At 61.3% G+C, this 57,671-nt stretch carries 50 protein-coding genes (1 of these 50 running past the window's edge); 19 read left to right on the top strand and 31 right to left on the bottom strand.

The genetic code is table 11. The annotated features are described in order from the left end of the window. A protein-coding gene (locus tag OQE62_RS12560; RefSeq protein ID WP_265722392.1) for a S8 family serine peptidase crosses the window boundary here: on the bottom strand, positions 1-49 show its 5' end (the start). The gene continues 1,523 nt to the left of window position 1, outside the view; 49 of the gene's 1,572 nt are visible here — the first part of the coding sequence; the start codon lies at positions 47-49; its stop codon lies off the left edge, out of view. Between the two features lie 499 nt (positions 50-548). Here OQE62_RS12560 and OQE62_RS12555 point away from each other — a divergent pair, with 499 nt between their 5' ends. Further along, positions 549-4,112, top strand: coding sequence for a S8 family peptidase (locus OQE62_RS12555; RefSeq protein ID WP_265722391.1), 3,564 nt, complete (start codon positions 549-551; stop codon positions 4,110-4,112). Positions 4,113-4,128: 16 nt separating this feature from the next. Next, positions 4,129-4,365 carry a hypothetical protein gene (locus OQE62_RS12550; RefSeq protein WP_265722390.1) on the top strand — a complete coding sequence of 79 codons (237 nt, stop codon included), beginning with the start codon at positions 4,129-4,131 and terminating at the stop codon, positions 4,363-4,365. A 320-nt stretch (positions 4,366-4,685) separates the two neighbouring features. Here the strand turns inward: OQE62_RS12550 and OQE62_RS12545 are convergent, their stop codons facing one another. From OQE62_RS12545 to OQE62_RS12535, 3 genes are all read right to left on the bottom strand, one after another. Continuing rightward, positions 4,686-5,084, bottom strand: a complete 399-nt coding sequence (locus OQE62_RS12545) for a globin (protein WP_265722389.1) — start codon at positions 5,082-5,084, stop codon at positions 4,686-4,688. Between the two features lie 129 nt (positions 5,085-5,213). Then, the gene (locus OQE62_RS12540) at positions 5,214-5,411 is read right to left on the bottom strand and encodes a CPXCG motif-containing cysteine-rich protein (RefSeq protein ID WP_265722388.1); all 198 of its coding nucleotides are present in this window, start codon (positions 5,409-5,411) and stop codon (positions 5,214-5,216) included. Beyond that, on the bottom strand, positions 5,405-6,205 hold the full coding sequence (locus OQE62_RS12535) for an alpha/beta hydrolase (protein WP_265722387.1): 801 nt from the start codon (positions 6,203-6,205) through the stop codon (positions 5,405-5,407). The genes OQE62_RS12540 and OQE62_RS12535 overlap by 7 nt, the downstream gene beginning before the upstream one ends. Positions 6,206-6,481: 276 nt before the next feature. On the opposite strand from OQE62_RS12535, the gene OQE62_RS12530 reads away from it, so the two are divergent. The 3 genes from OQE62_RS12530 to OQE62_RS12520 all read left to right on the top strand — a co-directional run bounded on the left by OQE62_RS12530 (position 6,482) and on the right by OQE62_RS12520 (position 10,070). After that, complete coding sequence (locus OQE62_RS12530; protein ID WP_265722386.1) at positions 6,482-7,645, top strand: phosphoglycerate kinase; 1,164 nt, start codon at positions 6,482-6,484, stop codon at positions 7,643-7,645. Between the two features lie 158 nt (positions 7,646-7,803). Beyond that, the gene (gene fba, locus OQE62_RS12525) at positions 7,804-8,868 is read left to right on the top strand and encodes a class II fructose-bisphosphate aldolase (protein ID WP_265722385.1); all 1,065 of its coding nucleotides are present in this window, start codon (positions 7,804-7,806) and stop codon (positions 8,866-8,868) included. Between the two features lie 218 nt (positions 8,869-9,086). Beyond that, a complete protein-coding gene (locus tag OQE62_RS12520) occupies positions 9,087-10,070 on the top strand; it encodes an alpha/beta hydrolase (RefSeq protein ID WP_265722384.1) in 984 nt (327 codons plus the stop codon). A gap of 141 nt (positions 10,071-10,211) precedes the next feature. On the opposite strand, the gene rarD is transcribed toward OQE62_RS12520, so the two are convergent. Further along, positions 10,212-11,123, bottom strand: a complete 912-nt coding sequence (gene rarD, locus OQE62_RS12515) for an EamA family transporter RarD (protein WP_265722383.1) — start codon at positions 11,121-11,123, stop codon at positions 10,212-10,214. 229 nt (positions 11,124-11,352) lie between these two features. Further along, on the bottom strand, positions 11,353-12,600 hold the full coding sequence (serA, locus tag OQE62_RS12510) for a phosphoglycerate dehydrogenase (RefSeq protein ID WP_265722382.1): 1,248 nt from the start codon (positions 12,598-12,600) through the stop codon (positions 11,353-11,355). Between the two features lie 133 nt (positions 12,601-12,733). Here serA and OQE62_RS12505 point away from each other — a divergent pair, with 133 nt between their 5' ends. The 7 genes from OQE62_RS12505 to OQE62_RS12475 all read left to right on the top strand — a co-directional run bounded on the left by OQE62_RS12505 (position 12,734) and on the right by OQE62_RS12475 (position 18,030). Next, positions 12,734-13,396, top strand: coding sequence for a fumarylacetoacetate hydrolase family protein (locus tag OQE62_RS12505; RefSeq protein ID WP_265722381.1), 663 nt, complete (start codon positions 12,734-12,736; stop codon positions 13,394-13,396). Positions 13,397-13,692: 296 nt separating this feature from the next. After that, complete coding sequence (locus tag OQE62_RS12500; protein ID WP_265722380.1) at positions 13,693-14,229, top strand: asparaginase; 537 nt, start codon at positions 13,693-13,695, stop codon at positions 14,227-14,229. Between the two features lie 225 nt (positions 14,230-14,454). Further along, positions 14,455-15,963: an aldehyde dehydrogenase gene (locus OQE62_RS12495; protein WP_265722379.1), complete on the top strand. Its 1,509-nt coding sequence runs from the start codon at positions 14,455-14,457 to the stop codon at positions 15,961-15,963. A 251-nt stretch (positions 15,964-16,214) separates the two neighbouring features. Further along, a complete protein-coding gene (locus tag OQE62_RS12490; protein WP_265722378.1) occupies positions 16,215-16,562 on the top strand; it encodes a hypothetical protein in 348 nt (115 codons plus the stop codon). A 99-nt stretch (positions 16,563-16,661) separates the two neighbouring features. Then, positions 16,662-16,970, top strand: a complete 309-nt coding sequence (locus OQE62_RS12485; protein WP_265722406.1) for a putative signal transducing protein — start codon at positions 16,662-16,664, stop codon at positions 16,968-16,970. Between the two features lie 137 nt (positions 16,971-17,107). Beyond that, positions 17,108-17,512, top strand: coding sequence for a VOC family protein (locus tag OQE62_RS12480; RefSeq protein WP_265722377.1), 405 nt, complete (start codon positions 17,108-17,110; stop codon positions 17,510-17,512). Between the two features lie 212 nt (positions 17,513-17,724). After that, a complete protein-coding gene (locus tag OQE62_RS12475) occupies positions 17,725-18,030 on the top strand; it encodes a hypothetical protein (protein WP_265722376.1) in 306 nt (101 codons plus the stop codon). Between the two features lie 70 nt (positions 18,031-18,100). Here OQE62_RS12475 and OQE62_RS12470 read toward each other — a convergent pair whose 3' ends face one another. Then, positions 18,101-19,063: an alpha/beta fold hydrolase gene (locus tag OQE62_RS12470; RefSeq protein ID WP_265722375.1), complete on the bottom strand. Its 963-nt coding sequence runs from the start codon at positions 19,061-19,063 to the stop codon at positions 18,101-18,103. A 230-nt stretch (positions 19,064-19,293) separates the two neighbouring features. Here OQE62_RS12470 and OQE62_RS12465 point away from each other — a divergent pair, with 230 nt between their 5' ends. Next, a complete protein-coding gene (locus OQE62_RS12465) occupies positions 19,294-19,680 on the top strand; it encodes a SpoIIAA family protein (protein WP_265722374.1) in 387 nt (128 codons plus the stop codon). 62 nt (positions 19,681-19,742) lie between these two features. Next, positions 19,743-20,507, top strand: a complete 765-nt coding sequence (locus tag OQE62_RS12460) for a TerC family protein (protein ID WP_265722373.1) — start codon at positions 19,743-19,745, stop codon at positions 20,505-20,507. Between the two features lie 250 nt (positions 20,508-20,757). On the opposite strand, the gene OQE62_RS12455 is transcribed toward OQE62_RS12460, so the two are convergent. The 19 genes from OQE62_RS12455 to OQE62_RS12365 form a co-directional block, all read right to left on the bottom strand. Then, positions 20,758-21,360: an esterase/lipase family protein gene (locus OQE62_RS12455; protein ID WP_265722372.1), complete on the bottom strand. Its 603-nt coding sequence runs from the start codon at positions 21,358-21,360 to the stop codon at positions 20,758-20,760. Between the two features lie 32 nt (positions 21,361-21,392). Further along, positions 21,393-21,707, bottom strand: a complete 315-nt coding sequence (locus OQE62_RS12450) for a cupin domain-containing protein (protein WP_265722371.1) — start codon at positions 21,705-21,707, stop codon at positions 21,393-21,395. Between the two features lie 110 nt (positions 21,708-21,817). Continuing rightward, entirely contained in the window at positions 21,818-23,287 is a 1,470-nt protein-coding gene (locus OQE62_RS12445; protein ID WP_265722370.1) for a PhnE/PtxC family ABC transporter permease, read from the bottom strand. Beyond that, positions 23,284-23,961 (bottom strand): ATP-binding cassette domain-containing protein, encoded by a 678-nt coding sequence (locus tag OQE62_RS12440; protein ID WP_265722369.1) that lies wholly within the window; start codon positions 23,959-23,961, stop codon positions 23,284-23,286. Before OQE62_RS12440 ends, OQE62_RS12445 begins: the two co-directional genes overlap by 4 nt. Then, a complete protein-coding gene (locus OQE62_RS12435) occupies positions 23,961-24,830 on the bottom strand; it encodes a putative selenate ABC transporter substrate-binding protein (RefSeq protein ID WP_265722368.1) in 870 nt (289 codons plus the stop codon). The genes OQE62_RS12440 and OQE62_RS12435 overlap by 1 nt, the downstream gene beginning before the upstream one ends. A gap of 93 nt (positions 24,831-24,923) precedes the next feature. Further along, the gene (locus OQE62_RS12430; RefSeq protein WP_265722367.1) at positions 24,924-25,370 is read right to left on the bottom strand and encodes a hypothetical protein; all 447 of its coding nucleotides are present in this window, start codon (positions 25,368-25,370) and stop codon (positions 24,924-24,926) included. 288 nt (positions 25,371-25,658) lie between these two features. Further along, positions 25,659-25,934: a hypothetical protein gene (locus tag OQE62_RS12425; RefSeq protein ID WP_265722366.1), complete on the bottom strand. Its 276-nt coding sequence runs from the start codon at positions 25,932-25,934 to the stop codon at positions 25,659-25,661. Positions 25,935-26,763: 829 nt separating this feature from the next. Then, positions 26,764-27,102 (bottom strand): hypothetical protein, encoded by a 339-nt coding sequence (locus tag OQE62_RS12420; protein ID WP_265722365.1) that lies wholly within the window; start codon positions 27,100-27,102, stop codon positions 26,764-26,766. Between the two features lie 23 nt (positions 27,103-27,125). Continuing rightward, the gene (locus tag OQE62_RS12415) at positions 27,126-27,713 is read right to left on the bottom strand and encodes a hypothetical protein (protein WP_265722364.1); all 588 of its coding nucleotides are present in this window, start codon (positions 27,711-27,713) and stop codon (positions 27,126-27,128) included. Positions 27,714-27,959: 246 nt separating this feature from the next. Next, positions 27,960-28,655, bottom strand: coding sequence for a M48 family metallopeptidase (locus OQE62_RS12410; protein ID WP_265722363.1), 696 nt, complete (start codon positions 28,653-28,655; stop codon positions 27,960-27,962). Beyond that, complete coding sequence (locus OQE62_RS12405) at positions 28,652-31,957, bottom strand: type I restriction endonuclease subunit R (RefSeq protein WP_265722362.1); 3,306 nt, start codon at positions 31,955-31,957, stop codon at positions 28,652-28,654. The genes OQE62_RS12410 and OQE62_RS12405 overlap by 4 nt, the downstream gene beginning before the upstream one ends. A gap of 13 nt (positions 31,958-31,970) precedes the next feature. Further along, positions 31,971-33,272, bottom strand: coding sequence for a restriction endonuclease subunit S (locus OQE62_RS12400; protein ID WP_265722361.1), 1,302 nt, complete (start codon positions 33,270-33,272; stop codon positions 31,971-31,973). Continuing rightward, entirely contained in the window at positions 33,265-35,766 is a 2,502-nt protein-coding gene (locus OQE62_RS12395) for a type I restriction-modification system subunit M (RefSeq protein ID WP_265722360.1), read from the bottom strand. Before OQE62_RS12395 ends, OQE62_RS12400 begins: the two co-directional genes overlap by 8 nt. Before the next feature lie 198 nt (positions 35,767-35,964). Then, the gene (locus OQE62_RS12390) at positions 35,965-36,846 is read right to left on the bottom strand and encodes a GIY-YIG nuclease family protein (protein WP_265722359.1); all 882 of its coding nucleotides are present in this window, start codon (positions 36,844-36,846) and stop codon (positions 35,965-35,967) included. Between the two features lie 94 nt (positions 36,847-36,940). Then, positions 36,941-37,102, bottom strand: a complete 162-nt coding sequence (locus OQE62_RS12385; RefSeq protein WP_265722358.1) for a hypothetical protein — start codon at positions 37,100-37,102, stop codon at positions 36,941-36,943. Further along, positions 37,092-37,295, bottom strand: coding sequence for a hypothetical protein (locus tag OQE62_RS12380; RefSeq protein ID WP_265722357.1), 204 nt, complete (start codon positions 37,293-37,295; stop codon positions 37,092-37,094). The genes OQE62_RS12385 and OQE62_RS12380 overlap by 11 nt, the downstream gene beginning before the upstream one ends. 5 nt (positions 37,296-37,300) lie before the next feature. Continuing rightward, a complete protein-coding gene (locus OQE62_RS12375) occupies positions 37,301-37,807 on the bottom strand; it encodes a hypothetical protein (RefSeq protein WP_265722356.1) in 507 nt (168 codons plus the stop codon). 275 nt (positions 37,808-38,082) lie between these two features. Further along, positions 38,083-38,922 (bottom strand): GIY-YIG nuclease family protein, encoded by an 840-nt coding sequence (locus OQE62_RS12370; protein WP_265722355.1) that lies wholly within the window; start codon positions 38,920-38,922, stop codon positions 38,083-38,085. A 136-nt stretch (positions 38,923-39,058) separates the two neighbouring features. Continuing rightward, the gene (locus OQE62_RS12365; protein ID WP_265722354.1) at positions 39,059-39,994 is read right to left on the bottom strand and encodes a LysR family transcriptional regulator; all 936 of its coding nucleotides are present in this window, start codon (positions 39,992-39,994) and stop codon (positions 39,059-39,061) included. A gap of 324 nt (positions 39,995-40,318) precedes the next feature. On the opposite strand from OQE62_RS12365, the gene OQE62_RS12360 reads away from it, so the two are divergent. From OQE62_RS12360 to OQE62_RS12350, 3 genes are all read left to right on the top strand, one after another. After that, positions 40,319-41,743, top strand: coding sequence for an NAD-dependent succinate-semialdehyde dehydrogenase (locus OQE62_RS12360; protein WP_265722353.1), 1,425 nt, complete (start codon positions 40,319-40,321; stop codon positions 41,741-41,743). A gap of 221 nt (positions 41,744-41,964) precedes the next feature. Further along, positions 41,965-43,278, top strand: a complete 1,314-nt coding sequence (locus tag OQE62_RS12355; RefSeq protein WP_265722352.1) for an aminotransferase class III-fold pyridoxal phosphate-dependent enzyme — start codon at positions 41,965-41,967, stop codon at positions 43,276-43,278. 248 nt (positions 43,279-43,526) lie between these two features. Beyond that, complete coding sequence (locus OQE62_RS12350) at positions 43,527-44,132, top strand: HdeD family acid-resistance protein (RefSeq protein WP_265722351.1); 606 nt, start codon at positions 43,527-43,529, stop codon at positions 44,130-44,132. A gap of 97 nt (positions 44,133-44,229) precedes the next feature. Here OQE62_RS12350 and OQE62_RS12345 read toward each other — a convergent pair whose 3' ends face one another. Then, complete coding sequence (locus OQE62_RS12345; protein ID WP_265722350.1) at positions 44,230-46,971, bottom strand: M1 family metallopeptidase; 2,742 nt, start codon at positions 46,969-46,971, stop codon at positions 44,230-44,232. A 108-nt stretch (positions 46,972-47,079) separates the two neighbouring features. Next, positions 47,080-48,630, bottom strand: a complete 1,551-nt coding sequence (locus OQE62_RS12340; protein ID WP_265722349.1) for an alpha/beta fold hydrolase — start codon at positions 48,628-48,630, stop codon at positions 47,080-47,082. A gap of 420 nt (positions 48,631-49,050) precedes the next feature. Between OQE62_RS12340 and OQE62_RS12335 the strand changes: the two genes are divergently transcribed. Continuing rightward, a complete protein-coding gene (locus OQE62_RS12335) occupies positions 49,051-50,508 on the top strand; it encodes a hypothetical protein (protein ID WP_265722348.1) in 1,458 nt (485 codons plus the stop codon). Between the two features lie 245 nt (positions 50,509-50,753). After that, the gene (locus OQE62_RS12330; RefSeq protein WP_265722347.1) at positions 50,754-52,913 is read left to right on the top strand and encodes a transporter substrate-binding domain-containing protein; all 2,160 of its coding nucleotides are present in this window, start codon (positions 50,754-50,756) and stop codon (positions 52,911-52,913) included. 123 nt (positions 52,914-53,036) lie between these two features. On the opposite strand, the gene OQE62_RS12325 is transcribed toward OQE62_RS12330, so the two are convergent. The 3 genes from OQE62_RS12325 to pepN form a co-directional block, all read right to left on the bottom strand. After that, positions 53,037-53,540, bottom strand: a complete 504-nt coding sequence (locus OQE62_RS12325; RefSeq protein ID WP_265722346.1) for a DUF2059 domain-containing protein — start codon at positions 53,538-53,540, stop codon at positions 53,037-53,039. A 180-nt stretch (positions 53,541-53,720) separates the two neighbouring features. After that, positions 53,721-54,611 carry an Nmad3 family putative nucleotide modification protein gene (locus tag OQE62_RS12320; protein WP_265722345.1) on the bottom strand — a complete coding sequence of 297 codons (891 nt, stop codon included), beginning with the start codon at positions 54,609-54,611 and terminating at the stop codon, positions 53,721-53,723. Between the two features lie 172 nt (positions 54,612-54,783). Further along, positions 54,784-57,489, bottom strand: a complete 2,706-nt coding sequence (gene pepN / locus OQE62_RS12315; RefSeq protein WP_265722344.1) for an aminopeptidase N — start codon at positions 57,487-57,489, stop codon at positions 54,784-54,786. Between the last annotated feature and the right edge of the window lie 182 nt (positions 57,490-57,671).

The following is a 57,671-nucleotide window of genomic DNA, read 5'->3' as shown; positions in this document are numbered from 1 at the left end:
GGGCCAGAGCCAGGGAGCTGGCAACGAATAGCGGTAACTTCTTTTTCATTATAATGCTCCGAAAAAATATTTTTATAATTGAAATGACATTATTGGAATAGTTGGCCACCCGGTGTCCCGCGTACCCGAACAGCGACAACATCTGCGGAAAGGCGCGGAGCCACCGACCGCTGGTGGTGGAGTGATAGTAGCAGCCAGTGATCGTTTGCCAATCGACAAGCCTTATTTCTGTAACGTAATTTCAGAATTTATAAATTATTTGTTTATCTTTACCGCCCTCTGTGAGGACATACCTTTCTGTTTCGTCGATTCCTATGGCCGCCTGAGATTTCCCCTGCGGCGGCGCATGTCTTGTCGCCGCCAGGTATCGCGATCCCACCCCGGTACCTCCTGACCGCTCCAACCGGATTTCCGTACTCCAACCTGCCGCTGACTAACTGGCGATCAATCGTGACACAATTTGCCACAAAAGCCTGAAAAATAAACATTGCTTAAAAAATGTGCTATTTTGCGCCATCGCGAAATAACAAGCTGCGGATTCTTTCGAGATGTACAACAAGAAGGTCTGGTTTGGGGGAATTGCCGCTGTCCTGGCGGTCATCTTTTGCAATGAGGTTTGGGCTGCGGAGCCGCGTGACGGCGCGCGGCGCATCATTATCCAGCTGGAGGAGCGCGTCCGGCTCGCGGGTGAGGAGTCGGCTCCCGCCCGGCCCGCCCTGCGGGAGCTGGTGGCCCGGCACCGGGAGCGCGCCCGGCGCCAGGGGCTGCTGCTGGACAAGCTGCGCCGCCGCGGACTGGCGGCGCGGGCCCCGCAGGGTAGTCCCCGACGTTTTACCCGCGCGCTCAACGCCATCGTCACCTCGGCCAGGGCCGCTGATATCGACGATATCGCCGCCCTGCCCGAGGTCCGCGGCGTGACCCTGGACCACCGGGTGCACGCCCTGGGCGGCGACAGCGTCGAACAGGTGCGGGCGCCGCAGGTGTGGGCCCTGTCCGACGGCGGCGGCCGAGCGCTCACCGGCGAGGGAACCAGTATCGCGGTGATCGACAGCGGTATCGACTACACCCACCCGGACCTGGGCGGCTGCTTCGGCCCCGGCTGCAAGGTGGTGGGTGGCCACGACTTCGTCAACGACGATGACGACCCCATGGACGACTACCGCCATGGCACCCTGGTGGCGGGTGTCGCCGCCGCGGACGGCTCGCTGCGGGGCGTGGCGCCGGGGGCGCAGCTCTATGCCTACAAGGTGCTGGACAGCGACGGCGGCGGCTACACCAGCGACGTGATCGCGGCCATCGAGGCGGCGCTGGACCCGGACGGCGATCCGGCCACCGACGACGCGGTGGACGTGATCAACATCAGCCTGGGCATGCCCGGTGGCAACAGCTCGGCCATTTCCGCGGCCGCCAATGCCGCCGTGCGCGCCGGGACGGTGGTGGTCGCCGCGGCGGGCAATACCGGGCCCGGTTACGACACCATCGAGGCGCCCGGCTCGGCGCAGCGGGTGCTGACCGTGGGGGCGGTGGACAATGAGGGGCGGGTTCCCGCCTTCAGCGCCCGGGGGCTCTTCGCCGGCGGACTGGAACCGGACGCCACCTCGATCAAGCCCGAGCTGACGGCGCCGGGGGTGGCGGTGCGCAGCACCGTCCCGGGCGGCGGCTACGCCAGCAGCTCCGGCACCTCCCTGGCGGCGCCCCATGTGGCGGGCGCGGCGGCGCTGATGCGCCAGCGCTATCCGCGGCTGGACAGCGCCGAAATCAAATCCCTGCTGGTGAACTGGGCCGCCCCCGCCAGCGGCGGCATCCAGGCGGCGGGGAACGGCCAGTTGGATGCCCTGGCGGCGGCGCAGGCGCCGTTCCTGGTCAGCCCCGCCGCCCTTTACCGGGGTTACTTCACCGACGCAGACACCGGCAAGAGCGCCGCGGTGACGGTGAAGAACCTCGCGGCGCAGGTGGAAATCGGGGTGGAGGATACCGGCGAACTGCCTGCGGGCGCCGCGCTGACCCCGGAAAACAGCCGTTTCACCCTCGGCCCCAACGGCTACAGTAGCCAGTCGGTGGCACTGCGCGTGGACCCCGGCCGGGTCGACTATCCGCAGGACCTGCACCGCGCCTACAGCGGCGCGCTGCGCTTCACTGCCGACGGACAATCGGTGGAGCTGCCGGTGGCCTTCCACCGCGCGGAACTGCTGGAACTGAGCCAGGAGAATGCGCCGGAGAATTACTGGTCCTACTCGGCCACGGCGTTCGGCGCCGGCGGGCAGACTTCCTCGGCCCTGGCCAGCTTCGAGAGCGACCGCCCCCGGCTCACCCTGGCCACCCGCGACGGGCCGGTGCACGTCCTGTTCGCCGCCGAGCACAATGACACCATCCAGGTTGCGGAAAATGTGCGCGCGTCCGACGGCCCGCTGGTATTTCCCGCCGGCGGGGGCGGCTTTGCCGTGACGACGCCGACCACCCCGGACGGCAAGCCGCTGCAGTTTGTCAGCCAGGTGGTGGAGCTGACCCACCGGGACTACCCGCAGCAGCACTACCGCCGGGTATTCGGCCGCGGCCAGTCGATGAGCGCCATCCACAACCTCTCCGATGGCTTCCGGCTGGACTATTTCGGCCTCGCCGAAAAGACCGGTAACCACCCGCAGGACCGCCAGCTCTACCTGCTGAAACACAGCCAGCGGGGCCTGTTTGCGGATCTCGGCTTCGATCTGTCCGGCTACGGCAGTGTGCGGATGCTGGTCAACAGCGCCCGCTGGCGGCAACAGGGCTACAGCCTGGCGTTTGCCCCCGGCAGCTACCGGCCCGGCGGCGAGGTCCACCGGGACGAGCGCAGCGTCGTCCCCCGGCGCAATGACGCCACCCTGCTCACCCTGCACGGCAACGACGGGGCGCTGGAGAGCTGGCCCACTTACCTGAATATCGGTATCGACAGCGACGGCTCGCTGCAGGCCGGTTCGCTGGAATTCGCCGTGGGGCGGGAGCGCTACCGCAAGCTGCGCCGCAGCGAATCCGACAGCGCGCCGGCGGCGCCGGTGCTGCAGCGGCCCAATGCGCCCCTGATGTTCGGCCGCGGGCTCCGCTTCTGGGCCGGCGGGCTGCGCAACAGTGGTGGCGGCCCACTGCTGGAACCCAGCGTCAACGGCGACGCCACCCAGCAGGCGGTGATGGACAGTTGGGGCAACGGCTACCGGCGCGATATCCGCTACAACGCCCGTTGCCTGGAGACCGGCAACCAGATTGCCGGGGGGACGCTGAATCGGCCGCGGCTGTTCTCCTACGGCGGCGGCTGCCAGCGGGTGCGCGTGCGGTTCGAGTACCCCACCGCGGTGGACGATATCGATTACCGCTCCACCGCCGAACTGCAGCTGTCCACCCTGGACGGCGCTGCCACACCGCGCATCGACATGGTGGCACTGCTGGAAGGCGGGAAAGTGTCCAGCTACGCCCAAAGTGACGGTGAACTGTTGGTGCGCACGTCGGCGCAGTTGTCGCTGGAACTGGCCCTGGACGACGGCGACTGGCAGCCCCTGGAGGCGGTGCGGGAAGACCGGGCATACCGCGCGGCCCTGCCAGAGTTCGACGGTGCCGCCATCGCCCACCTGCGTCTCACCGCCGCCAGCGACAGCGGCAACCGCCTGGTCAACACCATTCGCGGCGCCTTCGTCCTGGGTGGCGACGCCGCGCGGGCCGTGGACAGCGACAGCGACGGCGCGGTGGATGCCGCCGACGCACGGCCGCTGAACCCGCGCTATTCCGAGACCGGCAGCGGGGCGGCGGCATTCACCGCCCTCGACACCGGCGACGTCCGCGTCGAACGCGGACAGGAAAATGTGGTGGTGCAGGCGTTTGTCATGGAGGCGGATGTGGAATCGGAACTGTCCTCCCTGACCCTGCGGGCCTCCGGCGCCGGTGACGACAGGGCGGATATCGCGCTGGCGGAACTCCACTGGGACAGGGACGGCGACGGCAGGCTGGACGATGCGGACACCCCGCTCGCCAGCGGTCGCTTCGACCGGGACGACGGCCGCGTGACCTTCCCCATCGACCGCCCGGGCCCGCTGGTGCTGCCGGCGGGCAAACACCAATTTATTGTCAGTTACGATTTCGCGCCCTGAGCGGGAGGGGAAAACCATGTTGTGTAAAACGATTTCACTGCTCGCCTCGACTCTGGCAATCGCCGCCTGCGGCGGTGGCAGCGGGGAGAGCGGTTCCCCGGACAGTGACGGGGCGCAGAGCGGCGGCCTGAGCAGTGCGGACTATTCCAGCCGCGTGGTGGGCGCGGAGATCCGGCGCCGGGACAGCGGCGAGCCGCTGGGCGTCTCCGGGCTGCCGCTGGAAGGCGAGCGGGTGATTCTCTCTGGTGATTGATGGGCAAAGCGCAGCGTGCCCATCAACCACGGAGGCAATCGGCGCCTTGCGATCCTCGTGCACGATCGCGCAGGCCATTGGGCAGGGTGAATTTCTTGTAGGGGATCCGCAACGCCCGGGTATCGATATCCGGTCTCCCGATTCGGTGCCGGTGACATCAATTGTCGAGGCCGCTGCGGCAGGTTCCGCCGAAGCCGGCGATTGCCAGCACTGCCGGCAGCCATGGGGAGTGGGGCGTTTTCATAGAGCGGGTTCCTTGCCACCCGGCACCCGCTTTGAATCCCGGAATTTGAGTTATAGCTACTGAGCCGGACGGCTGCTCAGTAGGCGCCGCGAATCAGCTCGATACCCGGCTGCAGCACGCAGCGCCAGGCGGCGGCGAGCTCATCGCTGTACTCCGGATCGTGTCTGTGCACCGTAGCCAGCAGTGCGTCCAGCCACAGGCCGTACATATCCGGGCGAATATTGTAGCCGCTGCGGGAGTGGCTCTGGCCCAGGGCCCGCAGTTTGGTGTCCGGCATACCGCGCGCGTGCAGTATCAACTGCATGATGCCGTTGCGCAGCAGGTGGCGCTGCTGTTTCATGTCGGTATCGACGAACACCGCGCGGATCTCCGGCGAGCTGCCCATAAAGCGATCGTAGAAGTCGATAAAGAAGAGCTCGTTTTTGCAGCAGCGCCCGTAGCTCTGAAATACGCGATCGGTATCGGTCGGTTCCATCCCGATGACTCCTTGCACCTCTCGGTCGGTAAAGACCATGATTAATCTATGGGATTAGATCGCGGATTTTAGCGCCGGACGTGTCGGGTGCAAGGAGTTTGTCGGCGGAGTATCGATTGGAGAGGGCGGTTAGTCGGCTTCGTTCTCGTGCCGCAGCGAAATCTGCAGCGCACCGTCGTTGGCCTCACTGATACGGATCAGGATCGGCCGGCAGCAGACGGCGCAGTCCTCGATATAGGTCTGCTCGCCTGCCGACGGATCCACCAGCAGGGTGATCAGCTCGCCGCAGTAGGGGCAGTAACCGCTCATCTCCTCCTGGCTCAGCATCGGTCGGATCCCTCCGTGTTGGCCGGCAGGTAGCGCGCCGCCCAGGCGGCCAGGGTGACGGCCACGTAATCGGCGTCCTCCCTGCGGGTCAGCAGGTGATCGGCGTCGTCCAGGCTGATGAAGCTCTTGGGGTGCATGGCGCGGTTGTAGATATCCGCGGCCTCGTCCACCGACACCGTCTGGTCCAGCGGCGAGTGGTAGATCAGCAGCGGTCGCCCCAGTTCGTGGATATAGCCCATCTCGTGGTCGTCGAGATCGTCCAGGAACTGTTTGCGGATCACGAACGGCCGCCCCGCCAGTTGCACCTGCGCCTGTCCATTTTGCTCGATGGTCTCGATGGAACAGGCGAACTGCCTGGTGACATGGTCCGGTTCCGCCGGCGCGGCGATGGTGGCGATGGCCTTCGCCTCCGGGATCTGCGCGGCCGACGCCAGCACCGCGGCGCCGCCGAGGCTGTGGCCCACCAGCAGGTCCGCCGGCCGGCCCGACTCGCGCAGGAACTGCGCGGCGCAGACCAGGTCCTCCACGTTGGTGGAAAAGTTGGTCTGGCTGAAATCGCCGCCGCTGTCCCCCAGGCCGGTGAAGTCGAAGCGCAGCACCGCGTAGCCCTGCTCCGTCAGGTGCCGGGCGATGCGCGCCGCAGACACCACATCCTTGCCGCAGGTAAAACAGGGGGCGAAGAGTACTTGGCCGCGGGCCTCGCCGGCGGGCGACTCCAGGATGCCGGCCAGCGGGTCGCCGCTGCTGCCGGTAAATTGCACCTTTTCTCTCTGGCGGCGCTTGCGTTGCGTCATTCGCTTTGATCCCCCTTTATTTGTATGAGTAGACAATGGTAGGGAGTGCTCCCGGCGCCGGCAACCGGCCCTGTAAAAATGACAGCGCTATCAGTCGGCGCGGGCCGCGCTGCGGTAATCCAACTACAGAACGGCTTGATATACTCCGCGCGGGCCGGCACCCGGTGGGCGCCGGCCATCGAATTGAGGGGGGACAGGCCCTATACTCCGCGCCCGTTACCGGCGGCGCCCAGCCGCCGGTCTCTACCCAGCAGTTATCAGCAAAGAGGATTGGCTATGGCGGTTAAATTGATGAAGGATCTGGATCTGGCGGGCAAGCGCGTCCTGATTCGCGAAGACCTGAATGTTCCGGTAAAAGACGGCGCGGTGACCTCCGACGCGCGCATTCGCGCGGCACTCCCCACCATTGAGGCCGCCAGCAAAGCGGGCGCGAAAGTGCTGCTGATGTCCCACCTGGGCCGCCCCACCGAGGGCGAGTACGCAGAGGAGTTCTCCATGGCCCCGGTGGCCACCCACCTGGGCGAGCTGCTGGGCCGCGAAGTGCCGCTGGTGAAGGAGTGGCGCGAGGGCGTGGAGCTGGGAAATGGCGATGTCGCGCTGCTGGAAAACGTGCGCTTCAACAGCGGCGAAAAGAAAGACGATGAGTCGCTGGCCAAAGCCTACGCCGGGCTCTGCGATATCTTCGTGATGGACGCCTTCGGCACCGCGCACCGCGCCCAGGCCTCCACCCACGGCGTGGCCAGGTTTGCCCCGGAGGCCTGCGCCGGCCCGCTGCTGGCGGCCGAGCTGGACGCACTGGAGAAGGCGCTGGCAAAACCGGCGCGTCCGCTGGTGGCCATCGTCGGCGGCTCCAAGGTCTCTACCAAGCTGACCGTGCTGGAGACCCTGGCGGACAAGGTGGACCAGTTGATCGTCGGCGGCGGTATCGCCAACACCTTCCTCGCCGCCAGCGGCAAGCCGGTGGGCAAATCCCTGTGCGAGCACGACCTGACAGATACCGCCGCCAAGCTGATGGAGCAGTGCGAAATCCCGCTGCCGGTGGATGTGGTGACCGGCAAGGAGTTCAGCGAGTCCGCCGCGGCGGAAACCAAGCCCGCCGACGAAGTGGCCGCCGACGATATGATCTTCGATATCGGCCCCGAATCCTCCGCCCAGTTGGATGAAATCCTGAAAGGGGCCAGGACCATCATCTGGAACGGTCCGGTGGGGGTGTTCGAGTTCGACCAGTTCGGCGGCGGTACCGAGCGGCTGTCGAAGGCCATTGCCGACAGCGATGCTTTCTCCATCGCCGGCGGTGGCGACACCCTGGCAGCCGTGGACAAGTACGGAATTGCCGACAAGGTCTCCTATATTTCCACCGGCGGTGGCGCCTTCCTCGAATACGTGGAGGGCAAGACCCTGCCGGCGGTGGCCATGCTGGAACGCCGCGCCGCCGAGTGATCCGAACGCCCTTTTAGGATGGGCAAAGCGAATCGAAAGAATTCGTGGAGAAAACACAAACAGAGCCGGGACCACCCGGCCGCTACCGGCTACCCCGGCGCAAGATCGGGGAGCCATCCTGGAAGAAGATGACAGTTAAGAAACCAAAGGTATAGCCCATGGCACTTATCAGCTTGCGCCAGCTGCTGGATCACGCCGCCGAACACAGCTACGGCGTGCCGGCATTCAACGTCAACAACCTGGAACAGATGCGCGCGATCATGGAGGCGGCGCAGCAGACCGATTCCCCGGTGATCGTGCAGGCCTCCGCCGGCGCGCGCAAATACGCCGGCGCGCCCTTCCTGCGCCACCTGATCCTGGCCGCGATCGAGGAGTTCCCGGAAATCCCGGTGGTGATGCACCAGGACCACGGCACCAGCCCCGGCGTCTGCCAGCGCTCCATCCAGTTGGGCTTCAGTTCCGTGATGATGGACGGCTCCCTGGGGGAGGATGGCAAGACCCCGGCCTCCTACGAGTACAACGTCGACGTCACCCGCCGCGCGGTGGAAATGGCCCACGCCTGCGGCGTCTCGGTCGAGGGCGAGCTGGGTTGCCTGGGCTCCCTGGAAACCGGCGAGGCCGGCGAGGAAGACGGCGTGGGAGCCGAGGGCAAACTCTCCCGCGAGCAATTGCTCACCGACCCGGAAGAGGCCGCCGACTTCGTCAAGAAAACCCAGGTGGACGCCCTGGCCATTGCTTGCGGCACCAGCCACGGCGCCTACAAGTTCACCCGCCCACCCACCGGCGATATCCTCGCCATCGACCGCATCAAGGAAATCCACGCGCGCATTCCGGACACCCACCTGGTGATGCACGGTTCCTCCTCCGTACCGCAGGAGTGGCTGAAAGTGATCAACGAGTACGGCGGCAATATCCCGGAAACCTACGGCGTGCCGGTGGAACAGATCTGCGAGGGCATCCGCCACGGCGTGCGCAAGGTGAATGTCGACACCGACCTGCGCCTGGCCTCCACCGGCGCCACTCGCCGCTTCCTGGCCCAGAACCCGGCGGAGTTTGACCCGCGCAAATTCCTCAAGGTACAGATGCAGGCCATGAAGGAAATCTGCGTGGCCCGCTACGAAGCCTTCGGCACCGCCGGCAACGCCAGCAAGATCCGCCCGGTGAACCTGGAAAAGATGTACCAGCGCTACGAGGCCGGGGAGCTGGAGCCGCAGGTAAAATAGTCTCTCGGCTCCCTCCTCCCCTCTCCCTAACCCTCTCCCCAGGGAGAGGGGACTGGTACGGGGCTTAGAAGGCTCAATGGATCGGTTCGCCCCAAATGCTTCCGACATAGCTCCCCTCTCCCACCGGGAGAGGGGCCGGGGGAGAGGGCGTCCTCCGCAGCCCCATACCCAGAACCACTCCCCACCACCACCAATAAAAATGCAGTACCATTGAACCAATGGACCTACTGCAAGATATCACCACCGTCGAACACAGCCCGGTACTGAAAAGACCGGACTATTCGGCCCTGCGCGAACAACTGCCGGCGCTGGATTTCAGCGGCGCCGACGAGGGCCCGCTGCTGCCGGCCCTGCAGGAATACCGCAACTACTACGACCTGCAGTTTCCGCTGGCCGGCAAAACCGGCGTGGGCACTTTTACCGCGGCCGGTTTCGAACTGGTGGCCCAGTACTGGCTGGTGGACAACCCCCGCGGCACCCTGTTTATCTGCCACGGCTACTTCGACCACACCGGCATCTACGGCGCGGCCGTGCGCTTCGGGCTGGAGCGCGATCTCAACGTTGTGATCTTCGATTTCCCCGGCCACGGCCTGTCCAGCGGCGAGCCGGTGGCCATCGACACCTTCCTGCAGTATCGCCAGGTGCTCGACGCCCTTCTGCAGATTGCCCGCGACAAACTCCCCGGCCCCTGGCACGCGCTCGGCCAGAGCACCGGCGGCGCGGCGCTGCTGGCCTACCTGCAGTACAGCTGCTGGCAGCCGTTCGAGAAGGTATTCCTGCTGGCGCCGCTGATCCGCCCGGCGCGCTGGCATATCCGCAAGTGGATGTTCTACCTGGGCCGCTTTTTCCTGCTGGCGCCGAGCCGCGGCTTCAACATCAACACCCACGACGCCGAGTTCGCCCGCCGCCAGGCCCACCGGGATCCGCTGCAGTCACCGGTGATGTCCATGCGCTGGCTGGGGGCCATGGTGGACTGGCTCAAGACCTTCCCCAAAACCGCGAAAAACCCCAAGCCGATCCTGATGGTTCAGGGAACGGGAGACGAGACGGTTTCCTGGCGCTACAACATGCGCGCCATCCGCGACCGCTTCCCCAACAGCAGACGCGTGATCGTGCGCGGCGCGCGGCACCAGATGATCAACGAGACGCAGCCGTACCGGCACCAGATTTTGAAGGCGTTGGATGACTGGTTGAATGCTTAGGCTTGGGCGGCGTTTCCGGCAGCCCTCTCCCGGAGGGAGAAGGAATTGGTACGGGGCTTAGCCCCTACGGCTTCCAGCATAGCTCCCCTCTCCCACCGGGAGAGGGGCCGGGGGAGAGGGCGACGGCGGCGCCCCCAAAACTCAAACCACCGCCTTCCTCTGCAACCGCATCTTCCGCCGCTGCGCCAGCGCATCCACCGAGTAGATCGCCAGCGCCACCCAGACAAAACCGAAGGTCACCAGCTTGCCCTCGCCAAACGGCTCGCCGAACAGGAAGGTGGCGATCAGCAGCATCAGGGTCGGCGCCAGGTACTGGAGAAAGCCGACCGTGGACAGGTTCAGCCGGCGGGCGGCGATATTGAACAGCAGCAGCGGCGTCAGGGTGATGGGGCCGGTGAGCAACAGCAGGCCGTTCAGTTGCCAGCTGTTGTTGAACAGATTGCTGCTGGGGCTGGCGCTCCACAGCAGGAAGCCCAGGGCCAGCGGCAACATGTACAGGGTCTCGATCGCCAGGCCGGTGAGGCTCTCCACCGGTGCGCGCTTGCGCACCAGGCCGTAGAGGCCGAAGGAGCAGGCCAGAAACAATGACACTACCGGCACCCGCCCGAACTGCCACAGCTCGTGGCCGATGCCCACCGCCGCCAGGCCCACCGCGATCCACTGCAATCGCCGCAGCCGCTCGCCCAGCACCACCACACCCAGCAGCACATTGATCAGCGGGTTGATGTAGTAGCCGAGGCTCGCATCCAGCAAGTGCTCGTTGGTGATCGACCAGATGAAAATCAGCCAGTTGCTGCCGATCAGCAGTGTCGACAGCGCCAGGGTGCGCATCTTGCCGGCGTCGCGCAGGGTGGCGGTGAAATCGGGGAACTTGCCGATCAGCAGCAGTAATCCCAAAGCCAGGGCGAGAGACCAGATACTGCGGTGGGCGAGGATTTCCGGCGCGGAAATTTCGTCCAGCAGTTTGAAATACAGCGGCGCCAATCCCCAGAAGAGAAAAGCGGAAACGCCAGCTAGCAGGCCGGCAGCGGCGGATTCGTTTCGATGTTGCACAGTGACTCGCAGGGCGGGAGGGCCAATGCGGACCGGTGGCCCGCTGTCGTGTGCGGCGAATTCTAAGGGGAAATTACAGGAAAGTCAGGTGTAATTGACTCGTCATACCGGCGAAGGCCGGTATCCAGTTCGGGGTCTCTGGATTCCGGTGCCGGATCAGGTCCGGCACGACGTCCCTTCGCCGGCATGACGATTACGATCGGGTGGCCGCGGGCCCGCCCTGGCAGGATCAGAACAACACGCGGCAGCGCAGCGTGCCCGGTACATTCTTCAGCTTTTCCAGCGCCAGGTCCGAGTACTCCGCATCCACGTCGATCACCACATAGCCGACGAGCTCGTTGGTCTGCAGGAACTGCGCGGAGATATTGATGCCGTTCTCCGAGAACACCTGGTTGATGGCGCTGAGGACGCCGGGAATATTCTGGTGGATATGCAGCAGCCGGTGCGCGCCGGCGTGGCCCGGCAGTGCCACCTCGGGGAAGTTCACCGAGCTGGTGGTAGTGCCGTTGTCGGAGTAGAGGGCCAGCTTGTCGGACACCTCCACGCCGATATTCTCCTGCGCCTCTACGGTGGAGCCGCCGATATGCGGTGTCAGCAGGGCGTTGTCCAGTCCGCGCAGTGGCGATACGAACTCGTCTTCGTTGCCGCGCGGCTCCACCGGGAAGACATCGATGGCGGTGCCCGCCAGGTTGCCGTTCTTCAGCGCTTCCGCCAGCGCCTCGATATCCACCACGGTGCCGCGGGAGGCGTTCAGCAGGATGGCGCCGGGCTTCATCCGCGCGATCTGGTCCGGGCCCATCATCATACGGGTGGACGGGGTTTCCGGTACGTGCAGGGAGACCACGTCGGCCTGTTCCAGCAGTTCGTCCAGGGAGCCCACCTGGCTGGCGTTGCCCAGCGGCAGCTTGGTGATCACGTCGAAAAAGATCACGCGCATGCCCAGGGATTCCGCCAGCACGGAAACCTGCGAACCGATGGCGCCATAGCCGACGATACCCAGGGTCTTGCCGCGGGCCTCATAGGAGCCCTTGGCGGTTTTCTGCCAGCCGCCGCGGTGGCAGACGGTGTTCTTTTCCGGAATGCCGCGCAGGGCAAAGATGGTCTCGGCGATGATCAGTTCCGCCACGCTGCGGGTGTTGGAATAGGGCGCGTTGAACACGGCGATGCCGAGCTCGGTGGCCGCCTTCAGGTCCACCTGGTTGGTGCCGATACAGAAGCAGCCGATGGCAATGAGCTTGGGCGCGTTCTCCAGCACCTTGCGGGTCAACTGGGTGCGCGAGCGGATGCCGACAAAGTGGGCCCGGGAGATTTTCTCGATCAGTTCCTCTTCCGGCAGGGAGGTCTTCAGGTGCTCCACATTGGTATAGCCGCGGGAGGCGAGCAGATCGACGGCGGTCTGGTGGACGCCTTCCAGCAGCAGGATGCGGATCTTGTCTTTTTGCAGGGACTGTTTTTGCTTGGGATCGGGCGGGGCCATAAACTATCTCTTCACTGAGTACTAGCGTGATTCACTTGCGGGGAACACCGGGAACCCGGCGAAGGCGCGATCATATCACAAGCGGCCTGTGGCGCTTTATTCGAAATGTCTATCCTAAGTATCTAAAACAGTTATGTACCGACACCAGTTCACCTGCGGCACCGCCACCGGGTTGGCGCCCGGCAAGATCGTCTGCGTCGGCCGAAACTACGCCGCCCACGCCGCCGAAATGAACAGCCCGGTGCCGGATGAACCTCTGTTATTTATCAAACCCGCCACCGCCGCGGTAGCCATGGTCGAGCCGCTGCACCTGCCGCCGAACCGGGGCAGTTGCCACTTCGAGGGCGAGCTGGCGCTGCTGATCGGCGAGACGCTCACCGGCGCCAACGCCGCGGACGTGCCGCCCGCCATCGCCGGCCTGGGCCTGGCGCTGGACCTGACCCTGCGCGACCTGCAGAAACAACTGAAAAAGAACGGTCACCCCTGGGAGACGGCCAAGGGGTTCGACGGCGCCTGCCCGCTGTCGCCGTTCGTGAAACTGGACTGGACACCGGACTGGGACGGCCTCACCTACACCCTGTGGCTGAACGGCGAAGTGCGCCAGCGCGGCAAGACCGGACATATGCTCACGCCGATCCTCGACCTGGTGGCCTATATCAGCAGCCATTTCACCCTGCAGCCCGGCGACGTGGTGCTCACCGGCACGCCCGCCGGTGTGGGCGAGCTGCTGCACGGCGATCGCCTGGTCATGCAACTGGAGGACGACTGGTTGCGGGTGGAGACCACCGTGGCCTGAGCGGTGTCGTCATGCCGGACCTGATCCGGCATCCAGCGAAATGACCTCGGGGGTGTGTCCAACACTGGATCCCGGATCAAGTCCGGGATGACCACCCGGAGTTTCTGATTGTATCGTCATGCCGGACTTGATCCGGCATCCAGCGGAATGGCCCCGGGGCCTCGGGATGGCATAGGCAGTCCATATTGCCGCTACCATCTCCCGGCACTATGATGCCGCCGGCCCCACCGGGCCGCCAACGCGAGCCGCGTCCAAAAGGCGCGCCGGCGCAGATTGACCAGATACAGGGAACCGCGATGACCGACCTCAATCCCACCACCACCATTCGTATCCTCACCACCGGTGGCACCATCGAAAAGAGTTACTGCGAGGCCGAGGGCACCCTCAAGAATCGCGCCTCCATCATCCGCGACGGCCTGATCGCCGCCCTGCGCCTGCCCTATACGCGCCTGGAGCTGGAGAGCGTGCTGAACAAGGACTCGCTGGAGATGGACGACGGCGACCGCCGGCAGATCGCCGATGCCATCGCCCGCACCGCCGAACAGGGCGAGCCCATCGTGGTGCTGCACGGCACCGACACCATGTCCGATACCGCCGACTACTGTTTCGGCAAACTGGGCACCCCGGCGGTGCCGGTGGTCTTTACCGGCGCGATGAAGCCCATGGGCTTTATCGACTCGGACGCGCGCCAGAACGTGATCGAGGCCCTGCTGGCCGCGCGCCTGATGCCGCCGGGTTTCTACATCGCCTTCCACAATCGCGTCCTCCCGATTCCCGGGGCGCGCAAGAATCGCGAGACGGGCACTTTCGAGGCCGTGGCCGCGAAGCCGTAGAGTGCGCCGTGCGCACCGGAAAATGGCTCGAGACCGGGACGATGCCCGGCCGGTGCGCACGGCGCACCCTGCGTCTACCCTTTCCAGGTCTGCCGCGGCGCTAACCTTGTGTGTCCCATGGCCGATTCTGATACCCTTTGATTTGTGATCACATTTTCGGTATAAACCGAATAATTATTCAATTTTTATTCCAATACCAATCCCCAGTACCAGTAGAGGTGTGCCATGTCGGAACAGACCAAGACCCCACAGAGCCTGCAGGAGTGGCAGGAACTGGCCGCCACCCTCGAGATCGAGGGCCGCGCCTTTATCAACGGCGAATATGTGGATGCCCTCGAGGGCAAAACCCGCCCCTCCGTCAATCCGGCGGACGGCAAGGAGCTGGCGCAGGTGGCCAACTGCGGGCCGGAGGATGCCGAGCGGGCGGTCAAGGTCGCGCGCGAGACCTTCGAGTCCGGCGTCTGGTCGAAGATGCCGCCCACGGCGCGCAAGAAGATCATGGTGCGCTTCGCCGAGCTGATCGAGGAGAACAAGAACGAAGTCGCGCTGCTGGAAAGTCTCGACGCCGGCAAGCCCATCGGCGACTGCATGAACGTGGACGTGCCCGGCGCCGCCACCACCATCGGCTGGAGCGGCGAGGCGGTGGACAAGATCTACGACGAAGTCGCCCCCACCGGCCCGGACGACCTGGCGCTGATCCAGCGCATGCCGCTGGGGGTGGTGGCCGCCATCGTGCCCTGGAACTTCCCGCTGTCCACCACCGCCTGGAAACTGGGCCCGGCGCTGGCCACCGGCAACAGTGTGATCCTCAAGCCCGCCTCCAACACGCCGCTGACCGCACTGAAGCTGGCCGGCCTGGCGAAAGAGGCCGGCCTGCCGGACGGCGTGCTCAACGTGTTGCCGGGGCCGGGTTCCAGTTTGGGCAAGGCCCTGGGCCTGCACATGGATATCGATTGCCTGACCTTCACCGGTTCCACCGAGGTGGGCAAGACCCTGACCGAGTACTCCGGCCAGTCCAACCTCAAGCGCACCTTCCTGGAGCTGGGCGGCAAGAGCCCCAATATCGTCTTCGCCGACGCGGACCTGGACAAGGCCGCCGAGGCCGCGGCGCTGGCGGTCTTCTACAACCAGGGCGAGACCTGCACCGCCGGCACCCGCCTGCTGGTGGAAAAGGGCATTGCCGCGGAATTTGTCGAGAAGGTGAAGAAGGCCGCCCAGGTCTTCAAGCCCGGCCACCCGCAGGATCCCTCCACCCGCATGGGGGCGCTGATCGACCAGAGCCAGTTCGACACCGTCGAGTTCTATGTGGCCAAGGGCCTGGAACAGGGCGCGCAACTGGTCTGCGGCGGGCAGCCGGCGGATGCGGTGGCCGGCGGTCACTACTACGAGCCCACCATTTTCAGCGGTGTCACCGGTGACATGACCATCTCCCGCGAGGAGATTTTCGGCCCGGTGCTGTCGGTGCTCGAGTTCGAGAGCGAAGAGGAAGCGGTGCAGATTGCCAACGACTCCATCTACGGCCTCGCCGCCGGTGTCTGGAGCAAGGATATCGGCCGCGCCCACCGCGTGGCCCGCGATATGCGCGCCGGCTCCGTGTGGATCAACAACTACTTCGGCGGCGATATCACCGTGCCCTTCGGCGGCTTCAAGCAGTCCGGCAACGGCCGCGACAAATCGCTGCATGCGCTGGACAAATACTCCGAGCTGAAATCCACCTGGATCGATATCAGCTGAACCGCTGCGGGCGCCCGCCGCCCACAGCGCGACCGGTGCCGCAAAGGCACCGGAATCCGGGCCGCAATCGCGACCCTTTTTTTATCCGGGTGCGCGACATCCTTGCCAATACCTCCCGGTCAATGGCGCCTGTTTCCGTTCTCGTCTATACCTAAATCAATCCCTGCGATTGAAAGACCCCGACGACAGACTGCTCCACCGGCGGGCCCCCGGACCCGCCATTTTTGCAACAGACTGACGGGAGTGCGGTAATGAATCCCCATCACTATTTCCTCGGAGCCCTGCTGTTGATCGCCGCCGGCAGCACCAGCGCCAATGCGGCCGCGCCCGTGGAGGCCGATTTCACCATCCGCGAGATCGAATTGTTTCCCGGCCTGCCCGGCGCCGCTGCAAACCACTGGCTCGAGTTGACGGTGGAATCCGGTGAAAACGTAAAAGCCGGCCAGCGGCTGGCGGTACAGAAAAACGCGGCCGGAGAGGTGGTGCAGGAGTATACCGCCGGCTCCGATGGCGAAGTCGTGATAACCGCGCGGCCTTCCCCGGGCGCGCCCGGGGATACGATTCTGGAAATTCATACCGGTGCGCAGGGGCGCCTCTGAGAGGGCCGGAACTGCCAGCTTGTCGATCATTAATCCGCTTGCGCGGGCGATCAGTGCTGATAGTCTGGGGGTCACACAAGTGGCCCTTTTTTATTGTCGATGAAACTGATTTTTACCCACGAAAACCGCCTGCTGGTGGAACTGGCGAAGAGCAAGCTGGAAGTCGCCGGCATTCCCGTATTCCTGAAAAACGAATTCGCCCAGGGCGGCTCCGGGGACCTGGCGCCGCACCAGACCTGGCTGGAACTGTGGCTGGAGCGCGAGCGGGATTTTGAGCGGGCCCGCCAACTGCTGCGGGACGATGGCGACGGTCAGAGCGCCTGGCGCTGCGGGGAGTGTGGTGAGGAAAACGGGGCGGCTTTCGATTACTGCTGGAATTGCCAGTGTCCCCGCCCGGCCCATTCCTAACCCGGATACTTCACCAGGATCGCGATGATCGGTGATATTCTGTTCCCGTGGAGACATGTCAAAAAGTTTATAGAAAACATAGAGTTAAGCTGAGTATAAAGCGGCCTGGTGAAATACCCGGGCCAGGAGCCTGAATAATGCAGTTTCTGATCAATATCGATGTCGACGACCTGGACCGCGCCATCGATTTCTATCGCGACGCCTTCAATCTGCACGTGGGGCGCCGTTTCGGCACCGACGGCGTCGAGATGCTGGGCGGCAATGCGCCCGTCTACCTGCTGGTGAAAGAGCCGGGCACACGAGTGGCGGAACCGCTGGCGCAGAAGCGCCGCTACGAGCGCCACTGGACACCGCTGCACCTGGATATGGTGGTGGACGATGTGGAGGCCGCGGTGGAAAGGGCCGTCGCCGCCGGCGCGACACTGGAGTCGGAAATCCGCGTCAACAAATGGGGCGCTATTGCCGGCCTCTCCGATCCCTTCGGTCACGGCTTCTGCCTGCTGGAGTTCCGCGGCCGCGGCTACGACGAACTCTGTCTCTGACCCGCCCCCGTCGATGGACAATCAGCCCGCTACCGCTATCCGGCCATCGCGCCCGGGCCGAACCAATTGCAGCGCAGGATGGTCCAAGAGTCTGTTGTGGAAGCGCGACGGGTCGCACAGACGGGCGGCGCCGTACCGGGCAGGATAAACACATCTTTCCGGGCCGCTTCGCCACCCGCCAAACACGCTCATTCAGACCGAGGCTGCCAGATATGCACCAATCCATCATCGCCGCCGGACTCGCTGTGCTGCTGCTTCTGCCGACTGCGGGCGCGGCGGCCAAGCCCAACAAGGAGCTGCCACCCGGCCTGCAGAAAAAAGTCGAGCGTGGCGGTGAACTGCCTCCGGGCTGGAGGAAGAAACTGGAGGTCGGCACTATCCTCGGGCATGAGATCTACCGCCACGGCGTGGTGGTGAAGCCGGTCGACAGGCAGGGTGTGGTCACCATCAGTATCGAGGGGGAAATCATCCGCCTGATACACAACACCCGTGAGATTGTGGAAATTCTCAGCCATTGACCGACTCAGCGGCTGCACTTTCCTGCTGGGCCGGTTCGGGGTCGACACAGCCGCTGCCACCGCACCTCGACTATTCCGAATCTTCCCGCTCTTTCCAGTTCTTTTTGACCATCCCGCCGTTGAGAAACGGCAGAACCGTGCGCGCCAGCAGCGGATCGAAGAAAATATCATAGTGGGTCTTGCCCGGCAGGACGGCGAGGCGGTTGATGGGCATGTTCTCCCGCTGCCAGCCGGCATCCCCGAGGCCGCCGCCCAGCAGTTGATAGAAATCCACCATATGCTCGGGGCGGAACATGTCACTGTCGCCATAGACCAGCATGACCGGCATATTCAGCGCTTTGACTTCATCCCGCCAATTGTATGGCTTGCGCATCAGATCTCCCATGCGGTCCAGCAACTCCGGAAACTTCTCCGGCCTGGGAGCGAGTTTCCGGTAGGTCCGGTACATGGGCGTGTCCTCCATGGCTCCGGCCATCTCTGCACTTATCTGTTCCTGTTGGGGAATCATTTCCGGGTAGAAGCCGTCGCGTGAGAAACCGGTGGAAACCAGCGCCAGGCGCTTTACCCGTTCGGGGTGCTGGATGGCGAAGCGCAGGGCCACGCCGCCGCCCATGGAATAGCCCACGACGTCCACCTCGGGCTGGTCCAGCTGCTCGAGGATTGCGGCCATGTCATCGGCCATATCCCGGTAGCGGATGGGCCTGTCTCCCAATGCCGTGCGGCCGTGGCCCTGCAACTCCACGGCGATGACCCGGCGTTGCTCCGCCAGTTCGGCGAGTACCGGACCGAACATATCAATCGCCCCCAGGCCGCCGTGTAGCAATAGCAGCGGCTCGCCCTCACCGTGGATCTGGTAGTAATAGTCGATACCGTTGGCGTTGACACGGCCGCTCTTGTCCGGTTCCGATGCCTGTCGGGTCTCGTCGCTGTCCGTATCTGCATGGACAAGCCCGGTCACCAGCAGCACCGCGATCGCGAGGGCGGGCAACAGAAACCGTTCGGCGAACCGTGCGCGTGGACAATGGGTAAGCATTGTTTCTTTCTCCTGCAAAAGTGGATTTTTGGCCTGGGCCGTATCGGCAAACTAACCTGGCGCCTATCCCCTGGTCGTGCGGCGGGTTCACAGATCGACAGTGGCAGCCTGGAAAGGGTGGCGCCCCGTGAAAAGTTCGACGTCGCGCTGCCATCCCTACCATTGGTCGCGGCTTGTCGCCCACGCTATAAAGCCTGTATGCCCGCTACACGGCCGTCAGGAGTCGACTTATGAGTGTGCAGCGCCACGGGCTGTCCGTCGGTATGGAGCGCACCAACGGGGAGTTTTTTCTCTCTGTGCGGGTGTGCGGCAAACTGACCCACCGGGATTACCGGGCCATGGTGCCGATCCTGGAGTCTGCAATCGCCGGTGTGGACAATCCCAGGATCAATGTCTTCTTCGATGCCACCGAGCTGGACGGCTGGGAGGCGCGCGCCGCCTGGGACGATCTCAAGCTGGGGCTCAAGCACGGCCGCCAGTTCAACCGTGTGGCCCTGGTGGGCAATCGCCGTTGGCAGGAGCTCTCCACCAGGGTGGGCTCCTGGTTTATCGGCGGCGAGGCGCGTTTCTTCGAGGATCAGGCGGAGGCCATGGCCTGGCTGGAGGAAGCAGCATAGAATAGTCCGCGTTTATTGCCTGATAACCTCCAATAACACTTCGCGGAAAAAGGAATTCTCACATGTTCGAATGGGTGGCCAACCCGGAAGCCTGGGTGGCGCTGGCGACACTGGCAGCGCTGGAAATCGTCCTGGGTATCGACAACATCATCTTTATCTCCATCCTCGTCGGCCGCTTGCCGGAAAAGCAGCGCGAACCCGCGCGTTTTATCGGCCTGACCCTGGCGATGGTCACGCGCCTGGCGTTGCTGTTCTCCATTGTCTGGATCATGGGACTGGTGGAACCCTGGTTTACCGTCTTCGGTATGGAGGTTTCGGGTCGCGATATCATCCTGGTGGGCGGCGGCCTCTTCCTGCTGGCCAAGGCCACCCACGAGATTCACAATAGCCTGGAGGGCACCAGTGGCGACGGAACCTCGGCTGCCGCCGCCGGTTTCGGCATGGTGCTGGTGCAGATCGCCATTCTGGATATCGTCTTCTCGCTGGACTCGGTGATCACCGCCGTGGGCCTGGTGGACGAGATTTCCATTATGGCCGTGGCCATCGTGCTGGCGGTGATCGTGATGCTGGTGGCCGCCAAACCCATCGGCGATTTCGTCGACCGCCACCCCACGGTAAAGATGCTCGCGCTGAGTTTCCTGATCATGGTGGGGCTGACGCTGATCGTGGAAGGTTTCGACGTGCATGTGCCCAAGGGCTATATCTACTTCGCGATGGCTTTCTCCGTGGCGGTGGAAATGCTCAACCTGCGGTTGCGCAGCAAGCGCCAGAAGAAGACAGCGCCGGTGGAGTTGCACAAACCCTACGAGGAGAAAAGCGGCGGCTGAGGCATAAGGGGCCGCTTAACCCACCGGATCCTTCCGCCGCCCTCTCCCCCGGCCCCTCTCCCGGCGGGAGAGGGGAGCAATGCCGGAAGTACCTCGGGGCGGGTCAACCCACCGGGCTTTCCCAAGACCCATACCAGTCCCCTCTCCCACTGGGAGAGGGTTAGAGCCTGCCCCGGACTTGATCCGGGGGAGAGGGGCGTGGCGTGGGTTGGAGTGAGCCCCGCGAACCCCAACAAGACTCGCCCCCACCCTACGGCTGTGGGAGCCCGGCTCCCAACTCATCGACCACTATATCGATCACCCGCTCATCCAGCGGCACCCACCGATGCAGCGCCACCGGCACCTCGTAAGCCGCCCCCAACGGCAGGCGCGAGCTGGTATGCGGCAGGATGGTAATGTCGTAGCGAGTCCAGATGGAGACGGGATCGGTCGGCGCCAGGCTGTGGACGCCATCGTTCAACTTTTTCAGAAACCCGCTGCCAGTGCGCAACTGTCGCCCGCCGCTGTACGGCAGCAGGCCGGCCCAGAGGCTGCCGTAGTGGGGGCTGGAGAGAGAGACGAATTTGTGCACCCGATCGAGCCCGCCCCGCGCCTGCAGGTAGTGCCTGGCCACGATGCCACCCATGCTGAAGCCCACCAGCGCGCAGGTGCTGTCCTTGTCGACGAGCGCGTCCAACTGGCTCTTGAGCTGATAGGACAGGAACTCCATGCCGTACCAGCCGGAGTTGTATTTCAGGTGCAGGTAGTGGGCGTGAAAACCCGCCGCGTCCAGGGCGCGTTGCATCCGGTGCATCGACCAGCCGCGGTCGAAGATACCGGGAATCAACAGGGCGACGCGGCTTGGCGTTTTCATCGGCTCGGACCACCTCCGTCGTTTACTGCCGTCTATTTGTAATACACGGCCAGCCAGACAGTGGTTTCCCCCGGATCTGTCCAGCTCACCCTGTGCTTTGTGCGGGCGGGAATATCGATAAAATCGCCGGCGCCGAGCTCGACTTCGCGCCCGTCCTCAAAGAGTAGTCTGGCTGCACCCCGCAACACCATCACCCACTCGCCCTCGTCCTGGTCGTACCAGCCGCGCTCCGGCGAGCTGTGGCCCCTGGAGACGATGCGCTCGATTCTCACCGAGTCGCGGCGCACGATATCCTCGAAGACCTCCGCACTGAGATCCTTGGGCAATGACGCAAAAATATTGTTCACGACTTCTTTCCTGTTCCCCTGTGCTCTTCGAACGTAGGATCCTGCATAGAACCGTCGTCCGGAAAACGTAGGATGGGCAAAGCGGAGCGTGCCCATCATTCTCCCATCTCTCAAAACGCTTCCATTCTCAGATTGCGCCTGAGCCTTTGCGAAATAAAATCCGCCCCCATCGTCATGCCGGCACTGACGCCAATCAATATCAACGCCACATCAAAACGCAGAAACTGGAAGGCCGAATCGATATAGAAGCCCAGCGTCGGAATCCCCAGTATCCCCAGCATCGCCGTCTCGCGAATAATGATCTCCCAGCGATAGAAACAGTAGGCCAGAAATCGCTGGTAGAGCGTGGGCACATAATGATAAGCGAAACGGCCGAGCGGCCCGGTCGGTATCGCCGGCGGTTCGATCTCGTCGCTGTGCCGCCCCAGCAGGTGGCCGATAATGGCGCCGTTGTGCAGCGTCAGCGCGATGATCGCCGGCAGCATCGACGGCCCCAGTATAATCAGGCCGACAAAATTCAGCAGGTACTCGGGCAGCGAGCGCAGTACCAGCAGAAAACCGTCGCCGGTCCGGCGCGCCATCCCCGAGACAAAGTGCGACGAATTCAGCGTGGACGCCAGTAGCGCGAAGAGCCCCGTCAGCACCAATGCAATCTGCGCCAGCAGTGCGGTATTCCAGGCACCTGAGGCGACCTGCTCCCCCAGCCACGCCAGCCAGCGCCCGGTTTTTTCCAGCGGCCAGTCGTGGCGCAGCGGCGCCGGGATACAGTCACGCAGGAACTGGGCGAGGTTGGCGGCGCTCCAGTTCGCCGAAATGGGCCGGACGATAAAGGCCGCGGGCACCAGCAGCCACAGAAGCCCGGCACGGAACCAGAAACGCAGCGAGTAGACCAGCGCCAGCAACGTGAACAGCAGCGCGCTGGCCGCGCCGTAGTCGCCGGTGCGCAGCGCCGTCTCCAGGTGGAAGCCCAGCGTCGGCAGGCCGATAAATCCCAGCACCACCGAGGAGCGGATGGCGCACTCCATTCTGTAGGCGGTGTAGTGGCGCATCGCGTACAGCGCCAGTGGCAGGCGGGTGTAGAAGAAATGGCTGACGCTCTGCCGATCGCCCGACTGTACCGCCCGCGCCGGCGCCGGATCGATTTCTTCCAGCTGTTCGCCGTAGACCTTCGCCAGGGTGCCGGAAAACGGCAACAGGATCGCCAGCACCCCGGCCAGGGTGGAAATGCCGAATACCTGGATAAAGATCAGCGCCCAGAACACCTCGTGCACCGAGCGCAGCGCGGCGGCCAGGATGCGCACCCAGGCGCGCCGGTAGAAAACCGCCAGTACAAAGCCCAGCGCCGCCGCCAGTACCACCCCCTGCAGCGAAAACGTCAGGGTAGTGATCACCGCATCCAGCCACTGCTGCGGGTCGTCGATGCGCGGCGTCACCAGCCCCGTGGCCATACGCCAGAGCTCGTGGCCGGGGCTGCGGGTGGTGATGTCGATATCCGCAAACGCCAGGCAGGCGGCGGCGATGGCGGCGAACCAGAAGGTGAGTTTTCGCAGGCTGCGCGCCTGCCCCCAAAAGCCCGTCACCGGTACAGGCGCTCGATAGTGTCGGGATCGAGTTGATCGACGGGGCTGTCGAACAGCACCCGCTGATCCCCGAGCCCGATCACCCGGTTGCAGACTTCCAGCGCCAGGCTCGCATTGTGCATGGCGATCACCGAAGTGCCGTGGCGCCGGGACAGTAGGTCGAGAATGTCCCGGCCCTGGCGTCTATCCAGCGCCGACACTGGCTCGTCCGCCAGCAGTACCGGCTTGCGCTGGTAGAGGGCGCGGGCAATGGCCACCCGCTGCTTTTGGCCGCCGGAGAGCTCCTCCGCCTTGGTCCACAGCAGCTCGCGGATACCCAGCGGCTGCGCCAGGGTGGCGATTTCCTCCCGGAAGCGGGGAGACGGCAGCAGCAGGTTTTTCAGGTTCGCAAACCCCGAATGGCGCTCCAGCGCGCCGGCAAAGATATTGTGGAAAACCTTCAACTGCGGCACCAGCGCGGCCTGCTGCGGGCACCAGCTGGCGCTGTCCGCCAGCCCGTCGCGGAGATGCCGCAACAGGGTGCTCTTGCCGGCGCCGCTCCTGCCCAGCAGCGCCACGCGATCGCCCTCCCGGAGCGTCAGTTCATCGACTGCCAGTGCCAGCCTGTCCGGCTGGTTTTTCCTGTCGCTCGGGTAGGCCAGGCGGCAGTCGCGCAGTTCCAGCAGCACCGCCATCAAAAATCGCTCAGCAGGCCGATGGACTCCGCGGTCTGCTGGATGGCCCGGTAGTCGTCGTTGTCCGCTGGCACAAACTTCGATCGGGGGAAGCTGTCGAGAATCGCCCTGTCGTCGATCGCCAGCAGCGCCGCCGTCAGCTTTTTCTTGAAGCCGTCGCCGAACTGCGCGTCGATATCACCGCGCACCGTCCACTGGTAGTCCGCGTACTCCGGCGTGGTCCAGATCACCGACACCTGGTCCGTATCCACCTCGCCACTGGCCACGGCCTTGTCCCAGACCGCATAGTTGACCGCGCCCACCTCGAAAGCCCCGGACTGCACCAGCGCGATGGTGCGGCTGTGGTCGCCGCTGAAACCCACGCGGGAAAATACCTCGCCCGGCGATTCACCGAAAGTCTCGCGAATATGGAACTCCGGCATCAGCCGCCCGGAAGTGGACCCCTTGGAACCAAAGGTAAAGGTGCGCCCGGCCACGGCCTGCGGCAGCGTATCCGCCGGCTCGATACCGGTGCTGCCGTGGGCGATAAAGTAGCTCTTGAAAAACTGGTCCTCGTAACCCTGTGCAATGGCCTCGGACCCCGGCACCGCCCGCCGCGCCTGCACACCGGACAGGCCGCCGAACCAGGCCAGTTGCACCTGGTTGTTGCGAAAGGCGGTGATGGCGGCCGGGTAACTCTTCACCGGAATATAGCGCACCTCGACCCCCAGCTCGCCGGACAGATAGTCCGCCACCTGCTGGAAACGCCGCACCAGCTCGGCCTCGTTCTGGTCGGGAATGGCGGTAAAGGTAAACTGCGGGCGCTGAGTGTCCGCGGCATGGCCGCCAAAGGACACCAACAGGGCCAGTAATGCGGTTAAATAGCGCATCGGAAAGGTCCTTTGGGTGGAAGTGGGTTGTGCGGTGCTTTTTATCGCAAGCAGGTGGAGTTTACAACTTGTCGCCGGTGTGCGGATCCCGGGTCACGGCCTTTCCAGGGGCTGGTCGCGGGAATCGGGTTCGCCGATGGATTTCTTCGACAGATGTATCGCTATTACCGTACCGCCGGCAACTGTGAAATTGACGGCCAGGATACACCAGAGCTGATAACTACCGGCCCGTATCTCAGGCAGAGCAATCATGACATTGTAAGTAGCCAGGGTGAGTACCGCTATACCGATTCCGGTAAAAGTCACGAATCGCCTCGCGAATACACAGGCCAGAAATGCCGCCAGGCTGTAGGCGAGCGTATTACTGAGCAGGTCGATAAAAAGAACGGTATTGTTGCTGTAGCCGCTCTGTGCAAAGAGTCCGGAAATCAGTGGCGAGACAATGATGTAGGTGGAAAGGTTGAAACAAAGGTAGCCGAGCAGAATGGCTAGGCAGGCTTTGAATAGGTCGACAGCTTTTGTTGCGCTAGGGTCGTTCATTTTTTCTGGATCGCCGTGACTTCTCTAGTTGCTGTTGTTCAGAATCCTTTAACAACGGGCGAGCCCTATTCGTTCCTCACGATCGTCATTCCGGTACCGGATCAAGTCCGGCATGACAAAGCGTTCCGGAATACAGGCTGGCGGCGGCACCTCCGCTGGATTCCGGATCGTTTCGGTGCAGCGAACCGTTTGCGAATTTCCCGTACGACAGGCCAGGTTGCCGCCTGCTTTACACCACTCACTTTATTGTGCCGCCCTATGAAGGAGGTTCCTGAAATACCGGAGTTCTCATTGAGAACCGGTTTTCGAGGCAACCTGATACCCAGGCGATAAAGAAAACTTCCTTGAGATATCATCTACGCCATCCTGGATGCCAACTTTTTGATATAGATCCGCCAGAATTTCAATGGCCCGATCTACCTCCTTCTCAAACTCATTAACAGAGTGTATCAAAGGATGACCTTTAAGCGAGTTATCCAGGTACTCGACCGCAACATGGATTCGATCTATAGCTTCCAGAATATGTCCATCGTAAAGTACATAGGTTTCGTCGTTCTCAGTCATGATTTGCCCGGTTTCTTGCAGTAGGTTTGCTCAATGGATATATTAGTCGTCTCAAGATCCTTTTAATCAAAGAATGCCTTTCGGATCTTTCTCTATTATTTGACGGCGAAATCTGCATAAGTGTATGCACTTCAAAGTTGAATGAGTGTGCTGAATAGTTACCCATTTTCAAGCATTAGTTTTAACTCAGGCAAAACCAAGAAGCTCGCACCAAGTAACATAAGAATTGATGCAAATAAAAGATATCTATTTGCCGCCTTTTTTCATCATTTGCGTAAGAGGAGTATGTTCCATCCTGCAGCGTATTAATTGTAACCCCATAGACTTTGGTAGAATCATCTTGAAGTGTCGTTATTAAGGGTCTCATAATTGTATTAACAGTTGTCCAGATTCCTTTAACAACGGGCGAGTCCTGTATTCGTTCCATGCGATCGTCATTCCGGACTTGTTCCGGAATCCAGGCCGACGGGGCACTTCCGCTGGATCCCGGATCGTTTTGTCATGCCGGACTTGATCCGGTACCGGGATGACGGTCCGGAGGGTGGATTTTGGTCAAAACAATTTTGAGACGACTAATAACACCTCAATTATTTTACTAGTCTTAAGGGGTAGACTACTAAACTCATCGCGGTTTGTCGCCTGCTGGCGCCTGGACGGAGCGACATTCTCTAGCGAGTACTCACCCGTCTTGCTCACCTCCGGAATACTGCTGGGCGCCATTATTTTCTGCTTCATTCGGCGTGAATATATCGAGCAGAGTAAAGCCGGCGAAGGGGAGCAGGCGTAGGGGGATGGGCACGTCGCTCTTGGATAGGCCTGCTTCTAACCGCTATGGTTGGTAATAGGTTTCCATTGCGCTGCACTCCCAGTCCTTCCCTGATTGCTGTTTGGCCAGCGATTGAAGGTTTGGATAGACCTCTGCTGGCGGTAATTGGCTCAGGTGCTCGTAGCTGATGTATATCTCTGGCAGCTCATTTTTAATTGCAGTGTCGATAGCTAAAGCTGTATCTAAAGGGGATAATTCACTATCATTTGTGAATTTCTGGTAGATTTTGCAGAGCGTTTCATAATCACCCAAGCTGTCGCTATCAGACTCTCCACAAGAGACGATTATCAGCGCCGCAAAAAGTATAACGTAAAATTTAGCTAATGGTTTGAACACGTTCATTTTTGGACCTATTATTGCGATAGCTAGGTTAGGGTTATAGATTGGCGTTGCTCATGGATTAGCCACGCTTTCCTTGTGTTTTGCGTTCTAAACGGATCCACCAGGAAGTAGGATAGAACGTGCGTGGCTACAGTCTTGCCATTATTATTTGATTTCCCGATCTCTTCTACCTGCCATATCTCATCGCCTCCGCGAGCGAGGATTCTCTGGCTGAAATTGCCAATACTTAGTGCGGTTGTCCCAATAGTGAAGAACAACCCCGCTATACTCGATGCCGTTCCAACAACTATACTGGAGGCGGCGCTAAGCACAGGGTAATTGGAACCGCCCAGCAGTGCGGTATTTAAACGGTGGGTAAAATTATCCTCTACCACTTGTGGCAAGGTGATAACTTTTTGCCGGGCGTGCCGACCCTCTTTTTGTGCTATGGACCTTGGGTCGTGCGTCAAGTGGTACTCCCAGTGCATATTTGCCACCTGCTTTGGCTTTATAAGAAGTACAGGATCTCGCCCCTGGGACTGCAGGTACAAACGGATGCCGCGCAAATCTCCCAGAATTCTCTTTCCGGAATCTGGTCTCAGTTCCTCAAGCTGGTTGATAGATATGGGCATTTTAAGAATTTCCTTATTAATAAATTTCCATTAAAAAATGCACTGAGTGGCGGAGCAGAGTATATAGGGATAATGCAATAGTCAATTCATTCCGCAGGGAGTGGATTAGGCGTAGACGGTGCCGTTAACGCTGGGCTCAAAGGCAGGCTACAAAATGTGCCCTTTCCATGCGGCTATAGGAGCGAGCGTAGCGACCCGCACACAATAGGAGGGGTTACTACTCCTACAGTCCAATTTTGCCGGGCGTCAAAGCCCCTCCACATCTATCCCATGCTCCGCCAACCACTGTTTGCGCTCATCATAGTCCGGCATGGCGCGTTCCAGGCGCAGCCAGAACTCGGTGGAATGGTTGGGCTCGTGCAGGTGTACCAGCTCGTGTACCACTACGTATTCGGCGATGCGGGCCGGCAGCAGGATGGTTTTCCAGTGGAAGTAGAGCATCTGGCCCTTGCCGCAGGAACCCCAGCGGTAGCCCAGGTCCTGAACCTTCAGCCCGGCGGGTTTCACTTCCAGACGGGCGGCGAAGTCCTGCACGCGCTGCCAGAGCCAGGTTTTGCCGCGCTGGCTGTACCAGCGGATAAAGTGCTGGCGGGCTTCGGGCAGGGCATCTCGACGCAGGTGAAAACGGCCATTCATCAATTTAAGCGGCTGTGTCTGCTCGTCGTCCACCAGATTCAGGCGGTGGTGGCGGCCCAGGTATAAAAAGCCCTCGCCCTGCACAAACTGCTTGTGGCGAATGGTTTTCTGCATCAGCGCCTTTTCCGCGAGCTTTTTATACACCCACGGCTGTTTGCTGCGCACAAAGGCTTCCAGCGTTTCAGTGTTGACCCCTGGCGGAACCGTCAGGTGCAGGGAGCTGTCCCGCTCCACCGTCAGTTGCAGGGTTTTGCGGCGGGGGCTTTCCCGGACGGGAATGGTCAGGTCATCAACGGTGACGATCATGCCTGCTCCAGCTTGTAGCTGTTGGCCCTTGCCAGCTCGCGCAGTTTATCCACCAGTGGTGGAACGTCGCTGAAGTCCAGCAGTTCGCTGTCGACAATGCGCTCGAACAGGGTCTGCTCCAGCGCCTCCTGCATGGGGCGGCGGTGGGGCTCCCAGAAACTGGAAGTTTTCACCTCCCGGGTGATGTGTTCCACCAGGCTTTCGGTGAGGGTGATCAGGTCCGCCTCCAGCGCCATATCCGGCTGGGCCTCGCCGCATTTGGCGGCGCGCAGCATACGGTAGAACGGCAGGTAGTGCTCCGGCACATCGGGCAGGCCTTCCTCGTGTTGGGTGCTGCCGCTGTTCACCTCGTCGATGATGGATTGCAGCGCGGTTATCAGCTCGTCCCACTGGCCTTCAAGGCCCTCCAGGATCTCCTTCAGGCGCTCGCTGAGTTTGCCGTAGTACACCGGGTCTTCATCCAGCTTTTGCCGGACGTGGCTGCGAATGGCGTGCTCCATTTCCGAGGCCACGGCTTTTTTGCCTTTGTCCGGGTCGGCGTCGTAGCCGGCGGCCTGCTCGCGTACCTGGTTCAACTGCTGGCTGAAGCTGGCGTCGGTGAGGTTCACCGGGGCTATCTTCGGGTCTATCCCCAGGGAGATCACATGGTCGTCGATCAGCTTGCGTACCTTGGCGCCCACGTCCTTGCCCAGCACCGGGCCGTCCCGGTAGCGGCGCCGGGCGGCGGCATGGATCATGGCCAGTTGTTTGGCGTCCTGGGTAAAGGGCAAGGCCTCCGGGCGCGGCAGCACCAGGTCCAGGCTCTGCATAAAGGCTTTCACCTTCACGCCGAATTCCTGGCGCAGGCGCTCGCTGTCCAGGGCCTGCACGCAGCTTTCGATATCGTTCAGGTCTTCGATGCCGCGAGCGCGCAGCACGTCCACCGCCCGCAGGTGGCGGTCGCGCAGGGCCGGGATTTCGTCTTTCAGGCTGCGCAGGGCGCCGTCCACGTCGTCATCGCTGTAGGCGGCCAGCGCCGCCTTCAGGTGATTGGCCACGCCGTAGTAGTCCACCACGATGCCCGCCGACTTGCCAAAGCCGGTGCGGTTGACCCGGGCGATGGTCTGCAACAGCTCCGCTTCGCGAATGGAGCGGTCCAGGTACATGACGCCCTCGATGGGTGCATCAAAGCCGGTGAGCAGCATGGATTTGACGATCAGAAACGCCAGCGGATCGCTATTGTCCTTGCTGTCCTCCTCTTTTGGCAGCAGCGGCTTCTTGAAGCGATCAATGGCCAGGTCCTGGGCGGCACGGTCGGTGTGTTCGGCCCACTCGCTGCCGTCGTTGTTATCGCCGGAGATAATGGTGGCAAACTGCAAGCGGCCAATCAGCTCCCGGTAACGCCAGGCCTGCACCAGCGCCTGCATTTTGGGGGATTTGCGGCACAGTTCTTCGTCGTCCAGAGCCTTGATCTCCGGGCTCAGGTAGCCCGCTTCGCCCAGCAGCTCGTCCCGGGCTTTTTCAAAGGCGCCTTTGTAGCGCACCGCAGCCAGGCGGCTGTAGGCCACCACCTGGGCCTTGAAGCCGTTGGGCAGGATGTTGGTGACGTAGTGGCGCAGCATGTCCCGCGCTTTTTCGTCGATCAGTTTGGGCGCTTCCAGCACATTGCCCTTGGTGGCGTATTTCTTTTTGATGGCCTCCAGCTCGTCGTCGCTTTTGCCGGCAAAAAAGTCTTCGAACAATTCGTCCAGGCTGCTGCCATCCTTCACCGCGCCCTGAACCGTGCGGCCCTCGTACAGCACGGGCACGGTGGCGCCGTCGGCTTCCGCCTCGCGGATGGTGTACTTGTCGATAAACTCGCCGAAGATTTCGTGGGTGCGTTTTTTCTCGCCCATGATAATGGGCGTGCCGGTAAAGCCGATGCGGGCGCAGTTGGGCAGGCTGGCCAGCAGGTTGGCGTGCAGGTCGCCGGCCTGGGTGCGGTGGGCTTCGTCCACCATCACCAGAATGTCCTCGCTGTTGTTCAGTTGCTCAAACTCGCCGAGCTTGCTGGCCTCGTCCCGGTATTTCTGGATCATGGCGAACACCAGCCCCGGCCCGTCCTGGCGCAGAATGTTTTTCAGGGCCTGGCTGCTTTGGGCGACTTGCACCGCCTCGCCACTCAGGGTGGCGGTGCCGGAAAGCTGCTTTTGCAGGTCGTTGCGGTCGGTGACTACCACCACCTTGAAGCGGCGCAGGGTCGGGTCGGTGCGCAGGCGGCGCAGGGCGAACACCATGGTCAGGCTTTTGCCGGAGCCCTGGGTGTGCCAGACAATGCCGCCACGGCGGTCGTACTCGCCGTCCTGCTGTCGGGTCTTGCCGTGTTTCAGGCGGTGAATGGCTTTGACCACGCCGCGATACTGCTGGTAGCGGCACACCAGTTTGATGGTCTGACCGCCGCTGGTCATAAACAGGGTGAAGTGGCGCACAATATCCAGCAGGTTGGCCTTGTCCAGCATGCCCGCCACGGTGCGCTGTTGGGGCGAGAGAGTTTTTACGCCCAGGGCCGCGGCCACGTCTTCCTCGGTGCGACCAGGGTTTTCGATACTCGCCACGGTTTTCCAGGGCAGGTAGTGGCCGCTGCCGGCGGCCAGGGTGCCCACCAGGCAGTCATCAAAGCAGGTGGCCAGCAGAAACTGGTTGGTATTGAACAGCGCCGGCGCGCCCTCGTTATCGCTCACCTCGCCCTGGGCAAAGCGCTGGTTTCCATAGCGGCGCAACTGGTCGATGGCCTCGCTTACCGGCGCGGAGCTGGCGGTGGGGCTTTTGCATTCGATCACCACCAGCGGAATGCCGTTGACCAGCAGCACCAAATCCGGAATCACATGCTGTTTGACGCTGTCGTGCCCCGGCGGGCACTGCACCTTGAACTGGTTGATCACGGTGAACCGGTTATTGGCCGGGTTTTCCCAGTCGATATAGTGGATCGTGCGCGAGCGCCCGCCGTCCCAATCCGCGAGGCCGTCCACCACAAAGCCTTCGGTCAATAATTCCGTGGCAATCTGGTTGGCCTCCATCAGCCCCGGCGCGGCGATGCGTGTGAGGGCGGATACGGCACTGCTGATGCGTTCCTCGTCCAGCCATTCCACTTGCTCGCCATTGTCCAGGGTGCGGGTATTAAGCCACTTAAGCTGGGCCCGCAGCACATCGCCTTGCAGTACCTCGGCAAAGCTCTTGCGCCCGGTGGCCGCCGGATCGTCCAGGCTGCCGGGGGTATGGGTCCAGCCCATGGCCAGCAACTGGTCGATCAGGGGCTGTTCGCTGTACTGTAATTCCGGGCCCATCAACAAACTCCTGTTAGCTGGCTTTGGCGGTGTCGGGAAGCGAGGTGACGCGGACGCGGCCGGATAGGAGGTCGTCCATTAGGCCGGATTTTTTTAGTTTTAGCTTTTTAACTTTCAGCGTCTCATGCTGGATTCGCTCCGAGATGGTTTTAAGGCGCTGCTCAATTAAAAGCTGTTCATCAATCGGCGGCACTGGAAACCGGGTGCTTCGAAGTGTATCGGACCGAATAGCAGACATGGTCCCACCCTGCTCATCACCAGAAAAATGTCGAAGCACCCAAGGCGCATAGTTTATCTGCAACATAGCGAGATAGGGTCTGTAACGCTTACTATCTAAGGTTATCGTCCAAGTGTGCTTCGAAGATAAAGCACTCCCAATTTCTTTGGGAACAAGACAGCAACGCCCAACTGTACCCATTATCGTGATCATAATGTCGTCAGGCCGAACGGAGTATCGCTTTAGTTCAGAAAACTTTTCAGGAGTAACAAAGCGACGAAAATCTGATCTAAAAACTTCGACATGCACATTGTCGATACCCAATAAAGGAATGCCTTCCTCCACTAATTCTGACTTGAGTAAAGCACTACCGAATGGACCGGATCGCATTGCCGGTTCGACATCAGCAAGCAAATCCAAAAGTTTAGATGTTTCCCACTCCCTCGGAACCCACCCCAGCGGCGATTCCTTATAGAGTTCGGGGGCCTGGTCGCGGGGTGGGCGGAGTTGGCCGTTGGCGTCGATGCCGCGCGTCAGCAGGTCGTGCAGCAGGCCCTGCTTGACCTGCTGCAGCTTGGCGATAATAGCCTCGGTTTGGCGGATTTGGGTGTCCAGGGTGTCGAGGATATCCGCAATGGTTGTCTGCTCGTCAACAGTTGGCAGCCTCAGCTCAATCTCCGACATCTTCTTTTTGTTTAGCGTGGCTCCCTTTACTGCTGTATCGACGACAACTGCCTTAACAGCTCTAGGCAATACGTGATATAGCCACCGAGTGTCTAACTCGCCATTCGGTTTGAAGAACGCAATAGCTTCATTGCAGTACATCATTCCGCTGGTAATAGCGACCCTACCAATACTGAGCTTGAAGCTCATCACCACCGAGTTTGTAGGTATTTCTTTAACGTTGCTAAGCTTAGCGCCAAGATCAGTGATATGTTCCGAAGTTTCCGATATATACTTGTTCTGCAAATCAGAGATTGATATCCATGGATGGCCATCAGGCTTATCTGCCCAAAATGCAGGGGTTGTTCGAGAAGGGGTGCCCCCAATAAAAAACTCGGCAACATCCGAGATTTTGACTGCCTTCCACTCAGACATACCCCAACCCCTCCAAATACCCAGCCAGTTGCTTCGCCGCCTGTTCCCGCTCCTGCTCGATCTCGGTCAGCGTCACCCCGTATTTATCCCACCAGTTTTCCACGGCGGCGACCACCTGCTGGCGCTGGGAATTGATATAGCGCTCGACGATGCTGTGCATATCGTTGTGGAGGATGGTGAGCAGCAGTTCGGCGGCCTGGGCCTTGTCCAGGGCGTCCACGCCGGTGTTCAGTTCCTCCGGCAGGGCGGCCCGCTTGGCTTTCAGTTTTTTGGCATTGGCGGTGCGCGCTTTCTTCCAGGCTTTGATCTGTTTTTCCAGCGCGGCGATTTCCGCCTCGCCTAGCGGTTCATTGTCGCCTTCGTCTTCTTCATCCCCGCCTTTGGGCAGTTTTTCCTCGGCGGCCTTGATCTGGCTGTCCAGTTCGGCCTTGCGGTTTTCCAGTTGTTGCAGCTCTTCGAGGAAGCCGCTCAACAGGAACTTCACCAGCTTGTGTTCCAGCGGGTCGTCCTTGATGTTTTTGTCCTCCATGGCGGTGAGGATACTCGTGCGCCAGGCGTCGATGACGCCGCGGCTGTCGCGGGCCATCAGGGTGAGGAAGTCGTACTTCTGCTGGTGCCAGAAGCCGGCGATCATGCCGCTGATCTGGAAGTCGTCCAGCAGGCCGATGGGTTTCAGGCTCTCGCTAAAGCTGTTGAGCAGTTCTTTGCGCAGTGCGGCGTATTCCCGGTGCTGGGCCAGGGCGGTAATGCTCTGGCTGTGGTTCTGCCACCAGTGCTTGAAGGCATCGCGCAGGGCCTGCTCCCGGGCTTGCACCCCGGCGTTTTGTTCGATGGCGGGTTTGATATCCGCTTTCTGGCTGAGCTGGTCGCGAAAGAGGCGGTAGCCCGGGTCATTCGGTTTGGGCTGGAAGAGGTCGTCCGGGTTCAGGCCCTGGGCCTGGAACAGGGGCAGTTTGGCTTCGATTTCCGCCTCGGGAATGCCACCCACCAGGTGGGCGTGGACGTCGTGGGGCTCCGGCGGCGGGGCATTGTCCGCGTAGCGGCGGATGTTCAGGTTGTAGTCATTCTCGCGCAGGGTCTCGGTACTGACGATGCTGGCAAAGCCGGGGATGTCCCGCCCCTGCCCCTCGGCAAAGGTCTCGTAGACGGCGGCGATTTTTTCGATGTGTTCGGGCATCAGGTAGTTCTGCGCCCGGCCCTCGAAGTATTCCCGGTCGGCGTTGATAAACAGCGTCTTGCCCCGGTTGTTGGGGTGCTTGCTGCTGACCTGGTTGGCGCCCTCGCTTGAGCGCTGGCGCAGCACCAGAATACAGGCGGGGATGCCGGTGCCGTAGAAGAGGTTGGGCGGCAGGCCGATGACCGCTTCCAGCAGGTCGTCTTCGATAATGCCCTTGCGAATCTTCTGCTCGTCCCCGCCGCGAAACAGTACGCCGTGGGGCAGTACCGTGGCCACCATGCCGCCCTCGGCGCACACGGCCAGCATATGCTGCAGGAACATCAGGTCCGCCTTTTTGCTGCCCAGGGGCACCTGGCCGTACTGGAAGCGCTCGGGGTGCAGGGGCTGGTACACCGGCTGGCCGGTTTCGTCCGTGTCCTTGCTGCCGAAGTTGATGGAAAAGGGCGGGTTGGTAAGGATACGGTCAAAGCGCTGTAACTCGCCGCCGGTGGTATGGCGGGGCTTTTCCAGGGTGTCGTCGTTCTGCAGGTTGGCGGTGGTGATGCCGTGCAGCAGCATATTCATCCGGGCAATGGACCAGACGGTGCCGGCGTTCTCCTGGCCGTAGCAGTCCAGCCGGTAACCCTCGCCGCCGTGCTCGTCGATCCACTCCTTGGCGGCAATCAGCATACCGCCGGAGCCGCAGCAGGGGTCGTAGACCTTGTGGTGCTGCTCCGGTTTCAGCAGCCGCACCATCATGCGCACCACGGCGCGCGGGGTGTAGAATTCGCCGCCCTTCTTGCCGGCGGAGTCGGCGAAGTCGCCGATCAGGTATTCGTAGGCGGCGCCCAGCAGATCCGGGAACTCGAAATCCCGGTCGCGCAGGCGGTACTTATTGAAATGATTGATCAGCCCGCGCAGCTTGATATCCGGCAGCTTGCTCTGGCCCACCTTGCGGTTGAAGTCGATATGCTCCAGCACATCCTGCAGGCTGGCATTGCCCTGCTCCAGTCCGCCCAGGGCGGTGTTGAGCGCATCGCCGACGTTCTTGTGGGCCTCCTTGACCAGGTAGTCCCAGCGGGAATCTTCCGGTACGTAGAAGGCGTCCAGGTACCAGTGCTTGGCCTCGGCCATCTTGGTGGCATCCGCTTCGGATTTGCCTTTGGCCATTTGCTCGTCAATCACCCGCTCGCGGCGCTCTTCAAACACGTCCGAGCAGCGCTTGAGGAACAGCATGCCGAAGATGTATTCCTTGAATTCCGAGGCGTCCATCTTGCCGCGCAGGATATCGGCGGCGCTGAACAGGTGGCTTTCGAGTTGACTGAGGGTTAAGGGCATGGAATGTCCTGATGGATACTTGTTTTTAACCACTTATGGAGTCCGGAGGCGCGGGTGGCCTGGTGTTGCCAGGGGGCCAGGCGCGCCGGATCGGGCTGCTGCGATTTTACACCTAATTGGCGCCCTTTGCCTCGTCTAGGTTGCGAATCACTGGCCGCATAGAAGGGTAGATTCCGTTGTATGTCATGGGATGGCTTTCTATGCCTCGTCAAGCAGAAGTTCCTCGATCGATTTCAGTGAACGGCCGTGCTCGTCGATCCAGCTCTGCGGGCCAGACCTGCTCGTACCGGCGACTAAAACCGCCGCATAGGAAGACGAGCTGAGAACGCTATCTTTTGTGAGCCGGAATCTGTCGCCATCTGGCACTATCGTTCCATCGGCGATCCATTTCTCCCGAATTGCCGCCGTCTTTCCTGGCATGCTCTTGCTGGTTTTTCGAGAGATATCAGAGCCCTCAAACAAGACAAAGCCATCGTCAGTTTGCTGGCCGCGGGCATTCAATCCGCGGATCGAAAACGAGAACTCGAACTGCGATAGCTTTGGGGACTCATCGATGACCGTGGCGGTTGGCGCTTTAACCGGCTCCAAAACCCGGTGCCCGAGCGTGCCCAGAGCAATGCGAAGGTTCTGGATGAACTCCTCCATGGAATCTTTATCCGCACGCGGCAATGTTGATTCCGTTGGAGTGTTACCGTTCTCAATCTTGTAGCGGTCCGCCTCGATACTGATTGCCGCGAGACGCGATTCCAGAAACTTGATATGTGCCTTGGTCAGGTTTTCATCCTTGCTTGTAAAAACAATGACTTCATTCCAGAAATCCTGTTTCCTATCCTGCTGGCCCAACCTATTGACGACGTTTTCGGACTCTCCAATGTACGCCTTGTCGCCAGTTTCCGCTGTTTGCTTCTCCAGCAAAAAATAGACCCCGGGGCGCTGGGCTTCGGGCCACTGGTGAAGCTCGTTGAGGCGGCTTCTAGGGCATGCGATGGCCTGCCCCGACCAATTTGCGATTTCAACGTGTCTGATGCCCGAAGGTACGCCGTCAGCCAGATATATTGTTACTTTACGGCCAAACCCCATCTACGATGTCTCCTGAAGAATAATGCTTAAACCGATCCCGGCTTCGGGGTGAAGCCGAAGCGGAAAACCGTCTCTGTAATTGGCTGTGGTTGAGCTATTTTTTGATATCCAGATTGATCTCCTTCAATTTGTATTTTTTTGCCGCTTTTACAGCAGAAATTGTTGTCTCTGCGGTTGCCATCCTAGGGTCGATCTCGGATTTTGATGGAACCTTCTGCTTTTCAATGTCTGGTAGCTTGTTGAAGTCATCTTTCATTATCTTCCTCCCCTTTGTCGTCAATAAATCTTCCCGACTTGGATGTCTTTCCGGATGCCAGCCCTTTAGGCTCTTCTATTGAGTCATACTTGGGGTCTAAAAACCTTTTCTTGGCCAGTCTGGCAGACTCTTCGGGAGTCAATTTGCCTTTTCTCCGCTTGTGCTCTTTGATGTCTGATATCTTTTTGGTCATAGCGTTTAAATCCTGGCTACCAGGTAGTCACCCTTTGAGATGTATGTCAGTCCGAACCTCTCGTAATATTGCTTCACTTCATTGTTTATCGGGTTCATTATGCGTAACTCCGTAGCACCTAAAGTATCGGCGTAAACATTCATGGCGGCAAGAGTTATCTGAAATACTTTTATATCTTCGACTCTCGGATTCTTTTCTATGAAATCTAATCGCAGCCCCGTTGCGCTATATGTTGGGCGCCCTAATGATAGGCTTGCCAATTGAGAGCGGTGCCACAGGGCTAGTTCAAATCTCTTGGGATACCTTAACCTGAAGTCATGGTAATTGCTCCACTCCCAATCTACTTTTCTTTCCGGGAATAGACTCCACTCTCCAGCCTTCGATAGCGCTTTCTGATCAATAAGCCTGAGTTCCAGGCCTCTGGCAGAGTCAAGTTGCGATGCAATTGCCCGGAGAGACGCCTTTCTCAGCAAATCGTACCGCCTTTCTGCATCCATATGGGTGGCAAGCATAAAATTTCCTTATATAGATTTAGGTTTCAAGTAATAAATAACTCCAACCACGAAGCTGCTCAGCGCTATTCGTCTTTTTGCGGTAAGGCTAGAGTTCTGAGTGTTAGAGTTGGATGATAAAGGCAATATCTAGTTGCTCGTCGCAAGGAAAGTTCATTAGCGCACAAGTTTTCCTTTTCTTGATCAGTATTCACTTTTTCTCCTTTTCGACACTGTTGGAGCTAACTTTGCGTTCCGGATAAGTCTGGCGAAGTCTGTAACCTTGGCATGGACCGCTAATTATCATTAAGTCCAAAATCCCTTGTTCCAAGACACTCTTTCCATCTATTTTCTCTTGCAATAACATCATCTGCCGACATTGTTGCCGGTGAAATCTCAAGAACAGAAAATTCAAAATGGCTTGGGTCAAGGCCCTTGAGAAGCTTATTGCCAGCATGCCCCGTTTTAGCATACAAAGACCAGCGACCCAATATTCCACCCTTACCATACGCTGAGCCTACATATAACTGCCCGTTTTCCTTGTTTTTTATCAAGTAAACGCCATTTACAGAAGAAAGCGCATTAAACCAAGTTGAATTGGCTCCTATGTCATTTATTAAAATTCTGAGATCATCATATGAGAGGCGAATGTTGTCATAAGATGAAAATTCACCGATTGAATTTTTAGCTTTTATCTCTACAACTTCCTTATTTTTCTTCTGAACCCAGCTTACTGTTGATGGTCCCCAGTCAATAACAAGTCTCTGAATCAAATGAAACATTTCACTAGAGAGGGAAAGGTCGTAGCGATCCGACTTCTCAAGCCATCTCATCGGTAAATCATGCTTTTCTAGTAGGTTTAAGTGCTTGGGTGCTAAATCTGAGTTCCGTGTAACTCCATTTATCTTCCAAAGCCCCAAAAATATTGATGTTGTGCTTCTTCCTGGAGCAAATATAGCTAGAAACTTTGAATCCTTGTACTTTCCGGGCTTTTGCCAAGCAGTATATTCTTTGAGCTTTTCAATATCATTAAAAAAAGTTTCAAGAACATTGATCTCCTTATTGCCGTGCCTAACAAGGCGCACCTCCATTGGATCAATTTTATAAACTCTTAAAAGATCAAAAAATGTAAGCATAATGAATTATTTTTAGAAGAAATTTATTCATTGACGTGGCCATATCCGTCGATATCCCGACATTTAGCCACGGCTATCCAAATATAGCCATACCGCTATCCCTGGAGGTTTCCGGTATTTGTACGACAGTACAGTTTCAAATGCTATCGTCTTCGCTTTTGATCACCAGCGACTCCAGAAACAACCCCACCGCCGGATGTCCCTCCGCACTCCGCTTGAACGTCGCCGCATTCTGAATCCGGTACCGGAACCGTTCCGGCCGCAGTACCACCAGCTCCCCGCTTTGTACATAGCGCCCCGCCAGGTACTCCGGCAGGAAGCCCACAAACTGCCCCGATAACAGCATCGCCAGTCGCGCCGCCATATGGTTGGCGGTGCTTCTGTTGGGGAAGAGGCGGTAGAGGTGGGCTGCGCCGGAGAGGACGGCGTGGCTGGGGGCGGCGAGTTCCTGTTGGGTCAGTAATTCCTCACTTATTTCCCCCTGTTCGGCCAGGGGGTGGCTGCGGCCGCAGTAGAGGAGGGACTGGTGCTGGAACAGCGGCCGGTAGTCGAGCCCCGGGCGGCGGGAGTGGAGGGGGTTGATGCCCACGTCGGCGCGGCCGGCGAGGATTTCCAGTTCCAGTTCCTGGGGAGCGGCGAGTTGGATATCCAGTTGCAGTTGCGGGGCCTGGGCGCGGATCTTGGCCAGGGTGGCGGGGAGGTCCAGTTGCGGGATTTCCAGGACGTCGTCCGGCAGCACGATGCGCAGTTGGCCGGTGAGGTTGGACTGGATGGCGTTGACCTGGCTCTTGAAGGCTTGCAGGTGGCCGTCCAGCTGGTTGATGGCTTCGAACAGGGCTTCGCCTTCCGGGGTGAGTTTGAAGTCGGCGCGGCCGCGGGAGCGCAGGCAGAGTTGCATGCCCAGGCGGCCTTCCAGGTCGGAGAGGTGGGTGCTGATGGTGGAGCGGCTGATGTTCAGTGCCACTTCGGCGGGGGCCAGGCCGCCGGCGCGGACGACTTCGCGAAAGACGCGGAGGAGGCGTAGGTCTATGTCGGACAGGCGGCCGCTCAGGGCGGTTTTGGGGTTGCTCATGAGGTTTCGGCTCGTTGTGTGCAGCTGCGACTCGGTCGGAAGCGGCCTTTGGCCGCGAGGCGGAGCTGGAGCCCTCAGCGCTCTAATAAATAGCTCCGCGTTCCCGGGAGGCGGGCCTGCGGCCCGCTAGCCGAGCTGGAGCTCGGCGTTCCCAGGGAGTGGCCACGGGCCGCTTGTGCCAGCTTAGGGGAAAGTTTGATAGCGGTAAACTTTAGTTGGAGAGATACTACTATGCGCCGTCGCTGTGCGGGGCCAGAATCGCCTTAACAGCTGTTGAGTCCAATAACTGCAAGGAGGTTGGCGGTGCAACTGGCAAACCCGAATTTGTTGAAGCTTCAGAACTATATTGGCGGCGAGTGGTGTGACGGGACGTCCACCATTGCGGTGGAGGATCCGGCGAGTGGCGAGTTGCTTGCCGAGGTGGCGGACGGTTCCGCTGCCGATGCGGAGCGGGCGGTGGCCGCGGCCACTGCTGCCTTCCCGGCCTGGAAACAAAAGACTGCGGGGGAGCGGGCGTCGGTGTTGAGGCGCTGGCATCGGCTGATCCTGGACAACGCCGACGACCTGGCGCGCATCCTGACCCTGGAGCAGGGCAAGCCGCTGGCGGAGGCGAGGGGTGAGATCCTCTATGGCGCCTCCTATATCGAGTGGTATGCGGAGGAGTGTCGCCGCGCCTACGGCCAGACGATCCCCACCCACAATCCGGCCATGCGCCTGTCCACCATCCGCCAGCCGGTGGGTGTGGTCACCTGCATCACGCCGTGGAATTTCCCCAATGCCATGATCACCCGCAAGGCGGCGCCGGCGCTGGCGGCCGGTTGCACCGTGGTGATCAAGCCGGCCAGCGAGACGCCGCTGTCGGCGCTGGCGCTGTGCCAGTTGGCGGAGGAGGCCGGCCTGCCGGCGGGCACGCTCAATATGGTGGTAGCTTCCGACGCCCCGGCCGTCGGACGCGTATTGACTGAAGACGAGCGTGTGGCCAAGTTCACCTTCACCGGTTCCACCGCTGTGGGCAAGCTGCTGATGGCCCAGTGCGCCAGCGGTGTGAAGAAGATGTCCATGGAGCTGGGCGGCAATGCGCCCTTTATCGTCTTCGACGACGCCGACCTGGACACCGCCGTGGCCTCCTGCATCGGTACCAAGATGCGCAACGCGGGCCAGACCTGTGTGTCCACCAACCGCATCTATGTCCACGAATCGGTGCACGATGCCTTTGTGGAAAAACTGCGCGGCGCCATAGCCGAACTGAAAATCGGCCACGGCTGCGACGAAGGAGTGACCGTCGGCCCCATGATCCACCGCCGTGCCGCCGAGCGGGTGAACGGCCTGGTGCAGGATGCGATTGCGGCCGGCGCCAGGGTGGAGCTGGGCGGCGACTATCTGCCGGAGGGCGAAAACTATTTTGCGCCTACACTGATAACCGGTGTCACCGATGAGATGCGCATTGCACAGGAAGAGATTTTCGGGCCGCTGGCGCCGGTGCAGAAGTTTACCGACGAGGACGACGTGATCCGCCGCGCCAATGCCACGCCCTACGGCCTGGCCGCCTATGTGATGAGCGAAAATATCCGCCGCGCGAATCGCGTTGTCGAGGCGCTGGATTACGGTATGGTGGCCTGCAACGCCGGCGTTTTCTCCACCACCGTGGCGCCCTTCGGCGGCTGCAAGGAATCCGGCATCGGCCGCGAGGGCGGTGTCGAGGGGATGGTGGAGTTTTACGAAACCAAATATTGCTGTTTCGGCGTTTGAGCCGGCAGCCCGGGTTGGTGTTGGAGTTCGCGGAGCTCACTCCAACCTACGCTTTCTGTCGTCATACCGGCGAAGGCCGGTATCCAGAGAGCGGCCCCGATCTCACTGCGGCACTGGATCCCGGAACAAGTCCGGGATGACGAGAACGGGCGCCATAGGAACACCGAATATCGAACCAATTGTACAAGCAGGGAACCTGTTCAATTTTGCGGAGCGAGAAAATGTCTGAACTGAAAACCGACGCCTTCTGGATGCCCTTCACTCCCAACCGCACCTTCAAGGCCGCCCCCAGGCTGGTGGAAAGTGCCGAGGGAATCTACCTGACGGAAAAAGACACCGGCCGCCAGATCATCGATGCCACCGCCGGCCTCTGGTGTTCCAACGCCGGCCACTGCCGCACGGAGATCGCCGACGCGATTCACCAGCAGGCGGGGAAACTGGATTACAGCTCCATCTTCAACTTCGGCCACGAGCTGGGTTTCGCATACGCCGATCGCCTGGTCAAGCACACCCCGGACGGCCTCGACCATGTGTTTTTCGGCAACTCCGGTTCCGAGGCGGTGGAGAGCGCGCTGAAAATCGCGCTGCAGTACCAGCGCGCCCGCGGCAAGGGCACCAGGACCATGTTTATCGGCCGCGAGAAGGGTTACCACGGGGTCAACTTCGGCGGTATCTCCGTGGGTGGTATCGCGCCCAACTACCAGACCTTCGGCCAGCCGGTGAAAGCCAATCACCTGCGCCACACCCTGGATATCGAGCGCAACGCCTTCAGCCGGGGCCTGCCGGAACAGGGTGTGGAACTGGCGGAAGACCTGGAGCGGCTGGTGGCCTTCCACGGCGCCGACCAGATCGCCGCGGTGATCATAGAGCCTTTCGCCGGCGCCGGCGGTGTAATCCTGCCGCCCAAGGGCTACCTGAAGCGTATCCGCGAAATCTGTGACCGCCACGACCTGGTGCTGATTTTCGACGAAGTGATCACCGGCTGGGGCCGCACCGGTTCCGCTTTCGCATCCGTCGAGTGGGATGTGACCCCGGACATGATCACCTCCGCCAAGGGCATCACCAACGCCACCGTGCCCATGGGCGCGGTGTTCGTACAGGACGAGATCTACAACACCGTCATGGATGCGGCCCCCGAGGGCATGGTGGAATTCTTCCACGGCTACACCTACTCGGCGCACCCGGTGGCCTGTGCCGCGGGTATGGCGACGCTGGATATCTACGAGCGCGAGGGCCTGCTGACCCGCGCCGGCGGCGATATCGGCCGGCACTGGGAAAACGCCCTGCACGGTCTCGCCGACCTGGAGCAGGTGATCGATGTGCGCAACTACGGCCTCGTGGGCGCGATCGAACTGCGCGCACCGGACAACCTCAAGGGCAAGTTCGGCGGCAAGGTCTCCGCCCTGGCCTGGGAAGCCGGCGTGATGGCGCGCGGTATCGGCGATGCCCTGTGCATGTCCCCGCCGCTGATCATCGAGGAGCACCAGATCGACGAGCTGATGCAGAAGCTGCGCGGCGTGATCAAGGATCTCTGATCCGGACGCCGGCTGGATCAGTCGTTTTTCCCTGCCCGCCCCGCGGGCAGGTGCCGACAAAACGCCTACACTGAAAAAAGCGACTCATGGTCGCGGCCGCAGTCTCTGCAGAGTCGGCTGTTCGGTTGCGTCCATGGGCCGCTCTTGTTCTGCCTGCCCCTGCCTGTAGAACAGTTTTCCAGAAAGTTTGGAAACCGTGGACTGCGACCCTTCAATAGGGCCCTGATAGTTCAGAAAGGGTCGCAACCATGGCAACTGATCCCTCTTCCTCCGATACCAACACCGAGCCCACGCTCGCCACCCGACCGATATTGCGGGTGTTGTCGGAAAACTGGTGGCTGCTGTTACTGCGCGGCGTCTGCGCACTGATTTTCGGACTGCTGGCCCTGATCTGGCCGGGTATTTCCCTGCTGGCGCTGGTGATCCTGTTCGGCGTCTACGCACTGCTGGACGGATTCCTCGCCCTGGTAGCCGCGGTGCTGGGCCGCCACAAGTCGACGCCGCTCTGGTGGCTGATCCTCGCCGGACTGATCAGCGTGGCGGCGGGCGTTGTCACTTTCGCCTACCCGCAGGTTACCGCCCTGGTGCTGGTGATCTTTATCGGTGCCTGGGCGCTGGTAAGGGGACTGTTTGAAATTGTCGGCGCGGTACGGCTGCGCAGGGAAATCGACAACGAATGGCTGCTGATCGCCGCCGGCCTGCTGTCGGTAATTTTCGGTATTGCCATCCTGGTCAACCCGGGCGCCGGCGCGGTGGCGCTGGTGTGGCTGATCGGGATCTACGCGATACTGTTCGGCCTGCCGATGATCTGGCTGGCCTTCCGGCTGCGCAGGCAGAAGAAGGCTTCGGGGTAAGTCGATTCTCCCCGTGTTTGCCCGACCGTGCGTAGGTTGAGTTCGCGGAGCTCACTTCAACCTACGCACGATAGGCGCCTGCAAGCAGGCTCCTGTCCTATAGAGCCGCCATCAGGTTTTCGCCCTTCTCCTTCAACGCCATACACAGCTGAATCTGCTCTTCGGTCTGCGCCAGGCTGCGCCGGTAGCCGGGGGCCAGTTTGCCGTTTTGTTGGAACAGGTCCCGCACTGCCTGCAGGTGGTCCCCATCGCAGAAGGTGTTGGCAAACGTCGGGGTATCGCGGCGCCACTGGCCGGGGATTTTTTCCAGGATGGCGGGGAAATTCCGCTGCAGCCACTGCCAGTTGTCGTCGCGCGTGGTCGGCTGGGCCAGGGCGCGGCCGATCAGGCCGAAGGCTTCGCGGGAGCCCATATCCTCGCTCAGCGCCAGTTCGCGGATGGTGTCGAGCTGCTCCGGGTCGTCGCTGCTGCCGATGGCATTGGCGCTGGCGTTGTCGAAACGGGGATCGTCCAGTTCGCCGCGCACCTGAATCAGGTGCGGCAGGAAGCCTTCCCGGTCCTGTACCGCCACGGTCAGCGCTGCCTCGTAGAGGTCGGAATCCAGTGCGGTATTGTCGCGCTCGCGTTGGAAGCCGGTAAAGGCGGCGGCCTTATCGGCGAGCTGTTTGCGCGCATCCGGATCCCCGGCGGTGAGCGCCATAAAGCTCAGCAGTTTCGTGTGCAGCAGTTGCTGTTCGCTGTCGTCACTGTTGGCGGTTTTCTCGAGCAGCGGGCCGTAGAGCGACTGCGCGAACTCCTGGAAAGCCGGCTGTTCTTCTTCATCCAGGTAGTTGCGGCTGTATTTCTCCAGGTATTCCAGCGGAGCCTGGATCACCTGGCGCTTTTCCGCGCTCGCGGATTTCCGCACCGTGTCCAGCAGCTTGGCGGCCGGCAGATTGCCCGCTTCGAAATCGGCAAAGGCGCTGTCGATGATCGCCAGCTTTTCCGTCGGCTCGAACATGGCGAAACGCTCCAGCAGCGATGCCCACTGGGCTTCGTCCAGGCTCCAGCGGTAGTAGCCGCTGCCCCCGGTATTCGGTAGCAGCCACTGGGGGCATTGGCCGCCGGAGATTTCGATGGTCTCCCGCGGTTGCGTCAGGATCTGGCATTGCTCTACACCGTTGCTGGAGTTGAAGCAGAAGGGAATGCTCCATTTCTGGCTGGTGTCGTCGATGGGGGAGCCCAGCGGCTGGTAGCGGCTCTGGCTTACCTCGACGCTGGCCGCGCCGTCTTTCTCGCAATTGACCGCCATCTCCAGCAGTGGCACGCCCTTCTGTTCCACGAAGCTGCGGAATGTCTCGGTGAGTTCCGGTGTCTGTGTTTCCTCACCGATCACGCGGTAGAAATCCGGCGAGGCGGCGACGCCCTCGACGAAGGTCTCGATATAGCGGCCCAGCGCCGGGCGGAAGGTCTCGGCGCCGAAGTAGCGGTCCACCATATTGATGACACCCAGGCTCTTGCGATAGGTGATGGCGTCGTAGGCGTTGCGGATATCGTGGTTGTCGGCGATGGGCTCGCGAATGGCGCGGGTGCTGGCCAGGGAGTCCAGTTTCATCGCGCTGATGGCGCCGACGGCGGCGTTCAGGTCGTGGCCGCCGTCCGGTTCCATGATGGTCAGGGCCAGCGGTGTACCCCAGGTGGCGAAGCCTTCCTTCAGCCACAGGTCGTCCCACCAGGGCGGCGTGACCAGGTTGCCGAACCACATGTGGGCAATCTCGTGTGCGTGCACGCCCAGCAGGTCCAGGCGCGCGCCGGGAGCCGGCTCGTCGCCCTCCACCAGGATGCGCTGTTCGCGGTAGGTGATGGCCGCGGACAGCTCGGTGGCGCCGCTGGGCCACTGGGGAGCGGCGACGATATCCAGCTTTTCAAACGGGTAGGGGCGCTGCAGTTCGGTCTCGAAAATCTCCACCATGCGCGGGGTGATATCGAGGATGTAGTCCAGGTCCTCGCCGCGCCCCTTGCGCGCGAAACCGCGCAGCGGAATCGGCTCCTCGCGGTATTCACTGGCGGGGATTGCCGGGCGCTCGACCATGTCGAAGGGGCCCACGGACAGGGACAGCAGGTAGGTGGGCATGGGACGCGTGGTGGCGAAGGTGACCTTCTCCAGGCCCTCGCCGGCGGGCTCGCGGGAGAGCTCCCGGCCGTTGCTGATGGTGGCGTAGCCCTCGGGTACCGTGAGGCTGATATCGAACGTCGCCTTCAGGCCCGGCTCGTCGAAACCCGGCAGGTATTTGCGCGCCTGGATGGATTCGGACTTGGCCAGTGCGTAGGCGTCGCCCTGCTCCTCCACCTTGAACAGGCCGGCCAGGTTGCGATCGAAGGCGGCGCTGTAGTCGAAGCGCAGGGTGAATTCACCGGCGGGCAGCGGTTCGGCAAAGTCGACACGGGAGACGCCGCTGTCCAGCACTTCCCGGTATTCGGCCGCCACGGTTTTACCGTCGGCGAGCGTGGCGGTGGCTTCGCCTATTTCCAGGTCCTTGCCGTGCAGCCAGATATGGTCGGTGGCCTCGTCCAGTTGAATATCGATTGCCACACTGCCGGAAAAGTCGTCGCGACGTGGGTCCAGCAGCAGGTCGAGGCGATAGGCGGTGGGGCGCACGCCCTCCGGCAGGCGGCCGGCCGGTGCTTCCGCGGCGTACTCGTCGGAGGGCGCCGGTTGCTCTTTGGCCTGTTGCGGTTCATCGGTCTGGGTGGCGGTCGCCGGTGTCTCGGCGGTTTTCCGGTCGTCGTCGGCGGGGCCGCAGGCGACCAGCGCCAGCAGCGGAACGGCCAGCAGGCCGCGCAGTGGTGTTATTTTCATGGTGTCTCGATGTCGGGCGGAAAACCGCTATTGTAACGGCTCGGGCGGGGCTTGCCGACGGTGTGGCGATTCGCAGGGACAAACGCAAGGTCCGCCCCTGTGACATGGTTACAGATGCGGCAGGGTCAGTTTGGAATCCAGACCGCGGCGGTACGGCATCCGGATCTGGTAACGGGTATCCGCCGGTTTCTGGTAGATGGCGCCCTCGGTATCGATCGCCAGCGTTACCCTGTGGCCCGGCGGTACGTCGTAGCTGGTGGTAAAAAACTCGACGCTGATTTTCTGTTCCTCGCCCACGGCGGCATCGTGCAGCGTGATGGGGGCGTGGGTGATCAGGCGGCCCAGGCCCAGGGGGCCGGTGTCGTAGAGATGCAGTTGCAACTGCACTTCCGGTTTGCTCGGCTCGATCCAGAGATCCAGGGTCGGGGTGCCGCGGATCTTCAGGGTGCTCCACTGTACCGGCCCGCTGTACTCGATGGCGTAGTAGCCATTGATAGCGGCCATGCTGGTGTACACTGGTATGCCGAAGCCCTCGAGCGCGTCGGAGATCAGCGGAATGCCGGTGCCGGCCGCGGTGTCGGCGCCGCCGTGGAACTCGTTGCGCCAGCGCCAGCCGCTGTAGGGGCTTTCCTTCATGCCGGCACTGTTGAAACGGGTGAGGCGCGGGTGCAGGTACCAGCGGCTGCTGTTCTGCGTGACCGGGAAATCCTCGAACTGCTCCAGGCGGTTGCTGATGCGCACGGTCATATCCACTTTCGGCTCGCTGTCGATACCGTTGTCCTCGCCCTTCAGGTGGTGGTCGAACCAGCGAAAACTGGTGGCCCAGATATGGCCGTCGTTGCCGCCCAGGGTTTCGGTGATGGCGTGGGTGCCCGGGTTCAGCAGCAGTTTCTTGGGGCCGTCCAGGAGTGTGTAGAGGTCCGTCATGCTGTTGGGCTTGAACAGGTAATCGGCGAAGTTGTTCGACAGCAGCACCGCGGTGTTATTTGCGTTCAGCGCGTCGACAAAACCGAGCGCCGAGCGCGCTGCACCGAACTCGATCACGCCGTCGATATTCCGGCCACTGCGCAGGTCGCTCCAGACCCGGTCCACGATCGGCTCGCGATTGAAAGCGGTGTTGACCAGCAGTGTGCCCCAGACCAGGTTGACCGTGTCGTTGGGATAGAGCCCCTCCACCACATCGGACCAGCCGGACAGCGCGGCCACCGCATCCACCCGCGGATCCGCCGCCGCCCCCAGCAGTGAGACACCGGCGCCGTAGGAAATGCCGGCCAGCCCCAGCCTGCCCACGGGGTAGTTGCTCTCGAGCCAGTCGATCAGCACACCCACATCGGCGATGCTGTTGTCCCCGGCCACATCCACCAGGCCGCCGGACTGGCCGAAACCGCGGGTGGAATAGCTCATCACCAGGTAGCCGTTTTCCGCCAGCGCCTCCGCCTGCAGCAGGTACTGGTGTTTGTCCAGCACCCAGCTGTTGGTGAAGAGCACCGTGGGGTAGCCGCCCGCCGGTGGGGGCGAGTCCGGCACCAGCAGGTTGGCGTCCAGCTCGGTGCCGTCGAAGCTGAGGATATCGAGATCGGCAATAAATTGCGGTGCGGCCCAGCTCTGCGCCGCCAGCAGGGCGCCGCCGAGCATCGCCAGTAGCGATGATATTTTCATTCTTCTCTCCCATCGTTCATTGTTATTCTTGTGACCAGTTAGTTTTTTGTAGTCACAAGCGCAATATAGGCCTGTGACTCTCTGCCGGGAGTGGTCGACTTGTCATTATGAGACGGGAATCTCGTCGATTGGCGTTCACAACAACGATCGATAGGTGTCGGAAAGCATGACCTGTACGTCTATCTCAGTCCCGAAAAAACCGGCGAGTCTGTGGGGATAGACTAAAATTGATCTTTTTTTGATCAATCAAAGCAGGTAGTGTGTCGGTTTCAACGTTCCGCCACGGAGGGCCAGAGAAGAAAACGACCCGGTAGTAGAACTATGTACCCTCGCGCGCGCGCTTTATTGGTAATATTTTTTGCGGTTTTGCTGTCCGCCTGCAGTGCACAGCGAAATCTGGGAAAGGAAACCTGGTACCAGGTGGAAACTCCCAATTTCCGCATCGTCACCAACGGCGATCCCAAGGCGATCCGTACCCTGGCGAAAGATCTCGAGCGCTACCGCGCGGTGGCGCTGGGATTGCTGGGCACCAAGGATACCGGCAAGAAGCTCACCATTTACGCTGCGGCGAACCGCCAGAGCTACGCCGGCCTGGTGGGGCACGAACTGGCGGAACTGACCAACGGCCTGTTCGATACCACCGACCGGGGCAGTTACGCACTCGTCAACCTGGATGGCCGCACCGGTGAGCGCCAGTTGAAGGCGCGGGAATTCCTGTTTCACGAATACACTCACTTCCTGAGCTATCACGGCAATACCGTGCATTACCCCTACTGGTACAGCGAGGGATTTGCCGAGTTCATGTCCACCATGACCTTCACCCCGGACGGCCGCTACGAACTGGGTGCGGTGCCGGAAGAGCGCGCGCAGACCCTGGTCTACACCGCGCCCATGCGCCTGGAGAAACTGCTGCGGGCCACCACCGCCAACACCACCAATGAAGAGAAGGGGCGCGTCTACGCCAGCGGCTGGATGCTGACTCACTGGCTGCTGATGGAGAGCGGCAAGACGGAAGAATTCAAGGACTACGTCAAGGCCTACAACGACGGCGCCGACCCGGTCGAGGCGCTGGAGGGCGCCCTGGGCATGAAGCTCGCCGAGGTGGAAAAACGCTACGACGCCGTCTTCCAGCAGGGGAATTTCGATCAGGTGCAGGGCCGGGTTCCGGCGAACTTCCGCGAAGTGTCCCCGGATGTACAGCAGTTGGCCGAGCGCACTACGGTGGCGGAGATCGGCCGCTTCCTGGTGCTCTCCGGCTACAACCTGGACGGACTGCAGTCGTTGATCCAGTACGCCCACGCCGAGGGTGTGGACAGCCCCCAGCTCACCGCCGTGCAGGCGGAGGCGGAAACCCGCATCGGCAATTTCGACCATGCGGAGCAGCTGCTCGCATCCATTCCGGCGCGCGACCGCAACAAGTTCTGGTACCAGAATGTGGATGCCTGGCTGCACCTGAATCGCCAGATCAGCAAGCCCGGGGCGCAACGCGATCCGGCGGAACTCAAGAAAGTGCGCGACAAGTTCGTGTTCCTGATCAACAACGACGAGGACACCGCCTCCCACTGGTACGGCCTCGCCATGAGTATGGAAATGCTCGACTATCCGCGGGATAAATACGTGGAAATGCTCGAACAGGCCTACCACCGCGCGCCGCGCCAGATCCATATCGCCCAGTGGCTGGCGACGGAACTTTACCAGCAGAAGGACGCGGAATACTTTGCCCGCGTGGCCAAGCCGTTGCTGCTGGAGGTCCCCAGTGAAGAGGAATACCAGCAGATAAAGGCGATGCTGGCGGACCTGCAGTCACAGGATAAAGAGAAGGAGCAGGAAGAAGACAATACCGTGCTGGCACAGAAGGGGGATTCAAAAGCCATCTGATAACCCGGGCGCGCGGAGTTCCAACTGCGCCAACCGACACAGGTTGGGGGGCTTCGGGAACACCGACGGACCGCCCCGGTGTCGGGCTTTGCGGAACCCAGTCCAAGCTGTGTCAATCGCGTGCCGCCGGGTGTCGCCTTCCATTGCTGCGCCCGGGCGTGCCGCCAACCCCGACTCGGTCACTGATTCTCTGATAAGGTAGTCACAGGGATACCGTTTCAGCATAAAACCAAGAAGGTTGAACCGTGATTGACAAGCCTGCCTCCGTCTTACTTCCCGCCGCGCTCTCCGCCGCCCTGCTGCTCTTCTCCAGCGGCTGTGAACAGGAGCCACAGCAGACCGGGCCCCGGGAAAACGCCGCCGAACCGGCACAGTCGGCCCCCGAGCCGACGCCGCCGGCGTTTGCAAACTACACCGAACGCGGCGACCTGCCGGCAATCCACGAGCGTGGAATACTGCGGTTGCTGGCACCGCGCGGCCCGGTGAACGACGCTCTGCCCCGCGATGGCCTGCCCAGCAGTGAGTGGCGTCAGCTGGCGGAGAAGTTCGCCCACAGCCGCGGCCTGGAGCCCCAGTGGGTCTATGTGGATAACTTCGCCGGCATGATGCCGGCGCTGGTGGAAGGCCGCGGTGATGTGATCGCCACCAATTTCTCCCGCACTGACAAACGCGCCGAACAGGTGGCCTTCACCCGTGCGCTGCGGTATGTGCGCGAACTGCTGGTGACCAGGCGCGACCGAAATGGGGACACCGCCGGACCGCTGCAGGTAGCGGTGCGCCGCGGCAGCGCCTTTGCACAGACACTGTCCGCGGACGAGCGCCAGCAGCGGTTTGCGATCGAATACCTGGACGAGGCCATCGGGCACGACCAACTGCTCGCTGGCGTGGCCGGGGGCAAATACCCGGCAACGGTCATCGACAGCAATCTGGCCGACGCATTGCTGCCCGCCTATCCCGACCTGGCCGCCAGCGGCGAGCTGAAATCCCAGCGCGCCATCGCCTGGGCCGTGCGCCGCGACGCATCGCAACTGGAGAGTGCCCTGAACGAATTCTTCACCGCCGAGCACCTGCTCGCCACTGAACACCGGCAGCGTCCGCGCCGGGACTGGGAGGCGATCCGGGAGAGCCGCACATTGCGCGTACTGACCCGCAATCACCCGGCCTCCTATTTCATGTGGCGCGGCGAGCTGATGGGGTTCGATTACGACCTGCTGAAAAAATTCGCAAGCGACAACAACCTGCGCCTGAGCATGGTGGTCCCCGGTCCCGACGTGGATCTGGCGGAAGCCCTGAACGCGGGCATGGGCGATCTGGTAGCCGCATCGTTGACGGTGACCGACGCGCGCCGCAAACAGGGTATGACATTCACTCGCCCCTATCTGCAGGTGAATGAGCAGGTGATTGCCGCGAAAAAGTCGGCCGACGGCGAATCCGACAGACCGACAGCGGAACTGCTCGCCGGCAAACAGGTGATGGTGAACCCGCTCAGCAGTTTTCACGCACACCTGCAGGCGGTGGCCAGCGACCAGTCCGACCCCATGGAGATAGTCCCGGTGGAGGGGGCCACCACCGAACAGCTGATAGACGCCGTGGCCCGCGGGGAATATGCCCATACGGTGGCCGACTCGCACCTGGTGGCGATCGAGAGCACCTACCGCGACGACTTTGCCGTCATCGGCGAACTGCCCGAAAAACAGGATATCGCCTGGGCCGTGCGCCCGGACCAACCGCAGTTGCTGGAAAAACTCAACGGCTTTCTCAACCAGCACTATCGCGGGCTTTTCTTCAACGTCACCTACAACAAGTACTTCAGGGAACCCAAGCGTATCCGCCGCTACCAACAGGAGAGATTGCGCACGGTGGACCGGCTTTCCCCCTACGATCCGATCGTCCGCAGGATTGCCGACCGCGCGGACCGCGACTGGCGTATGATCATTGCGCAGATGTACCAGGAGAGCCGCTTCAATCCCAAGGCCAAGTCTTTCGCCGGTGCCCGCGGCCTGATGCAGGTACTGCCACGCACCGCCCGGCAGATGGGGGTGTCCAACCTGTTCGAGCCGGAAAATGGCATCCGCGCGGGCATTTCCTACCTGGGCTGGCTCGAGGATCGCTTTCCGCGGGACCTGCCGTTCGACCAGAGGATCTACTTCACCCTGGCCGCCTACAACGCCGGTCACGGTCATGTCCGCGATGCCCGCAATCTGGCCGCACGCCTGGGCAGGAATCCGGATCTGTGGTTCGGCAATGTGGAAATCGCGATGCTGATGCTGTCGCAGCCCGAACACTACCGCAAGGCGCGCTTCGGCTATGTGCGCGGTCGCGAACCGGTGAACTATGTGCGGGAGATTCGGGAACGGTATCTGGGCTACCTATCGGTCGCCAGAAACGAGAAGGGGGGAGAGTAGGGTGCACCGTGGCAGATAACTGCTCCGTGCGTTTTCTGCATGACCGCCATCCATGGCGGCCTCGCACCGGAACGGCCGGGATAAGACCCGGCGCGCACGCCGGGATTAGCTGGCGCTTTGCGCTTACTGTTGATCGTTTTCCTGAATCCGGGCCATGGCCTGCTTCTGGATCTCCTGGATTTTCGGCGCCATGGCGGCGGACTTCTGCTGCATCAGCTGCATGGTCTGCTGCATGACATTGGGCATCTTGGCGATCAGTGCCTTGCCCGCATCCGTCTGGTAAAACTCCAGCATACCGTCCACTTCAGACTGGGTGAGCGATTGCTTGTAGACTTGGGTGAACGCCGGGGCCATTTTTTCCCAGCTGAACTCGGCTTTCATGACGTTGGTCATTTCGCCGCGCATCTCGTCGAGTATCTTCTGGTCCTCGTCCGTAACCTCCTGCCCGGCCAGCGCCTGTTGCATGGAGGACTTCATCATGCCGTCCAACTGCGCCATGGCGCGGTCCATCAGCTGTTTGGTCTGGGTGACTTCCATCAATTCATGGATGGAATCGTCCGAGGGCGCATTCGCCAGGGCCAGCGGACAGAAGAGGGAGGCGGCAATGGCGATCAGCAGTTTTTTCATGGGGGCAGCTCCTTGTGCCTTATCAAGTGAGTGTGAAATGCAGTGCGTGATTGCTTCTGCAGAGGTGCGTTCGACGGGGCCCGTCGAATCGACCGGCGGCCAAAGGTACCAGACATGGACGCCCCTTGTCCCGATATGACCTGCGGATCGACGGAGTCCCGACGCAGCACCTGAACGGGTTTACTGCCGGGCGTTGCCCGGCGAGCCGTATGTGCGAATCAGCCCGGCGATCCAGGGCGCGATCTCCGGATACTCGTCTGCATTCAAGACAAACTCCTGGCCCCGCGCCGCACACTGCAAGCGGCAGTGATCGCCCGCCCCCTGTTCCAGATCCATACTCCAGCGCTCCAGCTTGCTGTGATAACTCAGCGGCGTACGCCCGGGTTGCGGATAAAAGAAATGCGGCAACCTCCAGGCGGTGGGCTTGTGGGAATCCGGATGGGTCAGCGCCAGGGCCGGCGCCTGCTGCGGAAAGATACCCGCGGCCGGGAGCCTGCCGGTACGGCCTTTCAGTCGCAGCGATTTGCCGGCACAGTAGAGCGTATTGGCCGCATCGGGGCCCACGGCGAAGTGGGGGTGGTAGCGGGCCCAGGGCATATCGCCGGCCGCCAGCTCGTCGATTTTTAAAATGTCGCCGATCGACAACCAGCCCCAGAGCATATGCCGCGCCGGTGCGTTTCTGACAAAGCGCCAGCGGCCGTCCACTTGCTCCACCGACCGGAAAAGACCGAAGAACAGAAACAGATCGCCGACCCCGACCTCCTGCCTGCGCAGATGCCCCTGGGCCGCACCCGTCTGCCCCAGCAGCGGTTTCCAGCCGCGCTGCCGCGGCAGGGCATCGGCGTGCATATCCGGATCCAGGTGCGCGCCGCAGTGGGTGGTGACTTTGCCGCGAGTCAGATCCTCGACCAGGCGACCGATACTGTGATCGCCGAAATACAGGTCGCCGTAGCGGATACCTGAATTCGCATCGGGGATTGGCAGCGCATAGAGACTGCCATCGGGAAAAATCGGACTGGGACAGCCGCCGGCGGAGGAATCGAAGCCTTTGCGGCTCAGGATCAGGCGCATTCGGTCACTCTCGAACTATCGGCAAAGTCATACCTGTAGGATGGGCAAAGCGCAGCGTGCCCATCAGCCATCGCCCGCGATGGGCACGTCGCTGCGCTCCTTTGCCTATCCTACCGGCTACTCGAAGCGCGTAGGGTGCGCCGTGCGCACCGCTCGCGTCGACCGGGGCCGGTTATCGGACTGCGCTGTCCTTCTGTAGCTTGGCCATTGCCAGACACTTTTCGCTCTGCTGTCTGCGATTCTTCAGGATCCGCCCGAGCGCCGGCATCAGGTCCGGGTTCTGTTTCAGTGCCTCGCTGTACGGTGCAATATCATCCCGATCACACACAACCGGAAACAGCATCGCGTAGGCCTTGTTGTACAGCGTATCGTCGGTCTCGCTGACCTGTGGCACGGCGCTGAACAGTTGTTCGCCGAAGTCGCGGTACAGGTTCAGTTGCTCCGCCGGGAACAGTGATCGGGCGGCTGCCTTGAGGTGGCTCAGTTTGAGCTCCCCGCGCCTGTCCTGGATGCTGTCCAGCCACTTCTGCTTGGCGGCCGAGGTCGGGCGGCTGGCGCGGGCGGTGATGGCGTAGCTCCGGGCGCGATCGGTGTTGTCCTGCTTCAGTTCTTCTTCCAGTAGCTGCTCGTAGTCGCCGTGCAACTGGCGATTCATCAGCACGATCAGCTTCCAGCACTTGTCCTGATCGACGGACAGGCCATCGATCTCCAGCTTTCCGGCGAGCAATTGATCCGCGTTTTGCAGCGCCTCGTCGGTATGGGCGAGTCGGGCGAAGGTCTCGAACCAGGTCTTCTGGGCATCGCTGCCGGCGGGCGCGCTGTTGAGGCGTGCCCAGACGAAATGCTCGATGGCCTGCAGGCGCTCGGCGCGCAGCGTTTCGGGGATGTCGAAGCGGTGCGCGTAGGCGCTGGCGGCTTCCAGGTGTCGGCTGATCAGCCGGATCACGTTGATATTGCTCTCTGCGCCGGCGTTCTCCAGCGCGAAATCGATCCACTGGTCCAGTGGCATTTCCGCATCGGTGACCTTGTCGAACAGGCTCTGCCACAGCATCAGCCGTGTGAAGGAGCTCTCGATCGCGTTGATATGTTGCGATAGCTGGGCGACGGTCTTGTCGTCCAGGCTGGTTTTGACGTAGGCCCAGTCCTCGTCGTTGGGATTGAGGATCTGCGGACAGGGCAGGCCCTCTGCCGCCCGGACCTGCGTTTTGCGGCCGCTGTAGGTAACCGGCACCGCCGCCACACGGCTCATGATGCTGTCCTGCATGCGGTAGATACCCAGCTGGGTTTTCTGCTCGCGCAGCACCGGGTGGTCTTTTGGTGCCGTCTGGGTAACGGTCAGTTCGGTGATCTTGCCTTCGGTGCACTGGTAGCGCACGGCGATGGTGTTGACGCCGGCTTTGTAGAGCCAGTTCTGTGTCCAGTCGTCCAGGTTTTCGTTGGCGGCCCGGCCGAGGTGGTCCATAAAGTCCGACAGCGTGGCGTTACCGTAGGAGAATTCCTGCAGGTAGTTGCTCACGCCCTGGCGGAAGGCCTCTTTGCCGAGATAGTGCGGCAGTTGTTCCAGCACCGAGCCGCCCTTGCCGTAGGTAATGCTGTCGAAATTGGAAAAAGCCTCGGCGGTATTGGGTACCGGCACTTCGATCGGGTGGGTGGTCACCAGCTGGTCGGCCCGATAGGCGGACTGCTTGGAGCGCAGGTAGAAATTTTCCCAGACGTCGTCGAACTCGCTGTTTTCGGCCAGCGCCAGGCTGGCCATATAGGTGGCGAAGCTCTCCTTCAGCCACAGGCCGTTCCACCAGTCCATGGTCACCAGGTCGCCGAACCACATGTGTGCCATTTCGTGGGCGATGACGTTGGCGAGTTGCTGGCGCTGGGCCTGGGTCTTTTCTCCGCGGGAGACATAGGCCTCGTTGAAGGTCACCGCGGCGACATTTTCCATGGCGCCGATGGTAAAGTCGGGCACGATCAACTGATCGTATTTGCCGAAGGGGTAATCGATGCCGTAGTACTTCTGGAAGAAGTCGAAAGACTGTCGGGTGAAGGTAAACCAGTCCTGTGGTTTCACGTTCGGCGCCAGGGTTTTGCGGGCCATCAGGCGCAGCGGAATATCGCTGGCCTGGTCTTCCCAGACCACATAGGGACCGGCGTGCAGGGGGAAAATATAGGTGGGATATTTTTTGGTGGTCGGGAAATACCAGTGCCTGCGGCCGTCCGGCGAGTCCTCGACTTTTTCCTCGCGCGCGGTGGTCACTACCTGCCAGTCCGCCGGTGCTTTGACGTCGACAGTATAGCGGGCCTTCAGGTCCGGCTGGTCGAACAGCGGCGCGAAGCGGTTGGCCTTGTAGGGCTCGAAGTGGGTGTAGAGGTAGACGCTGCCGTCCTGTGGATCCTCAAAGCGGTGCAGGCCGGTGCCGTCGGTGGAATAGGCATGGTTGTAGTCGATGGCGATCTGATTCTCGCCCTCGGCCAGGTGTTCCGGCGCAATGCTGATGAAATGGCCGTTGTAGTCGAACGGGATTTCCCGCTCACCGACGCTGACCGCTTTCACTTCGCCGCCGGTAAAGTCGATCGTCAGTGGCTGTTGCAGTGTTCGCGCGATCTCGGTGTCGGCGACCACGCGGCCGCTGAATGTATCGGATTCGCGGTCCAGCTCTACGGAGATGCGGTAGTTCACATCCGCAATCTGTTCCTTGCGGAAGGCGGCGTATTCGGCGGTGAGGCCGGGTTCGTCCGCGCGTTGTACCGGTCGCCCGGCTTCGCTGGCCTCGGGCGCGGTCTTGTCTTCCGTGGCTTTCTGTGACGGTGGCGTGGTATCGCCGCAGCCGGTGAGCATGGCGGTAAGAAGGAGTGTCGAGGCAAATTTCTTGGTGTTATTCATTGAAGCTCCGGACAATCGGTGAAACGGACTACCTATAGATTATACCCGACGGGTATCGGATGCACGCCGTGCACTGTAGGAGCCTGCTTGCAGGCGAAAGATCGCCGCCCGGTAGGCCTTCGCCTGCAAGCAGGTTCCTAGCCTGAATATTTCACCAAAATAAGAACGGCGGTTCTTTTTCC

The organism is Microbulbifer halophilus, from assembly GCF_026183675.1.
GTDB classification, from domain to species: domain Bacteria; phylum Pseudomonadota; class Gammaproteobacteria; order Pseudomonadales; family Cellvibrionaceae; genus Microbulbifer; species Microbulbifer halophilus.
The sequence above is the reverse complement of the archived record's forward strand: the minus strand, read 5'-3'. Positions and strand labels throughout refer to the sequence as shown.

Bases quoted from the DNA above. Each gene is read 5' to 3' on its own strand.
- OQE62_RS12555 (WP_265722391.1), top strand. From the start codon at position 549: ATGTACAACAAGAAGGTCTGGTTTGGGGGAATTGCCGCTGTCCTGGCG.
- OQE62_RS12550 (WP_265722390.1), top strand. From the start codon at position 4,129: ATGTTGTGTAAAACGATTTCACTGCTCGCCTCGACTCTGGCAATCGCC.
- OQE62_RS12545 (WP_265722389.1), bottom strand. From the start codon at position 5,084: ATGGAACCGACCGATACCGATCGCGTATTTCAGAGCTACGGGCGCTGC.
- OQE62_RS12540 (WP_265722388.1), bottom strand. From the start codon at position 5,411: ATGCTGAGCCAGGAGGAGATGAGCGGTTACTGCCCCTACTGCGGCGAG.
- OQE62_RS12535 (WP_265722387.1), bottom strand. From the start codon at position 6,205: ATGACGCAACGCAAGCGCCGCCAGAGAGAAAAGGTGCAATTTACCGGC.
- OQE62_RS12530 (WP_265722386.1), top strand. From the start codon at position 6,482: ATGGCGGTTAAATTGATGAAGGATCTGGATCTGGCGGGCAAGCGCGTC.
- fba (WP_265722385.1), top strand. From the start codon at position 7,804: ATGGCACTTATCAGCTTGCGCCAGCTGCTGGATCACGCCGCCGAACAC.
- OQE62_RS12520 (WP_265722384.1), top strand. From the start codon at position 9,087: ATGGACCTACTGCAAGATATCACCACCGTCGAACACAGCCCGGTACTG.
- serA (WP_265722382.1), bottom strand. From the start codon at position 12,600: ATGGCCCCGCCCGATCCCAAGCAAAAACAGTCCCTGCAAAAAGACAAG.
- OQE62_RS12505 (WP_265722381.1), top strand. From the start codon at position 12,734: ATGTACCGACACCAGTTCACCTGCGGCACCGCCACCGGGTTGGCGCCC.
- OQE62_RS12500 (WP_265722380.1), top strand. From the start codon at position 13,693: ATGACCGACCTCAATCCCACCACCACCATTCGTATCCTCACCACCGGT.
- OQE62_RS12495 (WP_265722379.1), top strand. From the start codon at position 14,455: ATGTCGGAACAGACCAAGACCCCACAGAGCCTGCAGGAGTGGCAGGAA.
- OQE62_RS12490 (WP_265722378.1), top strand. From the start codon at position 16,215: ATGAATCCCCATCACTATTTCCTCGGAGCCCTGCTGTTGATCGCCGCC.
- OQE62_RS12485 (WP_265722406.1), top strand. From the start codon at position 16,662: ATGAAACTGATTTTTACCCACGAAAACCGCCTGCTGGTGGAACTGGCG.
- OQE62_RS12480 (WP_265722377.1), top strand. From the start codon at position 17,108: ATGCAGTTTCTGATCAATATCGATGTCGACGACCTGGACCGCGCCATC.
- OQE62_RS12475 (WP_265722376.1), top strand. From the start codon at position 17,725: ATGCACCAATCCATCATCGCCGCCGGACTCGCTGTGCTGCTGCTTCTG.
- OQE62_RS12470 (WP_265722375.1), bottom strand. From the start codon at position 19,063: ATGCTTACCCATTGTCCACGCGCACGGTTCGCCGAACGGTTTCTGTTG.
- OQE62_RS12465 (WP_265722374.1), top strand. From the start codon at position 19,294: ATGAGTGTGCAGCGCCACGGGCTGTCCGTCGGTATGGAGCGCACCAAC.
- OQE62_RS12460 (WP_265722373.1), top strand. From the start codon at position 19,743: ATGTTCGAATGGGTGGCCAACCCGGAAGCCTGGGTGGCGCTGGCGACA.
- OQE62_RS12455 (WP_265722372.1), bottom strand. From the start codon at position 21,360: ATGAAAACGCCAAGCCGCGTCGCCCTGTTGATTCCCGGTATCTTCGAC.
- OQE62_RS12440 (WP_265722369.1), bottom strand. From the start codon at position 23,961: ATGGCGGTGCTGCTGGAACTGCGCGACTGCCGCCTGGCCTACCCGAGC.
- OQE62_RS12435 (WP_265722368.1), bottom strand. From the start codon at position 24,830: ATGCGCTATTTAACCGCATTACTGGCCCTGTTGGTGTCCTTTGGCGGC.
- OQE62_RS12430 (WP_265722367.1), bottom strand. From the start codon at position 25,370: ATGAACGACCCTAGCGCAACAAAAGCTGTCGACCTATTCAAAGCCTGC.
- OQE62_RS12425 (WP_265722366.1), bottom strand. From the start codon at position 25,934: ATGACTGAGAACGACGAAACCTATGTACTTTACGATGGACATATTCTG.
- OQE62_RS12420 (WP_265722365.1), bottom strand. From the start codon at position 27,102: ATGAACGTGTTCAAACCATTAGCTAAATTTTACGTTATACTTTTTGCG.
- OQE62_RS12415 (WP_265722364.1), bottom strand. From the start codon at position 27,713: ATGCCCATATCTATCAACCAGCTTGAGGAACTGAGACCAGATTCCGGA.
- OQE62_RS12410 (WP_265722363.1), bottom strand. From the start codon at position 28,655: ATGATCGTCACCGTTGATGACCTGACCATTCCCGTCCGGGAAAGCCCC.
- OQE62_RS12405 (WP_265722362.1), bottom strand. From the start codon at position 31,957: ATGGGCCCGGAATTACAGTACAGCGAACAGCCCCTGATCGACCAGTTG.
- OQE62_RS12400 (WP_265722361.1), bottom strand. From the start codon at position 33,272: ATGTCTGAGTGGAAGGCAGTCAAAATCTCGGATGTTGCCGAGTTTTTT.
- OQE62_RS12395 (WP_265722360.1), bottom strand. From the start codon at position 35,766: ATGCCCTTAACCCTCAGTCAACTCGAAAGCCACCTGTTCAGCGCCGCC.
- OQE62_RS12390 (WP_265722359.1), bottom strand. From the start codon at position 36,846: ATGGGGTTTGGCCGTAAAGTAACAATATATCTGGCTGACGGCGTACCT.
- OQE62_RS12385 (WP_265722358.1), bottom strand. From the start codon at position 37,102: ATGAAAGATGACTTCAACAAGCTACCAGACATTGAAAAGCAGAAGGTT.
- OQE62_RS12380 (WP_265722357.1), bottom strand. From the start codon at position 37,295: ATGACCAAAAAGATATCAGACATCAAAGAGCACAAGCGGAGAAAAGGC.
- OQE62_RS12375 (WP_265722356.1), bottom strand. From the start codon at position 37,807: ATGCTTGCCACCCATATGGATGCAGAAAGGCGGTACGATTTGCTGAGA.
- OQE62_RS12370 (WP_265722355.1), bottom strand. From the start codon at position 38,922: ATGCTTACATTTTTTGATCTTTTAAGAGTTTATAAAATTGATCCAATG.
- OQE62_RS12365 (WP_265722354.1), bottom strand. From the start codon at position 39,994: ATGAGCAACCCCAAAACCGCCCTGAGCGGCCGCCTGTCCGACATAGAC.
- OQE62_RS12355 (WP_265722352.1), top strand. From the start codon at position 41,965: ATGTCTGAACTGAAAACCGACGCCTTCTGGATGCCCTTCACTCCCAAC.
- OQE62_RS12350 (WP_265722351.1), top strand. From the start codon at position 43,527: ATGGCAACTGATCCCTCTTCCTCCGATACCAACACCGAGCCCACGCTC.
- OQE62_RS12345 (WP_265722350.1), bottom strand. From the start codon at position 46,971: ATGAAAATAACACCACTGCGCGGCCTGCTGGCCGTTCCGCTGCTGGCG.
- OQE62_RS12340 (WP_265722349.1), bottom strand. From the start codon at position 48,630: ATGAAAATATCATCGCTACTGGCGATGCTCGGCGGCGCCCTGCTGGCG.
- OQE62_RS12325 (WP_265722346.1), bottom strand. From the start codon at position 53,540: ATGAAAAAACTGCTGATCGCCATTGCCGCCTCCCTCTTCTGTCCGCTG.
- OQE62_RS12320 (WP_265722345.1), bottom strand. From the start codon at position 54,611: ATGCGCCTGATCCTGAGCCGCAAAGGCTTCGATTCCTCCGCCGGCGGC.
- pepN (WP_265722344.1), bottom strand. From the start codon at position 57,489: ATGAATAACACCAAGAAATTTGCCTCGACACTCCTTCTTACCGCCATG.